Source organism: Ensifer adhaerens (genome assembly GCF_013283195.1).
Taxonomy (GTDB): Bacteria; Pseudomonadota; Alphaproteobacteria; order Rhizobiales; family Rhizobiaceae; genus Ensifer; species Ensifer adhaerens_G.
Genome location: NZ_JABEKT010000001.1, coordinates 3,422,180 through 3,470,510 on the forward strand (window position 1 = coordinate 3,422,180; position 48,331 = coordinate 3,470,510).

At 62.9% G+C, this 48,331-nt stretch carries 46 protein-coding genes (1 of these 46 only partly in view); 22 read left to right on the forward strand and 24 right to left on the reverse strand.

The window, feature by feature from the left end; all coding sequences use genetic code 11:
• Together aac(6') and bglA are read right to left on the reverse strand one after the other, a co-directional pair.
• On the reverse strand, positions 1–196 hold the beginning of the coding sequence (aac(6'), locus tag LPJGGPFB_RS16355) for an aminoglycoside 6'-N-acetyltransferase (protein WP_173420862.1). Its footprint begins 269 nt before the window's first position; only the first 196 of its 465 coding nucleotides appear in the window; the start codon lies at positions 194–196; its stop codon lies off the left edge, out of view.
• Entirely contained in the window at positions 196–1,833 is a 1,638-nt protein-coding gene (gene bglA, locus LPJGGPFB_RS16360; protein WP_173420863.1) for a beta-galactosidase BglA, read from the reverse strand. Before bglA ends, aac(6') begins: the two co-directional genes overlap by 1 nt.
• 178 nt (positions 1,834–2,011) lie before the next feature.
• Between bglA and LPJGGPFB_RS16365 the strand changes: the two genes are divergently transcribed.
• The 3 genes from LPJGGPFB_RS16365 (at position 2,012) to LPJGGPFB_RS33595 (ending at position 4,508) form a co-directional block, all read left to right on the forward strand.
• The gene (locus tag LPJGGPFB_RS16365) at positions 2,012–2,926 is read left to right on the forward strand and encodes a sugar kinase (RefSeq protein WP_173420864.1); all 915 of its coding nucleotides are present in this window, start codon (positions 2,012–2,014) and stop codon (positions 2,924–2,926) included.
• Between the two features lie 127 nt (positions 2,927–3,053).
• A complete protein-coding gene (locus LPJGGPFB_RS16370; protein ID WP_173420865.1) occupies positions 3,054–3,599 on the forward strand; it encodes a YbhB/YbcL family Raf kinase inhibitor-like protein in 546 nt (181 codons plus the stop codon).
• Between the two features lie 105 nt (positions 3,600–3,704).
• Entirely contained in the window at positions 3,705–4,508 is an 804-nt protein-coding gene (locus tag LPJGGPFB_RS33595; RefSeq protein WP_173420866.1) for a helix-turn-helix domain-containing protein, read from the forward strand.
• A 10-nt stretch (positions 4,509–4,518) separates the two neighbouring features.
• Here LPJGGPFB_RS33595 and der read toward each other — a convergent pair whose 3' ends face one another.
• From der to LPJGGPFB_RS16390, 3 genes are all read right to left on the reverse strand, one after another.
• Positions 4,519–5,949, reverse strand: coding sequence for a ribosome biogenesis GTPase Der (der, locus tag LPJGGPFB_RS16380; RefSeq protein WP_173420867.1), 1,431 nt, complete (start codon positions 5,947–5,949; stop codon positions 4,519–4,521).
• 117 nt (positions 5,950–6,066) lie between these two features.
• Positions 6,067–6,735: a tetratricopeptide repeat protein gene (locus LPJGGPFB_RS16385; RefSeq protein WP_173420868.1), complete on the reverse strand. Its 669-nt coding sequence runs from the start codon at positions 6,733–6,735 to the stop codon at positions 6,067–6,069.
• Between the two features lie 93 nt (positions 6,736–6,828).
• Complete coding sequence (locus LPJGGPFB_RS16390) at positions 6,829–7,416, reverse strand: NnrU family protein (RefSeq protein ID WP_173420869.1); 588 nt, start codon at positions 7,414–7,416, stop codon at positions 6,829–6,831.
• 144 nt (positions 7,417–7,560) lie between these two features.
• Here LPJGGPFB_RS16390 and LPJGGPFB_RS16395 point away from each other — a divergent pair, with 144 nt between their 5' ends.
• A complete protein-coding gene (locus LPJGGPFB_RS16395) occupies positions 7,561–8,580 on the forward strand; it encodes a polysaccharide deacetylase family protein (protein ID WP_173420870.1) in 1,020 nt (339 codons plus the stop codon).
• A gap of 21 nt (positions 8,581–8,601) precedes the next feature.
• On the opposite strand, the gene sbmA is transcribed toward LPJGGPFB_RS16395, so the two are convergent.
• The 5 genes from sbmA to glpK all read right to left on the reverse strand — a co-directional run bounded on the left by sbmA (position 8,602) and on the right by glpK (position 14,819).
• Entirely contained in the window at positions 8,602–9,861 is a 1,260-nt protein-coding gene (sbmA, locus tag LPJGGPFB_RS16400; protein ID WP_173420871.1) for a peptide antibiotic transporter SbmA, read from the reverse strand.
• Positions 9,862–10,040: 179 nt separating this feature from the next.
• Positions 10,041–11,240 carry an MFS transporter gene (locus LPJGGPFB_RS16405; RefSeq protein ID WP_173420872.1) on the reverse strand — a complete coding sequence of 400 codons (1,200 nt, stop codon included), beginning with the start codon at positions 11,238–11,240 and terminating at the stop codon, positions 10,041–10,043.
• 79 nt (positions 11,241–11,319) lie between these two features.
• A complete protein-coding gene (gene map / locus LPJGGPFB_RS16410) occupies positions 11,320–12,072 on the reverse strand; it encodes a type I methionyl aminopeptidase (protein WP_173420873.1) in 753 nt (250 codons plus the stop codon).
• A gap of 85 nt (positions 12,073–12,157) precedes the next feature.
• Positions 12,158–13,216 (reverse strand): LLM class flavin-dependent oxidoreductase, encoded by a 1,059-nt coding sequence (locus tag LPJGGPFB_RS16415; RefSeq protein WP_173420874.1) that lies wholly within the window; start codon positions 13,214–13,216, stop codon positions 12,158–12,160.
• A gap of 109 nt (positions 13,217–13,325) precedes the next feature.
• Complete coding sequence (gene glpK, locus LPJGGPFB_RS16420) at positions 13,326–14,819, reverse strand: glycerol kinase GlpK (protein ID WP_173420875.1); 1,494 nt, start codon at positions 14,817–14,819, stop codon at positions 13,326–13,328.
• Between the two features lie 265 nt (positions 14,820–15,084).
• On the opposite strand from glpK, the gene LPJGGPFB_RS16425 reads away from it, so the two are divergent.
• From LPJGGPFB_RS16425 to xdhB, 3 genes are all read left to right on the forward strand, one after another.
• On the forward strand, positions 15,085–15,861 hold the full coding sequence (locus LPJGGPFB_RS16425; protein ID WP_173420876.1) for a 3-hydroxybutyrate dehydrogenase: 777 nt from the start codon (positions 15,085–15,087) through the stop codon (positions 15,859–15,861).
• Between the two features lie 119 nt (positions 15,862–15,980).
• Complete coding sequence (gene xdhA, locus LPJGGPFB_RS16430) at positions 15,981–17,471, forward strand: xanthine dehydrogenase small subunit (RefSeq protein ID WP_173420877.1); 1,491 nt, start codon at positions 15,981–15,983, stop codon at positions 17,469–17,471.
• Between the two features lie 2 nt (positions 17,472–17,473).
• A complete protein-coding gene (gene xdhB, locus LPJGGPFB_RS16435) occupies positions 17,474–19,813 on the forward strand; it encodes a xanthine dehydrogenase molybdopterin binding subunit (protein ID WP_173420878.1) in 2,340 nt (779 codons plus the stop codon).
• A gap of 54 nt (positions 19,814–19,867) precedes the next feature.
• Here xdhB and LPJGGPFB_RS16440 read toward each other — a convergent pair whose 3' ends face one another.
• On the reverse strand, positions 19,868–20,116 hold the full coding sequence (locus tag LPJGGPFB_RS16440; RefSeq protein ID WP_173420879.1) for a hypothetical protein: 249 nt from the start codon (positions 20,114–20,116) through the stop codon (positions 19,868–19,870).
• A gap of 102 nt (positions 20,117–20,218) precedes the next feature.
• Between LPJGGPFB_RS16440 and LPJGGPFB_RS16445 the strand changes: the two genes are divergently transcribed.
• The 4 genes from LPJGGPFB_RS16445 (at position 20,219) to LPJGGPFB_RS16460 (ending at position 25,278) form a co-directional block, all read left to right on the forward strand.
• Positions 20,219–21,160 carry a LysR substrate-binding domain-containing protein gene (locus LPJGGPFB_RS16445; RefSeq protein ID WP_173420880.1) on the forward strand — a complete coding sequence of 314 codons (942 nt, stop codon included), beginning with the start codon at positions 20,219–20,221 and terminating at the stop codon, positions 21,158–21,160.
• Between the two features lie 260 nt (positions 21,161–21,420).
• Complete coding sequence (puuD, locus tag LPJGGPFB_RS16450; RefSeq protein ID WP_173420881.1) at positions 21,421–22,659, forward strand: urate hydroxylase PuuD; 1,239 nt, start codon at positions 21,421–21,423, stop codon at positions 22,657–22,659.
• The gene (guaD, locus tag LPJGGPFB_RS16455) at positions 22,656–23,972 is read left to right on the forward strand and encodes a guanine deaminase (protein ID WP_173420882.1); all 1,317 of its coding nucleotides are present in this window, start codon (positions 22,656–22,658) and stop codon (positions 23,970–23,972) included. The genes puuD and guaD overlap by 4 nt, the downstream gene beginning before the upstream one ends.
• Positions 23,973–24,141: 169 nt before the next feature.
• The gene (locus tag LPJGGPFB_RS16460; RefSeq protein WP_173420883.1) at positions 24,142–25,278 is read left to right on the forward strand and encodes an alpha-hydroxy acid oxidase; all 1,137 of its coding nucleotides are present in this window, start codon (positions 24,142–24,144) and stop codon (positions 25,276–25,278) included.
• Between the two features lie 342 nt (positions 25,279–25,620).
• On the opposite strand, the gene uraH is transcribed toward LPJGGPFB_RS16460, so the two are convergent.
• The 5 genes from uraH to LPJGGPFB_RS16485 form a co-directional block, all read right to left on the reverse strand.
• Positions 25,621–25,983, reverse strand: coding sequence for a hydroxyisourate hydrolase (gene uraH / locus LPJGGPFB_RS16465; protein WP_173420884.1), 363 nt, complete (start codon positions 25,981–25,983; stop codon positions 25,621–25,623).
• 13 nt (positions 25,984–25,996) lie between these two features.
• The gene (locus tag LPJGGPFB_RS16470; protein ID WP_173420885.1) at positions 25,997–26,494 is read right to left on the reverse strand and encodes an ureidoglycolate lyase; all 498 of its coding nucleotides are present in this window, start codon (positions 26,492–26,494) and stop codon (positions 25,997–25,999) included.
• Positions 26,495–26,590: 96 nt separating this feature from the next.
• Positions 26,591–27,094: a 2-oxo-4-hydroxy-4-carboxy-5-ureidoimidazoline decarboxylase gene (gene uraD, locus LPJGGPFB_RS16475; RefSeq protein ID WP_025428020.1), complete on the reverse strand. Its 504-nt coding sequence runs from the start codon at positions 27,092–27,094 to the stop codon at positions 26,591–26,593.
• Positions 27,094–28,023 carry an allantoinase PuuE gene (gene puuE, locus LPJGGPFB_RS16480; RefSeq protein ID WP_173420886.1) on the reverse strand — a complete coding sequence of 310 codons (930 nt, stop codon included), beginning with the start codon at positions 28,021–28,023 and terminating at the stop codon, positions 27,094–27,096. The genes uraD and puuE overlap by 1 nt, the downstream gene beginning before the upstream one ends.
• 78 nt (positions 28,024–28,101) lie before the next feature.
• Positions 28,102–28,902 carry a DUF1045 domain-containing protein gene (locus tag LPJGGPFB_RS16485; protein ID WP_173420887.1) on the reverse strand — a complete coding sequence of 267 codons (801 nt, stop codon included), beginning with the start codon at positions 28,900–28,902 and terminating at the stop codon, positions 28,102–28,104.
• 279 nt (positions 28,903–29,181) lie between these two features.
• Between LPJGGPFB_RS16485 and LPJGGPFB_RS16490 the strand changes: the two genes are divergently transcribed.
• Positions 29,182–29,571: a PRC-barrel domain-containing protein gene (locus LPJGGPFB_RS16490; protein WP_173420888.1), complete on the forward strand. Its 390-nt coding sequence runs from the start codon at positions 29,182–29,184 to the stop codon at positions 29,569–29,571.
• A gap of 68 nt (positions 29,572–29,639) precedes the next feature.
• Here LPJGGPFB_RS16490 and LPJGGPFB_RS16495 read toward each other — a convergent pair whose 3' ends face one another.
• The gene (locus LPJGGPFB_RS16495) at positions 29,640–30,782 is read right to left on the reverse strand and encodes an NAD(P)/FAD-dependent oxidoreductase (RefSeq protein WP_173420889.1); all 1,143 of its coding nucleotides are present in this window, start codon (positions 30,780–30,782) and stop codon (positions 29,640–29,642) included.
• A 38-nt stretch (positions 30,783–30,820) separates the two neighbouring features.
• Between LPJGGPFB_RS16495 and mnmC2 the strand changes: the two genes are divergently transcribed.
• Positions 30,821–31,537, forward strand: a complete 717-nt coding sequence (mnmC2, locus tag LPJGGPFB_RS16500) for a tRNA (5-methylaminomethyl-2-thiouridine)(34)-methyltransferase MnmC2 (protein WP_173420890.1) — start codon at positions 30,821–30,823, stop codon at positions 31,535–31,537.
• Between the two features lie 114 nt (positions 31,538–31,651).
• Positions 31,652–33,235 (forward strand): trimethylamine methyltransferase family protein, encoded by a 1,584-nt coding sequence (locus LPJGGPFB_RS16505; protein WP_173420891.1) that lies wholly within the window; start codon positions 31,652–31,654, stop codon positions 33,233–33,235.
• A 33-nt stretch (positions 33,236–33,268) separates the two neighbouring features.
• On the opposite strand, the gene LPJGGPFB_RS16510 is transcribed toward LPJGGPFB_RS16505, so the two are convergent.
• Positions 33,269–33,718: a host attachment protein gene (locus LPJGGPFB_RS16510; RefSeq protein ID WP_115419552.1), complete on the reverse strand. Its 450-nt coding sequence runs from the start codon at positions 33,716–33,718 to the stop codon at positions 33,269–33,271.
• A gap of 128 nt (positions 33,719–33,846) precedes the next feature.
• Positions 33,847–34,521, reverse strand: a complete 675-nt coding sequence (locus LPJGGPFB_RS16515; RefSeq protein WP_173420892.1) for a helix-turn-helix transcriptional regulator — start codon at positions 34,519–34,521, stop codon at positions 33,847–33,849.
• Between the two features lie 113 nt (positions 34,522–34,634).
• Between LPJGGPFB_RS16515 and LPJGGPFB_RS16520 the strand changes: the two genes are divergently transcribed.
• The 3 genes from LPJGGPFB_RS16520 (at position 34,635) to LPJGGPFB_RS16530 (ending at position 37,907) form a co-directional block, all read left to right on the forward strand.
• Positions 34,635–34,934 carry a hypothetical protein gene (locus LPJGGPFB_RS16520; protein WP_173420893.1) on the forward strand — a complete coding sequence of 100 codons (300 nt, stop codon included), beginning with the start codon at positions 34,635–34,637 and terminating at the stop codon, positions 34,932–34,934.
• A 19-nt stretch (positions 34,935–34,953) separates the two neighbouring features.
• On the forward strand, positions 34,954–36,057 hold the full coding sequence (locus LPJGGPFB_RS16525; RefSeq protein WP_173420894.1) for a DNA alkylation repair protein: 1,104 nt from the start codon (positions 34,954–34,956) through the stop codon (positions 36,055–36,057).
• A 296-nt stretch (positions 36,058–36,353) separates the two neighbouring features.
• Positions 36,354–37,907 (forward strand): DEAD/DEAH box helicase, encoded by a 1,554-nt coding sequence (locus LPJGGPFB_RS16530; protein ID WP_173420895.1) that lies wholly within the window; start codon positions 36,354–36,356, stop codon positions 37,905–37,907.
• A gap of 101 nt (positions 37,908–38,008) precedes the next feature.
• Here the strand turns inward: LPJGGPFB_RS16530 and LPJGGPFB_RS16535 are convergent, their stop codons facing one another.
• The 3 genes from LPJGGPFB_RS16535 to LPJGGPFB_RS16545 all read right to left on the reverse strand — a co-directional run bounded on the left by LPJGGPFB_RS16535 (position 38,009) and on the right by LPJGGPFB_RS16545 (position 40,401).
• On the reverse strand, positions 38,009–38,890 hold the full coding sequence (locus LPJGGPFB_RS16535; protein ID WP_173420896.1) for a DMT family transporter: 882 nt from the start codon (positions 38,888–38,890) through the stop codon (positions 38,009–38,011).
• Positions 38,891–38,975: 85 nt separating this feature from the next.
• Positions 38,976–39,428: a GyrI-like domain-containing protein gene (locus LPJGGPFB_RS16540; protein WP_345791030.1), complete on the reverse strand. Its 453-nt coding sequence runs from the start codon at positions 39,426–39,428 to the stop codon at positions 38,976–38,978.
• Positions 39,429–39,531: 103 nt separating this feature from the next.
• Complete coding sequence (locus LPJGGPFB_RS16545) at positions 39,532–40,401, reverse strand: LysR family transcriptional regulator (RefSeq protein WP_173420897.1); 870 nt, start codon at positions 40,399–40,401, stop codon at positions 39,532–39,534.
• A gap of 80 nt (positions 40,402–40,481) precedes the next feature.
• Here LPJGGPFB_RS16545 and LPJGGPFB_RS16550 point away from each other — a divergent pair, with 80 nt between their 5' ends.
• The 4 genes from LPJGGPFB_RS16550 to LPJGGPFB_RS16565 all read left to right on the forward strand — a co-directional run bounded on the left by LPJGGPFB_RS16550 (position 40,482) and on the right by LPJGGPFB_RS16565 (position 44,987).
• A complete protein-coding gene (locus LPJGGPFB_RS16550; protein ID WP_173420898.1) occupies positions 40,482–41,570 on the forward strand; it encodes a YeiH family protein in 1,089 nt (362 codons plus the stop codon).
• A gap of 235 nt (positions 41,571–41,805) precedes the next feature.
• Positions 41,806–43,200 (forward strand): circularly permuted type 2 ATP-grasp protein, encoded by a 1,395-nt coding sequence (locus LPJGGPFB_RS16555; protein WP_081788908.1) that lies wholly within the window; start codon positions 41,806–41,808, stop codon positions 43,198–43,200.
• 4 nt (positions 43,201–43,204) lie between these two features.
• The gene (locus tag LPJGGPFB_RS16560) at positions 43,205–44,143 is read left to right on the forward strand and encodes an alpha-E domain-containing protein (protein ID WP_173420899.1); all 939 of its coding nucleotides are present in this window, start codon (positions 43,205–43,207) and stop codon (positions 44,141–44,143) included.
• A 16-nt stretch (positions 44,144–44,159) separates the two neighbouring features.
• On the forward strand, positions 44,160–44,987 hold the full coding sequence (locus tag LPJGGPFB_RS16565) for a transglutaminase family protein (protein WP_173420900.1): 828 nt from the start codon (positions 44,160–44,162) through the stop codon (positions 44,985–44,987).
• A 165-nt stretch (positions 44,988–45,152) separates the two neighbouring features.
• On the opposite strand, the gene LPJGGPFB_RS16570 is transcribed toward LPJGGPFB_RS16565, so the two are convergent.
• Positions 45,153–45,527, reverse strand: coding sequence for a nuclear transport factor 2 family protein (locus LPJGGPFB_RS16570; RefSeq protein ID WP_173420901.1), 375 nt, complete (start codon positions 45,525–45,527; stop codon positions 45,153–45,155).
• Positions 45,528–45,724: 197 nt separating this feature from the next.
• Between LPJGGPFB_RS16570 and LPJGGPFB_RS16575 the strand changes: the two genes are divergently transcribed.
• Positions 45,725–46,183, forward strand: a complete 459-nt coding sequence (locus LPJGGPFB_RS16575) for a winged helix-turn-helix transcriptional regulator (protein WP_234902828.1) — start codon at positions 45,725–45,727, stop codon at positions 46,181–46,183.
• A gap of 246 nt (positions 46,184–46,429) precedes the next feature.
• Here LPJGGPFB_RS16575 and araD read toward each other — a convergent pair whose 3' ends face one another.
• Positions 46,430–48,169 (reverse strand): L-arabinonate dehydratase, encoded by a 1,740-nt coding sequence (gene araD / locus LPJGGPFB_RS16580; protein WP_173420902.1) that lies wholly within the window; start codon positions 48,167–48,169, stop codon positions 46,430–46,432.
• Positions 48,170–48,331 lie beyond the last annotated feature (162 nt).

A 48,331-nucleotide genomic window follows, 5' to 3' on the forward strand; every position in this document is an offset into this window, starting at 1 on the left:
TGCGCAACGACACCTCAGCAAAGCCTGCGGCAACCCCTGCATCGTCCTCGCACAGAAACGCCGCCTGCCGTTCGGCCGCCGCAAGACAGCCGTCGATCTCCTCACGGTGCACCACGGCCGGCGTATCGGACCAGAGCGCCAGCCGCATCTCCAGCCAGCGTCCCACCATCTCGACGTCCATCAGCAACACACGCATCACAGTTTCCCGCAATAGGCGCTCAGGCCACCGAGCTTCAGCACGCCACCGACAACCTCAGCCAATTGGCCCGGCAGTGGAACGGTCTCGACGGACGTGTCGGAAACGAGGAACTCCTGCGGCTCCCGCGTCAGGTTGAAGACGAAGAGCAGTCGCTCACCGTCCTTTTCGCGGGTGAACGCCAGAAGATCGCGGTTGCTCTCAAGAAACGACATGTCGCCATCGTGCAACGCTGCATGCGACCGGCGGAAGCCAAGCATGGAACGATAATGATTGAGCACACTGTCGGCGCCAGACTGCTGCGTATCGACCGCCAGCCGCGCCTGATCCGCCGGCACCGGCAACCACGGCTTTCCGGCGGAGAAACCAGCATTCGTGGCAGACGCTTCCCACACCATCGGCGTGCGGCAACCATCCCTGCCCTTGAAGGACGGCCAGAAGCGGATGCCGTAGGGATCGCGCAGATCCTCGAAGGCGACGTCGGCCTCGGGCAGGCCGAGCTCTTCGCCCTGATAGAGGCACACCGAACCACGCAGGGTCGCGAGTAGCGTGATCGCCAGCCTGGCGACTACCTCCCGTTCCGCCTCGCTTTCGGCAAAGCGGCTGACATGGCGCATGACGTCGTGGTTGGAAAAGGCCCAGCAGACCCATCCGTCAGTGACCGCCTTCTGGAAATTGTCGACGCAACGGCGGATATGGCTTGCGGTGAAATCCGGGCCGAGCAGATCAAAGGTGTAGCACATGTGCAGCTTGTCGCCGCCGCTGGTATAGGCGGCCACCGTCTTCAGCGAGCGGGCGCCGTCTCCGACCTCCCCCACCGTCGTGCGCCCGCCATAGCCATCGAGCAGAGCCCTGAAGCGCTGCAGGAAGGCGACGTTTTCCAGCTGGCTCTTGTCATAGAGATGATCCTGCATGCCGTAGGGATTGACGTCGGGCGCGTCGTTGCTGGTGGCATCCGGATCCGGCACCAGCGGCGGATTGTCTCTGAGATGGCGGTCGTGGAAATAGAAGTTCACCGTATCGAGCCGAAAGCCGTCGACACCACGGTCGAGCCAGAACCGCGCGGCATCGAGCACAGCATCCTGAACCTGCGGATTGTGGAAGTTGAGATCCGGCTGCGAGGCCAGGAAGTTGTGCATGTAATACTGCTTGCGCACCCCGTCCCACTCCCAGGCAGGCCCGCCGAAGATCGAAAGCCAGTTGTTGGGCGCAGTACCATCCGGCTTCGGATCCGCCCAGACATACCAGTCTGCCCTCGGGTTTTCGCGGCTGGAGCGGCTCTCGACGAACCAGGAGTGGCGGTCGGACGAATGCGAAATCACCTGGTCGATGATCACCTTGAGGTGGAGACGGTGCGCTTCCGCCAGCATGTCGTCGAAATCGGTAAGCGTGCCGAACATCGGGTCGACATCGCAATAGTCCGAGACGTCATAGCCCATGTCCGCCTGCGGCGAGGTGAAGAATGGCGACAGCCAGATGGCGTCAACGCCGAGCGAGGCAATGTGGCCGAGCCGGCGGGTGACACCCTTCAGGTCGCCGATGCCATCGCCATCGGTATCCTGGAACGAGCGCGGATAGACCTGATAGATCACCGCGCCGCGCCACCAATCGTCACCCGAACCCTGCTGAGACGCCATGCCCTGCCCCCGTGAAACCGATCTGTGCGCAAAGATGTAGCCTTGCGCGGCGCATGAGTAAACGCCGGACTGAGCCATGCCATCGCTCAAATCGCCAATGCCGGAAAACATTCTCTTGCCGAGACCGGCCTTGAACCTTATCCCGTCAGCACGGGAAAAACGAAAGGGAGAGAAGACGTTGGCCGGAACGATGCTTTCGATCGGGGAGTGCATGGTCGAACTGATGCAGGCCGAGGGCGGTCTGTTGCGCAAGGGCTATGCTGGCGACACCTTCAATGCAGCCTACTATGCGCGCCTGTTCCTGCCGAGCGACTGGACGGTCGCCTATTGCTCCGCCGTCGGCACCGACACCGTGTCCGACGAAATGCTCGCCTTCATGGCCGAGAAAGGCATCGATACCGGCCCAGTTCGCAAGATCGAAGGCCGCACGCCCGGCCTCTACATGATCCATCTGAAGGACGGCGAGCGTAGCTTCTCCTATTGGCGCTCGGCTTCTGCTGCACGGCTGCTTGCCGACGACCCGGACCATCTGCGCCGCGCCGTCGAGGGCGCCGACCTCATTCTCTTCTCCGGCATTACCCTTGCGATCCTTTCGCCCGACGCTGTGGAAACCCTGCTTGCCGAGCTGCGCCGCGCCAAGGCCGCGGGCAAGCGCGTCGTCTTCGACCCCAATATCCGCCCCCGCCTCTGGGACGATGCCGAGCGCATGCGCCGGACACTGACCGAAGGCGCCCGCGCCGCCAGCCTGCTGATGCCGAGCTTCGACGACGAGGTGACGCATTTCGGCGACAGCTCGATCACGGCGACGATCGCGCGCTACAAGGCGCTGGGTGTGGCGGATGTCGTCGTCAAGGACGGGGAAAAGGGCGTGACGCTCGCGTTCGAGGGGTCGGAAGAAAGCCACGTCCCGGCCACACCAGTCGCGCGCGTGGTCGACACCACCAGCGCCGGCGACAGCTTCAACGGCGCCTTCCTTTCCCGTCTTGTCACGGGCGGCTCGCCGAGCGAGGCTGCAGCCTTTGCGGCGCGCATCGCTGCCGGCGTCATCGGCCATCACGGCGCGCTCGTCGACAAGGCCAAGCTCGTCGGCTGACAGCCCGCATCGGCGTTGCCATCACCGCACATATTGATCGCTTCGGCGCCAAGTTTGATCCGTTTGGCGCCGAACGGATCCCTGTTTGCGCTAACTTTCCCGCATCCACATGAAGGAGATGCAGGGAATGAACCGTTTTCGTAATTTGGTGCTTGCGACCTCGATGCTCGCCGCCCACGCCACCCAGGCGGCCGATTTCACCGTGACCAGCCCAGACTTTGCCGAGGGCAAGGTGCAGCAGGCGCAATTTGCCGCTGGCATGGGTTGCACCGGCAAGGATCTGTCGCCGGCAATCTCCTGGGCCAATGCGCCTGAGGGGACCAAGAGCTTCGTCGTCACCCTCTATGACAAGGATGCGCCGACCGGCTCGGGCTGGTGGCATTGGGTGGCAATCGACATCCCGGCCGACGTCACCGCACTCGATGGCGGCGCCGGCAGCGAGACCACAAAAATGCCGGCCGGAGCGGTGACGATCGCCAACGACGCCGGCGTCGCCGGCTTTGGCGGCGCCTGCCCGCCCGTAGGCGAGGTCCATGACTACACCATCACCGTCAAGGCGCTGAGTGTCGCGAAACTGCCGGTGCCACCGGGAGCATCGGCCGCTCTGGTCGGCTTCGTCAGCAATATGAACACGCTCGCCTCAGCGACGATATCCGCCAAGGGAAGCCGTTAAACTAGCCCATCCGCAAGCCGAGATCGAACGCCGCTCGGCTTGCCCGCAGCGGCGTTTCCGCGCTACCACCGCTCTCCGGGCCGCTCGCCGAGGGAATGAAGCCGCGTGAACCACAAGATCTCCGTTCGCCCTGGCGCTGGCGCCGCGGCCCAAATCGTTCAGTATAACCGGCTGCGCTATTCAAACATCCTGATCGAGCAGCCGGTCATCATCGTCGTCAAGCGCGGCACGAAGGTCCTGCGCCAGGGCGATTTCGAATGTGTGATTGCGCCCGGCGAAGCTGTGGCCCTTCAGCAGGGCCAGGTGTTCGATGTGGTCAACGCTGCCGAGAAGGACGCCGCCTATCTCGCACAATGGGTCGCCTTCGATCCGGAGATCGTCGCCGCCTTCCGTCCAACGAAGGATATCGGCACGCCGATCGATAAGGCGCATCTCCTCACCGGCCTGCAACCTGCTTTTGTCGACGCCTTCGACGCGGCGGCCAAATCGGTTGCCGAGGCCGATGACGTTCCCCTGCCCGTCGCCCGACACCGGATCGGCGAGCTGCTCATCTGGCTGAATGTCATGGGTTGCTTCTTCCGTCCCGTCGCCACGACAAGCTTTGCCCAAAAGGCTCGTCAGAACCTCATGGGCGATCCGGGCACGCCATGGACGGGCAGCGGCCTTGGCAAGCGGCTCGGCGTCAGCGAGGCGACCTTGCGCCGCAAGCTTTCCGCCGAGGGTTGGTCGTTTCAACAGCTGTTGACCGACGTGCGCATGTCCGCAGCCATACAGATGCTGCAGTCATCCGATGTGCCCGTGCTGCACATCGCCCAGCAGGTCGGGTACGAATCGCAATCGCGCTTCGCCGCCCGCTTCCGCCAACGCTTTGGCTTTCCGCCGAGCGCAATCCGCGGCCACAGGCGCTGACGCCTGCGGCTTAGCGCTTCTTGCGCTTGTTTTCGAAGGGGTTCTCCGACGCGCGATAGTGGATGCGGATCGGCACGCCCGGCAGGTCGAAATCGTTGCGCAAGCCATTGATCAGGTAGCGCGTATAGGATTCCGGCAGCGCGTCGGGGCGCGTGCACGAAATCATGAAGCCCGGCGGGCGGGCCTTCACCTGCGTCATGTATTTCAGTTTCAGCCGGCGGCCAGACACGGCCGGTGGCGGATGCTGCACCTGCTGGGAATCGAGCCAGCGGTTGAGACGCGCCGTCGAGATGCGGCGGTTCCAGGTCTTGTCAGTGTCGATGATCGCCTGCATTAGCCTGTCGAGACCGTAGCCGGTATGACCGGAGATCGGGATGGCGCGAATGCCGCGCGCCTGCGGCAAAAGCCGCTCGGTCTTTTCTCGAAGATCGGCGAGCACCGCCTGCCAGTCTTCCACCAGATCCCACTTGTTGAAGGCGATCACGGCGGCACGACCTTCGCGGATGATGAGGTCGACGATCTGCAGGTCCTGCTTTTCGAACGGAATGGTCGCGTCGAAGACGATGACCACCGTTTCGGCAAAGCGGATGGCGCGCAGCGCATCGGCGACCGAGAGCTTCTCGAGCTTCTCCTGCACCTTGGCCTTGCGGCGCATGCCGGCGGTGTCGAACATCTTGATGGTGCGGCCGCGCCAATCCCACTCGACCGAAATCGAATCGCGGGTGATGCCCGCTTCCGGGCCGGTCAAAAGCCGGTCCTCGCCGAGGAAGCGGTTGATCAGCGTCGACTTTCCGGCGTTCGGGCGGCCGACGATCGCCACGCGCAGCGGCTTGGTCTCGTCATAGGCAGGCTCGGCCTCGTCGTCCTCTTCCCCCGCCTCGCCGGTGGTCGGGCGCAGGTCGATGTCGGTCTCGGCCACATCGTCTTCCGGCGGATAGGCCCGGTCCTCGCCGATCGCAGCGACGATCGCGTCGCGCAGGTCGAGCATGCCCTGGCCGTGTTCGGCGGAAATCGGGCAAGGATCGCCAAGCCCGAGCGTGAAGGCGTCATAGAATCCACCGTCGGAACCGCGCGCTTCGGACTTGTTGGCGACGAGCACGACCGGCTTGCCGCGCCGGCGCAGCATCTCGGCCAGCGTCTCGTCGGCAGGCGTCAGGCCGGCCTTGGCATCAACCACGAACAGCGACAGGTCGGCCTCGTCGATCGCGGCTTCCGTCTGCGCCCACATGCGGCCCTGAAGGCTGTCGGGTGCGGACTGTTCCAGACCGGCGGTATCGATGATGCGGAACCGCAGGTCGATGAGCTTGGCATCTCCAGGGCGGCGGTCGCGGGTGACACCCGGCGTATCGTCGACGAGCGCCAGCTTCTTGCCGACCAAACGGTTGAACAAGGTGGACTTGCCGACATTGGGGCGCCCGACGATGGCGACGGTGAAACTCATGAACGTATCCGTTTCCGACTGAAAGCGCTGCATGTCCTCAAGACATACAGCGCTCCAACACTTTGAAAATCAACATATCCTTTCCAGAGACCGGACCCGATCTCCAGGGATATGCGCTTAGGCTTTGCCGCTCGCGGCAATGACGTCGAGCAGCATCTGCGCCCGGCCTGCGACATTGCGCGGGCTCTGGGCGTCATCGACGATCTGTTGGAACCAGCTCTTCGCCTTGGCGATATCTCCGGCCTTGTAGGCCGACAGGCCAAGCGCCTCGCGGGCCGAGTGGCGCATGGTGTTCTGCGGCACCGCCAGTTGCTCGACCTCGGCCGAAACCTGATCATAGGTGCCGGCATCGACCAGCAGGTACGCGGCACGCAGACGGGCTGCATCGCGAAGGGCTTCGGGCAGGCTGGTATCCTTGCCGATGTCCGAGAACGCCTTGACGGCGGCATCGGTTTCGCCCTTTTCCGCCTGCAGTGTTGCTGCACGAAGACGCGCAAGCACCGGATAGGCGCCGTAGCCATCCTTCTGCAGGGTGTCGAGAGCGGCGAGCGCCTCGTCTGCCTTGTTTTCCTTGGCAAGGTTCAGTGCCTGCAGGAACTCGTCGCCAGACTTCGACGAGGCGTTGTCGCTCCAGTAATCGTAGCCGACTTTGCCGACGGTTCCCAGAACGATAAGCACGGCGATTGCCACGATGACGCTGCCGAAACGGGCCCAGATGTTCTTCATCTGGTCCGAACGCAGTTCTTCATTCACCTCGCGGATAAAGCTGTCGTCTTGGTTCGCCATCGATTGCCCCGGCCTCTCGGCCTTCCCTGCACGCTAATAGGATTTTGCGCCTTCTACCCGATTTTGCGGCAGTTGTAAGGGGGCGCGCGTTATTTAGCCGACAACCATCGGCGAAACACCGATCACCAGTTCGTGCAATTTCCAGACGATCACGCCGTAAAGGGCAGCACCGAGCACGATGGCGATGAGGTCATAGCGATAGGAAACGAAGGCCGGATAGGAGATTTCACCGGCGCGCCAGCGCTTCTTCATCGAGATGCGCAGGATGACGGCCCAGACGAGGAACGTGCCGAACAGCAGCACCGACGACGTCTCGCCATTGGCAAGCAGGTGGGCGAGCGCCCAGATCTTGATGGCGAGAATGGCGGGATGCTTGGTGGCCGTCCTGATCTTGCCCGGCGGCAGATAGGCGGCGACGAGACAGATGCTGGCGATGAGCATCAAGGTCAGCGCGATATGGGCGAGGAAGGTCGGGGGCGTGTAGAGCATGCCGGTGGTGGCCCGTGCCTGGTCGAAGCCATAGGCGATCAGGCCAAGACCGACGAGCGCCGAGACGCCGTGGATCGCATGCCAGGCGCCGGTGCCGCTGCGCGCAATCACCGATGCGCGCAGGCCGGGCGCGAAACTGCGAACGAGATGGATGCCCAGGAAGATCACGATACCCAATATCAGCAGCGCCATGTCGTCACCCGTCCTTCATTGTTGCTCTGTCCACTCGGGACTTGGTATGAGGCATAGCCGGAGTGGACAGAAATTTCCAGACAGATCAAAGGATTGCCGCATTCCTGGATAAAGGGACGGCATACGCAAATCGTCGCAGATATCATGATCCGAACATTTATTGCCCTTTCCCTCGCCCTTACCCCTGCCCTCGCTTCGGCCACCGAACCTGCGGCCGAAAGTGCCGTGGCTACCGTTCCCGCAAAGGAAAAGCAGCTCGTCATCGTCTCCTTCGATGGGGCGCATGACAATGCGCTGTGGGAAAAGAGCCTTGATATGGCCAAGCGCACCAATGCGCATTTCACCTATTTCCTCTCCTGTACGTTCCTGATGACACGTGCCGACGGCAGAGAGATCTACAAGCCGCCCGGGATGAAACCGGGCCGCTCCAATGTCGGCTTTGCCCAGAGCCGTGATGAGATCGCTGCTCGCGCCGGTCATATCTGGCAGGCCCACCTCGACGGCCACGACATCGCCAGCCACGCCTGCGGCCATTTCGACGGCAAGGGCTGGACGAAGGCCGACTGGCAGAGCGAATTTACGACCTTCGACGTGGCTTTGCGCGATGCCTGGAAGAAGGCTGACAAGACGGACGCCGAACCGGAAGGCTGGGCGGAATTTGCCCGCACCGGCATCAAGGGTTTCCGGGCGCCCTACCTTTCGCTGAGCGACGGGTTGCTGCCGGCGCTCAAGGCCTCCGGCTTCACCTATGACGCAAGTCTGGTGACCAAGGGACCGGGCTGGCCGACGGAGAAGGACGGCCTGCCGCGCTTCGGCCTGCCGCTGATCCCCGAGGGACCATCCAAGCGCCCGGTCATCGGCATGGACTACAATCTGTTCGTGCGCCATTCCATGGGTGTGGAAAACAAGAAGGACAGCGCCACCTTCGAAGCCCGCACCTACGAGGCCTACAGGAAAGCCTTCGACAAGGAATATGCCGGCGACCGCATCCCGCTGCAGCTCGGCTTCCATTTCGTCGAAATGAACGGCGGCGCCTACTGGCGCGCACTCGACCGGCTCTTGACCGAGGTCTGCGGCAAGCCGGATGTTGCCTGCGTCAACTACGCTCAGGCGCTACCGATGATCGAGCAGGCAAAAAAGAAGGCGGATCGCTCCGCCTTCTGATCGCTACTCATTCGATTTGGCTCAGGCCAGCTCTTCTTCGCCACCCACCGCGATGAACTTCTGCTCGATTTGCGGCAGAGGCTCGTCGTCGATTGCCGCTTCGAAGGCGCGCAGACGCTTGTAGATCGACAAAAGCTCGACAATGGTCGGCCAGGACGAAACCAGGTACTGGAACGACGACGTCACCTGCCCGAAGGCGCCTGAAATCTGGTTCAACGCACCAAGCGTGATCTTGCCGGCGATGATCGACGGCGCCAGAATCAGCAGCGAGAAGATGCCGTTGATCTGCAGATAGAAAATGCGGGCGATGTTGAAGTAGAGATAGTGGAAGTAGAGCCGGAAATAGTTCCGGCGAACGTTTTCGAAGAGATCGGCGACGGTCGGCGGCTGGGCGCGATCGGCGTGGTCCTCGCCATAAACCAGTTCCTTGCGGTAGGCAGCTTCCACACGCTGGTTGCGGAACTCGAGGCCCGGCAGCTTGATACCGACGATCGCCAGGAACACCGTACCGAACAGCGACCAAAGCACGGCGGCTGTCACGAGCGGATACGGAATGGCGCCGACGATCGGCAGTTCGGTGACGTTGGCCGAAAGCCGGATCAACACCGGCGTAAACGCGATCAGCGTCATCACGCTGTCGATCAGGCTGACGCCGAGGCCTTCCACGGTCGTGGAAAAGCGCATCGTATCTTCCTGAACGCGCTGCGATGCCCCTTCGATATGCCGCAGCTTACCCCAGTGGGCCATGTAATATTCGTTCATCGCCGTGCGCCAGCGGAAGATATAGTGGCTGACGAAAAAGCGGGTCATGACCGCCACCGCGACTGCGACCATGGCGATGCCGAGGAAGACGGCAATTTCCCCATAGAACTCCGCCGCGGTCACCACCTTCGTCTTCGAGACGATTGCCTGAATCAGATCCCAGAACGGCCCGTACCAGTTGTTGATCGCGACGCTCACCTGCACCTGAAAATAGGTGACGAACAGAATGAGGGCCGATCCGAGGATCGACCAGTTCTGCCAGGGGTGTGGCGAGTAGACATACCAGAATGCGGCGAACAACCCGACGACCAGCGCAAAGTACAGGTAGAACCAGAGGAAGGCAGGCGACCAGAAGGCCGAAATGCCGGTGATCGGCGGCGCATCGGAGGGCAAAGGCGGCATTCCGAAGACCGCGCCCAACTGCTCGCCCCCGCCATACCAGAAGGCAATGGCGACCAGCGACCAGGCGACGAAGGAACTGAAAAAGAGCTTCGGCTTCGGAAAGAAGGATAGGAACAAAGGACGGCACTCTCGTTTCGGGGGAGGAGAACAACTCGCCTCCCGAAGCGCCGAAACTAGGGCAAAGCGCCATTTTCAACAATCCGGTAATATGAACCTTACTGTTATTTCATGATACCGGATGAGGATACCTTGCCGCATCCAACCATCGCCCCATGGGCCGTCATCGGAGTAGCTCTTCAGCGCGGCAAGGCGGCTGAGATCCGCCTCAACTCCACCATGATGATGCCGCCGCAGACAAACAGCACGGCAGCCGCGATCAATGTTGGCGCTGAAAAGCTGCCGGTACGCTCAGCGAGCCAGCCGGCAACGACAGGGCCGATGATCTGGCCGATGCCGAAGGCGGCCGTCATCAAGGCGAGCGCCTTGCGCGGGCTTGCCGGCGCGAGATGCCGGCCGATCTGCAGGCCGTAGGCGGTGATCATCATGAAGGTGGCGCCGAGCATCAGCCCGCCGGCAAGCGGCGCATAGGGCAGCGGCAGACTGACGGTCAGCACAAGTCCGACGGCCTCGACCAGAAGACCGATTGCATAGACGCCGGCAAGTCCGAAGCGCGGCACGGCAAAGCGCCAGAGATAGACCGATAGTGCAGCGCTCAGGCCCGTGATCAGCCAGGCGAGGAACTCGATGCTGTGACCGCCGCTGGCATCCCGGGCCATGGCGACGAGGAAGGTCGCGGTGATGACATAGCCGAAGCCGAACAGACCATAGGTCAGTGTCACCACCGTCAGGGGCCGCGTCCAGATAAGCGGCTTTTCGCGCACGGCGCCGTTGCCCGAGACAGGACCCGACGGCAGCATGAGGGCGACAACGATCGTACCGATCAGGCCGACAAGAGCGCCGGTGAACCAGTCGGCCTGCGACGCGCTCAGCCCGGCGATACCGGCAAGTGGTGCGGCCCAGACGCAGAGCGAGGAGAAGGCGATACCGAGCCCGACGCCACCGAAATGCACCGCCGGCACATGTTCGGACCGTGCCAGCAGCCCGTGGCCAAGCACGATGCCGGAGATGAAGATCATCGAAAACGCGCTCGCAAGACCGGCCAGAAAGCGGATGAGGCTCAGAACAACGACAGAGGAAGACAGCCCCATCGCCGCAAGCAGCAGCGTGGTCGCCAAAAGCGAAGCGAGCCCGATGCGGCGTTCATGCCCATGCGCCCAACCATAGGCGCCGAGCACGGCACCGGCGAGATAGCCGACGAAGTTCGCCGAGGCGATGACACCGGCATCGGCCGGCGTCAGGCCGAGGTCCGCCATCATCGCCGGCAGGATCGGCGTGTAGGAGAAGCGACCAAACCCCATCGCAACCGCCATGGCGATGGCGCCGGCGGCAGCGGTCGAGGCGAGACTGGGCGAATGGGATCGGTCGAGCGTGGTCATAACAGTTTATTGCACTGCAAAACGACGACCACAAATCACTAAAATTGAAGGACCTATTGAAGGAATCGAACGCTGCCCGTCAGCCGGGCAGCGTCACCACCAGCGGCCCGCCGCGGGTGACGATGACGGTGTGTTCGTATTGTACGGTCGGCGCCCGCGGCTCGCTGTAGAGCGTCCAGTCGTCCTTGTCGCCGCTCTCGGCCCAGTCCGCTCCCATCGAGAGGAAGGGCTCGACGGTAAAGACCATGCCGTCGGTCATGCGCCGGCGTTCGCTTGGATCCGGCCAGGTGGCGATCTCCTTCGGCTCCTCGTGCAGGGAGCGGCCGATGCCGTGGCTGGCGAGGTTGGTGACCAGCGAATAGCGGTTCTTGCGGGCGAAATCGCCGATGGCGTTGCCGATTGCGGCGAGCGGTTGGTCGGGACGCACCTGCTTGAGGCCAACCCACATCGCCCGCTTGCCGTCCCGGCACAGTCGGTCGATCGCAGCCGACACCGGCGGCACCGGGAAGGACGCACCGGTATCGGCGAAGATGCCGTCTTTCTCGGCGGAGACGTCGATGTTGACGAGATCGCCGGCGCGGATGATGCGGCTGCCGGGAATGCCGTGGGCGATTTCCTCGTTGACGCTGATGCAGGTGGCGCCCGGAAACTGGTAGCAGAGTTCAGGGGCTGAGCGTGCACCCGCCTCTTCCAGCACCTTGCGGCCGATGGCATCCAGCTCCGCCGTGGTGATGCCGGGCTCGAGCGCTTCGCCCATCGCCTGCAGCGCATTGGCGCAGATGCGGCCGATTTCCTTCAGCCGCAGCAGATCTTCTTCGTTGTTGAGGGTCATCCGTGTCTCGCTTTCGTGCCCACATGTAGCCCGTCGGCGCCGGATTTTCCAGCGCCGACAGCTATGCATGTTGGGCTCGCGATGTTCAGGCCGAAACGGCCTGTCCGGCCTTCTCGTCAGCGAGTGCCTTGCGCACCAGCGGCGCGACCTTGGTGCCGTAGAGTTCGATGCCGCGCATGATCTGGTCGTGCGGCATCGGGCCGATCGCCATCTGCAACAGGAAGCGGTCGTTGCGGAACAGCTTCCAGTTCTCGACGATCTTCTCGACCACGGTTTCCGGATCGCCGAGGAAGAGATTGCCGGCAGGGCTGCGCGCCTGGTCGAAATGCGCCCGGTTGGTCGGTCCCCAGCCGCGCTCGCGGCCGATGCGGTTCATCACTTCGGCCTGCGGACCATAGAATTGGTCAGCGGCAAGATCGGTGGTATCCGCGATGAAGCCATGCACGTTGATGCTGGTCTTCAGCTTGGCCGGATCCTGGTCGGCGCGGCGGGCCGCCTCGCGATAGAGGTCGAACAGCGGCGCAAACCGGCGCGGCTCGCCGCCGATGATGGCGAGCGCCACCGGCAGCCCGAGCGCGCCGGCACGGGCAACCGACTGCGGCGTACCGCCGACGGCGATCCACAACGGCAACATCTGCTGCAGCGGACGCGGATAGACGCCGCGGTCGCTGATCGCGGGGCGCATCTCGCCTGCCCAGGACACTTTCTCCGTTTCGCGCAACGCCATCAGCAGATCGAGCTTTTCAGCGAAGAGCTGTTCGTAATCATCGAGCGACTGACCGAAGAGCGGGAAGGACTCGATGAACGAACCGCGCCCGGCCATGATTTCCGCCCGGCCATTGGAGATGAGGTCGAGCGTCGAAAACTGCTGAAACACGCGCACCGGATCGTCGGAACTGAGAACCGTGACCGCACTCGTCAGCCGGATGCTTTTGGTTCTCGCGGCGGCGGCGGCCAGGATGACGGCCGGCGCTGAAGCCGCATAATCGGGGCGGTGATGTTCGCCGAGGCCGAAGACATCGAGGCCGACCTGATCGGCCAGCTCGATCTCTTCAAGCAGATTGGCAAGCCGGCGCTGGCCTTCCCGGCCCTTGTCGGCTGCGTTCGGATCGACATCCGCGAAAGTGTAAAGCCCGAGTTCCATGGTGCCCATCCTGTCCTTGTTTACCGACAGATAGTTGGCGCGGGGACAAGCAGCAAATGCGCATTCGGGAAACACTGTGTTTCCCGAATGGATCCAAACGGCGCTTTGATCAGGCCTGGGTCAACGTGCGCTTGACCGCATTGCGCCAACCCTTGAGCTTCACCTTGCGCGTCGCCTCGTCCATGGCGGGCTCGAAGCGGCGATCGCGGGCCCAGGACTTGGCAAAGTCTTCCTGCTTCGGCCAGACACCGGCGCGGCTGCCGGCAAGCCAGGCAACGCCGAGTGCCGTCGTCTCGAGAATGATCGGCCGGTCGACGGGTGCGTCGAGGAGGTCGGAAAGCCGCTGCATCGTCCAGTCCGAGACGACCATGCCGCCATCGACCCGCAGCACCGTTTCCTTGCCGTGGCTGCGCCAGTCCTTGTGCATGGCTTCGAGCAGATCGCGTGTCTGGTAGCAGACCGCCTCGAGCGCAGCACGGGCGAACTCGGCCGGGCCGGTGTTGCGGGTCATGCCGAAGATCGCGCCGCGGGCGTCGGGGTCCCAATGCGGCGCACCGAGACCCGTGAAGGCCGGCACCAGATAGACCTCCTGCGACGGGTCGGCGCTTTCGGCAAGCGTGCCGGCGTCGGGCGCGGCCTTGATCACCTTCAGGCCATCACGCAACCACTGTACGGAAGCGCCGGCAACGAAGATCGAGCCTTCGAGAGCATAGGTGGTTTCGCCATCCAGCTGATAGGCAATGGTGGTGAGCAGCCGGTTCTTCGAGCGCACCATGTCCCGGCCGGTGTTGAGCAGCGCGAAGCAGCCGGTGCCATAGGTCGATTTCAGCATGCCCGGCTTGAAGCAGGCCTGGCCGATGGTCGCGGCCTGCTGGTCGCCGGCAACGCCGAGGATCGGGATCGCTGCGCCGAACAGTGCCTTGTCGGTGACGCCGAAGTCGGCGGCGCAATCCTTCACCTCCGGCAACATGGCGCGGGGAACGCGCAGGATGTCGAGCAGCTCGTCATCCCAGGCATTTTCGGCGATGTTGTAGATCAGCGTGCGCGAGGCGTTGGTCGCGTCGGTGACGAAGGACTTGCCGCCCGTCAACCGCCAGATCAGGAACGTATCGACCGTGCCGAAGCAGAGCTCGCCCCTGGCAGCACGCGCATGGGCGCCCTTCACATTCGACAGCAACCACTGAAGCTTCGTGCCGGAGAAGTAGGGATCGAGCAGCAGCCCGGTCTTCTTGGCGAAGGTCTTTTCCAGCCCCTGCTTCTTCAGCTTGTCGCAATAGGCAGCGGTTCGGCGATCCTGCCACACGATGGCATTATGGATCGGCTTTCCGGTCTGGCGATCCCAGACGACGACGGTTTCGCGCTGGTTGGTGATGCCGATGCCGGCGAGATCGCTGGCCGAGATCCCCGCCTTCTTGATCGCCTCTTTGACGGTGACGATAACCGTCTCCCAGATTTCCTCCGGATCGTGCTCGACCCATCCGGATTTCGGGAAATGCTGCTTGAATTCCTTCTGGTCGACGCCCGCCACCTGCTGCTTGCCGTCGAAGACGATCGCCCGGCTCGATGTCGTGCCCTGATCGATCGCGAGAATATATCCGCCCATATGCCCCTCCCCGGCCTCACATCACGTGTTTCGACGCGCTTCCTCGAGCGCGTGGCGTCCATTTCGAAAAACTTCAATACGATGGCAAAACGAATGTCAAACGAAAACAAAACGCAAGGAACCGTGACGAAGCCTGCAGCCGCAACTCTGCGTCGGCGACCTGAAAAACACAATTGTCACCTCAGCGGTTTTACGCGTAGGTTGACGCTGTTGCGTCGCAAAAACCGGGCAAGATCAGGCGACGCTGCAAAGGGAGAAATCAGGAATGACGAGAACTGCGGTCATCACCGGTTCGACGAGCGGAATCGGCCTTGCCATTGCCAAGGCTTTCGCCAAGGGCGGCGCCAATATCGTCTTGAACGGCTTCGGCGCGCCCGACGACATCAAGGCTGCGATGGAGGAAGTCGCCGCACTTGCCACCGGAACCGTGATCTATCATCCGGCCGACATGACGAAGCCGGACGAGATCGCCGACCTGATGGCAACGGCGGAAAAGCGCTTCGGCGGCGTCGACATTCTCGTCAACAATGCCGGCGTTCAATATGTCGAGAAGGTCGAGGATTTCCCGATCGAACAATGGGACCGGATCATCGCCATCAACCTCTCCTCCTCCTTCCACACCATTCGCGCCGCCCTCCCCGGCATGAAGGCCAGGGGCTGGGGCCGTATCATCAATATTGCGTCTGCCCACGGGCTCGTCGCCTCGCCGTTCAAGTCGGCCTATGTCGCCGCCAAGCATGGCGTGATGGGCCTGACGAAAACAGTCGCGCTGGAAGTCGCCGAGAATGGCATCACCGCCAACTCGATTTGCCCGGGCTATGTCCTGACCCCGCTGGTCGAAAAGCAGATCCCGGATCAGGCCCGCACCCGCGGCATTACCGAGCAGCAAGTGATCAACGACGTAATGCTCAAGGGGCAGCCGACCAAGAAATTCATCACCGTCGAGCAGGTGGCGTCACTCGCCGTCTACCTCGCCGGCGACGACGCCGCACAGATCACCGGCACCCATGTCTCCATGGACGGCGGCTGGACGGCGCAATAGTGCGCGGCGCGTCCATTGAGACAAGGCGCAAGACGCCCTAACTTTATGACAATGCGCAAGGGTCCACCGCCAGGAACGATTCCGGCTTTCGCGGCCTTGCATCAGCAGGAATGAACGGCATGCCCCAGGACAGGGAAAGCAAGAACAACGACAGCATTCGCTTCATTCTCAATGACAGCGAGGTCGCGCTTTCCGATGTCGCGCCGACGGCGACGCTGCTCGATTACCTGAGGCTCGAGCGCCGGCTGACCGGCACCAAGGAAGGCTGCGCCGAAGGCGACTGCGGCGCCTGCACCGTGCTCGTCGGCCGACTTGCCGGGGAAAAGCTGGTCTATGAAAGCGTCAACGCCTGCATCCGCTTCGTCGGATCGCTGCATGCAACGCATGTGGTAACGATCGAACATCTCGCCGCCCGTGACGGGACGCTGCATCCGGTGCAGCAGGCGATGGTCGATTTCCACGGCTCCCAATGCGGCTTCTGCACACCCGGTTTCGTCATGTCGCTCTATGGTCTGTGGCTGTCGAACGATGACCCCAGTCGGGCAGACATCGAAAAGGCGCTGCAAGGCAATCTCTGTCGGTGCACCGGCTATGAGCCGATCGTCAAGGCCGCCGAAGCCGCGGCCAGCGCGCGACCCTCCGCCATCTTCGATCCGATCACGGCGGCGCGCGAGGCGACCATTGCCCGCCTGAAGGCGCTGCAACCCGAAGAGACGATCACGATCCGCCACGGCGAGCACTGTCTGATCGTGCCGGCAGATGCCGCCGGCCTCGCGAACGCGCTTGCCGAACACGAGGGCGCGACGGTGGTTGCCGGCTCCACCGATGTCGGTCTCTGGGTCACCAAGCAGATGCGCCCGATCGATCCGGTCATCTTCATCAACGGCATCGCCGAACTGCAGCACATCACGCAAAGCGACACCGGCCTGACCATCGGTGCCGGCGTCAGCTATTCAGCGGCCTTTGCAGCCTTGAGCAGCGCCTTTCCCGCCTTCGGCCGGCTGATCGACCGCATCGGCGGCGAACAGGTGCGCAACATGGGCACGATCGGCGGCAACATCGCCAACGGCTCGCCGATCGGCGACAGCCCGCCGCCGCTGATCGTGCTCGGCGCAACCGTGACGCTGCGCTCGACGGAGGGTGCGCGCACGCTACCGCTCGAAGATTTCTTCATCGCCTATGGCAAGCAGGATCGAAAGGCAGGCGAATTCGTCGAGAGCATCTTCGTGCCGAAGCTGCCTGAGGGGGACCTCTTTGCCGCCTACAAGATTTCCAAGCGCCGCGACGAGGACATTTCCGCATTGCTCGGAGCCTTCCGCATTTCGATTGAAGACGGCAGGGTAAGGTCCGCCCACATCGCTTTCGGCGGCATGGCCGGTACGCCGAAGCGCGCCGCAAGCGTGGAAGCTGCCCTCATCGGCAAGCCCTGGACCGAAGAAACCGTGCGCACCGCTCAAGGTGCCTTCGAGACCGACTATCAGCCGTTGAGCGACTGGCGCGCCACGAGCACCTATCGCATGCTTGCCGCGAAGAACCTGCTGATGCGCTTCTTCCTCGAAAGCGAAGGCGAACCGGCAGAGCTCGTGCGCTACGCAGCGGGAGAGAAGTGATCATGGACAAGTCGACCTTCGAGGAACGCAAGGCGATCAACGGCCAGATGCATTCGCGCCAGCGCCATGACAGCGCCCACAAGCATGTGGCCGGCACCGCCGACTATATCGACGACATGCCGGAACCGGCGGGCACCCTGCACGGCGCGCTCGGAATGACCGACCGCGCCCATGCCGAAATCACCGAGATGGACCTGTCGGCCGTCATCGCGGCGCCCGGCGTCGTCTGCGTGCTGACTGCGCGCGACATGCCGCATTCCAACGACATCAGCCCCAGCCACCTGCATGACGAGCCGGTGCTCGCCGACGGCATCGTCCAGTTCCACGGCCAGCCGGCCTTTGCCGTCATCGCCGAGACGCGCGACATCGCCCGCCGCGCCGCCCGGCTGGCAAAGATCAGCTATCGCGACCTGCCGCATTTCACCGATATCACCGACGCCGTCGCCCATGGCGGCGAACTCGTGACCCAGCCATTGACCCTGCAGCGTGGCGACGCGGAAACCGAACTGGAAAAGGCGCCGCGCCGGCTGAAGGGCCGGATGCGCATCGGCGGCCAGGAGCATTTCTATCTCGAAGGTCATATCGCCCTTGCAATTCCCGGCGAGGACGACGAGGTCACCGTCTGGTCGTCGACCCAGCATCCGAGCGAAATCCAGCACATGGTCTCACACGTGCTCGGCGTTCCCTCCAACGCAGTGACGGTCAATGTGCGCCGCATGGGCGGCGGCTTCGGCGGCAAGGAAACGCAAGGCAACCAGTTTGCAGCGCTTGCGGCGGTGGCGGCAAAGAAGCTCAACCGCGCCGTCAAGTTTCGCCCCGATCGCGACGAGGACATGACGGCCACCGGCAAGCGCCACGACTTTCTCGTCGACTATGACGTCGGCTTCGACGACGAGGGCCGCATCCACGCGGTGCATGCCAATTATGCGGCGCGCTGCGGCTATTCCTCGGATCTTTCCGGGCCGGTCACCGACCGCGCGCTGTTCCATGCCGACAGTTCCTATTTCTACCCGCATGTGAAATTGACGTCGCAGCCGCTGAAGACCAACACAGTCTCCAACACCGCCTATCGCGGCTTCGGCGGACCTCAGGGCATGGTTGGAGGCGAGCGCATGATCGAGGAGATCGCCTACGCGCTCGGCAAAGATCCGCTCGAAATCCGCAAGCTAAATTTCTACGGCGAAAAGGGTTCGGGGCGGGATATCACGCCCTACCACCAGCAGGTCGAAGACAACATCATCGCCCGCGTCGTTGCCGAGCTCGAAGCCGACGCCGACTACCAGGCGCGCCGCAAGGCGATCGTCGACTTCAACCGCACGAGCCGGGTCATCCGCAAGGGCATCGCGCTGACGCCGGTGAAGTTCGGCATCTCCTTTACGCTCACCGCCTTCAACCAGGCGGGCGCGCTGGTGCATGTCTATCAGGACGGCTCGATCCACCTGAACCATGGCGGCACCGAGATGGGCCAGGGCCTCTATGTGAAGGTCGCCCAGGTGATCGCCGACAGCTTCCAGGTCGATCTCGACCGCGTGCGCATCACCGCCACCACCACCGGCAAGGTTCCGAACACCTCGGCGACCGCTGCCTCCTCCGGCACGGATCTCAACGGCATGGCTGCCTTCGATGCCGCGCGCCAGATCAAGGAGCGGCTCATCGCCTTCGCCTGCGAGCGCTGGCAGACGACGGCGGAAAACGTCAGCTTCGTTCCAGACCACGTCAAGATCGGCGAGGAACGGATAGCCTTTCCGGAATTCATCAAGCTTGCCTATATGGCACGTGTGCAGCTCTCGGCCGCCGGGTTCTACAAGACGCCGAAGATCCACTGGGATCGCGCGACCGGCCGCGGAACGCCGTTCTACTACTTCGCCTACGGTGCCTCGGTCTCGGAAGTCTCGATCGATACGCTGACCGGCGAATACATGGTCGACCGCGTCGACGTGCTGCACGATGTCGGCCGCTCGCTCAATCCGGCAATCGACCTCGGCCAGATCGAGGGCGGTTTCGTCCAGGGCATGGGGTGGCTGACGACGGAGGAGCTGTGGTGGGACGACAAGGGCCGGCTGCGCACCCATGCGCCCTCGACCTACAAGATCCCGCTCGCCTCAGACCGGCCGAAGATCTTCAACGTCAAGCTGGCCGAGTGGGCGGAGAATGCGGAAAAGACCATCGGCCGGTCGAAGGCGGTGGGCGAACCGCCGTTCATGCTGCCGATCTCGGTACTCGAGGCCCTGTCGATGGCGGTCGCAAGTGTTGCCGATTATCGCGAATGCCCGCGCCTCGATGCGCCGGCGACGCCGGAGCGCGTCTTGATGGCCATCGAACGTCTTCGCAAATCCCCTTGAAACAAGACAACGCCGCGCATCCTGTCCGATGCGCGGCGCTTTCGAAAAGTCTGGTCAGATCCGGGGCAGTTCGTCGCTGTTGAACAGCCGATGGGCATCCTTCTGTGCCTCGGCGTCGTGCCCATAGGGGCCGCGGCCATCCATGAAACCCATGTCTCTTTTGATGTGGTCGGACAGTGCATTGACATCGAGCACCGGCTTGGCGGCAACAGTGCCGCGAAACAGGGAGGACGTGAACCGCACGACCGCATCCAGCGAAAGAACCTGTTTTCTTTCAGTATGTTCGATAACGTCGCAAGTCATTTTTATCACCTGTTCGTCTTGGGAAGTTGACTTGCAGGATGACGTGGAAGAGGATTGAAATCCAATCGAACATCCGTCTGCATGCATCAAGAGGACTTATCCATGAAGATGTCCAAGCAGTTTCCGCTGAATGCGCTCCGGGTCTTCGAAGCCGTCGCCCGGCTCGGCAGCTTTACCAGGGCCGGCGAAGAGCTGGGCATGACCCAGACCGCCGTCAGCTACCAGGTCAAGCTGATCGAGGAGAATGTCGGCGAGCCCCTGTTCCTGCGCCGTCCGCGCCAGATCGCTCTCACCGACGTCGGCCAGCGGCTGGCGCCGCGGGTCACCGAAGCCTTCGAGATGCTGCAGGAAGCCGTCTCGTCGGCGCGCGGCGACATCGACAGCACGCTGCTGATCAGTTCGACCCCGACCTTCGCCTCGCAATGGCTCGCTCGCAACATCGGCTCGTTTCAGCTCGCTCACCCCACCATCGCCGTGCGCCTGGACACCAACGACAACCTCGTCGATTTTGCCAAGGAATTCACGGATGTCGCCATCCGCTCCGGCGCGGGCGTGTGGCCCGGTCTCGACACGCATCCGCTGATGCGCGTCGAGTTCAGCCCGATGCTGAGCCCGGCACTCGCCGAAACCATCGGCGGCATCCACGAACCACGCGATCTCCTGAAGCTCAGGATCATCGATGCCGGTGATCCCTGGTGGCGGCTCTGGTTTGCCGCAGCCGGCGTGAAAGAGCCGGATCTGGAAGGTCGGCCGACGAGCCGGCTCGGGGCACAATCCTTCGAGGCGCGCGCGGCCATCGCGGGCCAGGGCGTGGCGATCCTGACGCCGGAATTCTACGGCGACGACGTGGCGCTTGGCCGGCTCTACCAGCCTTTCGACCTGCGCTGCAGCGACGGCTGCGATTACTGGCTTGCCTACCCGCATGCCCGCCGCAACACCCCGAAGATCCGTATCTTCCGCGACTGGATCCTCAGCGAACTCTGCCCGTCGATGCAGTTCGGAGCCGATTGGGTGGAGCAGCGCAAAGCAGCTTCCGCGCGCTAAAGCATTTCCAGGAAAAGTGCGGAGCGGTTTTCCGTCAGGAAATGCGTAAAGGCGGAGACATAGAGCGGTTCTGTGTTTCCGTCTAAATCGGAAACGCTCTAGGGTAACCCCTTAGAATCCATCAGGTTTATCGTCAGGCAGATTTCACCGCGAAATCGTCCCGATCCCTGCAAAACACGACCACAGGTGCATGCTCCCCCTTCCCCAACTCCCGGTTTTTGCGCAAGGTGCGCCGACGGAGAGAATAAAGGGGACCCCGAATGTACGAGTTCGCCATCGCCTGGGAATGGCTGGCCTTTGCCGTGCGCTGGCTGCATGTCATCACAGCCATCGCCTGGATCGGCTCATCGTTCTATTTCATCGCGCTCGACCTTGGCCTGGTGAAGCGCGACCACTTGCCCGTTGGCGCCTACGGCGAGGAATGGCAGGTGCATGGCGGTGGTTTCTATCACATCCAGAAATACCTGGTGGCGCCGGCTTCCATGCCCGAGCACCTGACCTGGTTCAAATGGGAATCCTACGTGACGTGGCTTTCGGGCTTTGCCATGCTTTGTCTCGTCTACTACGGCGGCGCCGATCTTTTCCTGATCGACCGCCATGTGCTCGACATCTCCGCGACCACGGCCATCCTGATCTCGCTCGCCTCGCTCGGCATCGGCTGGATCTTCTATGATCTGCTCTGCAAGTCGCCTTTGGGCAAGAACACCTGGGGCCTGATGGCGCTTCTCTACGTGGCGCTGGTGATCATGGCCTGGGGCTATACGCAGGTCTTCACCGGCCGCGCCGCCTTCCTGCACCTGGGCGCCTTTACGGCGACCATCATGTCGGCCAACGTCTTCTTCCTCATCATCCCCAACCAGAAGATCGTGGTTGCCGACCTGATCGCCGGCCGCACGCCGGACCCGAAGCTCGGCGCGCAGGCCAAGCAGCGCTCGCTGCACAACAACTATCTGACCCTGCCGGTCATCTTCTTCATGCTGTCGAACCACTACCCGCTGGCCTTTGCCACCGCCTTCAACTGGATTATCGCGGCCCTCGTATTCCTGATGGGCGTCACCATCCGGCATTGGTTCAACACCACCCACGCGCGCAAGGGCAGGCCCACCTGGACGTGGCTTGCCACCGTGCTCCTCTTCATCCTGATCATGTGGCTGTCGACCGTCCCGAAGGTGCTGACCGGCGAAGAGAAAGCCGAGATCGCACCAGTCTTTGTCCGTTTTGCCGAGAATGCGCACTTCCCCGCCGTCAAGGACGCGATCTCGACCCGCTGTTCCATGTGCCACGCAGCCGAACCGGTCTATGAGGGCATCGTCCGGGCGCCGAAGGGCGTGGTGCTGGAAAGCGATCAGGAGATTGCCGCCCACGCCCGCGAAATCTATATCCAGGCGGGGCGCAGCCATGCCATGCCGCCCGGCAACATAACCGACATGACGACGGACGAGCGCCAGTTGCTGACAGCCTGGTTCGAAAGCGCCGTCGAGGAAGGCAAGACACAATGACATCGACGCTCATCCGCGGCCGCCTCCTGAGCTTTCACCGCGCGCCACTGGCCATCGACGACAGCGCCGCCTATGCCTATGAAGCCGATGGCGCGCTGCTGGTCGAGGGTGGCCTGATCAAGGCGTCGGGCTCTTATGAGAGCGTGAAGTCCGAGGCAGCGGATGACAGTGTCGAGATCGACCACCGCCCGCATCTGATCGTGCCCGGCTTCATCGACACACACCTGCATTTCCCGCAGATGCAGGTGATGGCGTCCTACGCAGCCAATCTCCTGGAATGGCTGAACACTTACACCTTCCCGGAGGAATGCCGCTTCGTCGAGACCGCCCATGCCGAGCGTATCGCCAGCCGCTTCTTCGACGAGATGGTCCGCCACGGCACGACCACAGCGGCCGCCTACTGCTCGGTCCACAAGGCATCAGCCGATGCCTTCTTCACCGAGGCGCTGCGCCGCGACATGCGCATGATCGCCGGCAAGGTGATGATGGACCGCAATGCCCCGCAAGGCCTGCTCGACACGCCTGAGATGAGCTACGACGAGACCCGCGCGGTGATCCGTGATTGGCACGGCAAGGGCCGCAACCATGTGGCCATCACCCCGCGCTTTGCCATCACCTCGACGCCGGAGCAGATGGACGTGGCCAAGTCGCTGGTGCACGAATTCCCCGAACTGCACGTCCAGACGCATCTTTCGGAAAACCGCGACGAGATCGCCTTCACCTGCGAACTCTACCCGCAAGCAGTCGACTACACCGACGTCTATGCCCGCTACGGCCTGCTTGGGCCCAAAAGCCTGTTCGGCCACTGCATCCACCTCTCCGAGCGCGAGGCGGATGTGATGAGTGAGACCGGCTCGGTCGCGGTCTTTTGCCCGACATCCAATCTCTTCCTCGGCTCGGGGCTTTTTCCGTTGCGGGCGCTCAACCGGCGCGACAAGCCGGTGCGCACTTCGGTCGCCTCCGATATCGGCGGCGGCACCAGCTATTCCATGCTGAAGACGCTCGACGAGGCCTACAAGATCCTGCAGTTGCAGGGCGAGCGCCTGAACCCATTCGACAGCTTCTTCATGATGACCCGCGGCAATGCCGAGGCGCTGTCGCTAGTCGACAGGATCGGCACGCTCGAGGCCGGCACCGATGCGGACTTCATCGTGCTCGACATGGCGGCAACGCCTGCGATGGCGCTGCGCGCCGAAGTGGTCAACTCGCTTTCCGACGAGCTGTTCCTGTTGCAAACGATGGGCGACGACCGCTCTGTGGTCGAGACCTATGTGGCGGGAAGACTGGCAAAGTCGGCACTCGCTGCCGCCTGATTTTGCCACAGAACGAAAAGAGGTCAAAAAAATTGACCTCTTTTTCCAAGCGCTATTAACAAGCCTTCGGCAAACATGATAAGGGCTGTGAAGTCAGTCCTCGAGCAGGCGTGCACGGTTTTCGCCGACATCCGCTCTGACCCCTGCGTTTCAGATGAAGGCCGTTTCCATGACGCAAATCCTCGAAATCAGCGACCTCAAGGCCCTTGCCAAGCGCCGCGTGCCAAAACTCTTCTTTGATTACGCCGACAGCGGCGCCTGGACCGAGGGCACCTATCGCGCCAACGAGGAAGATTTCGCCAAGGTGAAGCTGCGCCAGCGGGTGCTGGTCGACATGACCAATCGCTCATTGGAAACGACCATGATCGGCCAGAAGGTGTCGATGCCGGTGGCATTGGCGCCGACCGGCCTCACCGGTATGCAACACGCCGATGGCGAGATGCTGGCGGCCCAGGCGGCCGAGGCCTTCGGTGTGCCCTTCACGCTGTCGACCATGAGCATCTGCTCGATCGAGGACGTGGCGTCGGTCACGACCAAGCCCTTCTGGTTCCAGCTTTACGTCATGCGCGAGCGCGAATTCGTGCTGAACCTGATCGACCGCGCCAAGGCCGCAAAGTGCTCGGCGCTGGTTCTGACACTCGACCTGCAGATCCTCGGCCAGCGCCACAAGGACCTGCGCAACAGCCTGTCGGCCCCGCCGAAGCTGACGCCAAAACATCTCTGGCAGATGGCGACGCGTCCCGGCTGGTGCATGAAGATGCTCGGCACCAACCGCCGCACCTTCCGCAACATCGTCGGCCACGCCAAGAGCGTCACCGACCTCTCCTCGCTCGGCGCCTGGACGACGGAACAGTTCGACCCGCAACTCTCCTGGAAGGACGTCGAGTGGATCAAGGAGCGCTGGGGCGGCCCGCTGATCCTGAAAGGCATTCTCGATCCGGAAGACGCCAAGATGGCAGCTGCGACCGGCGCCGACGCGATCATCGTCTCCAACCACGGCGGCCGCCAGCTCGACGGCGCCCATTCCTCGATCAGCATGCTGCCGCGCATCGTCGATGCGGTCGGCCACCAGATCGAGGTGCACATCGACGGCGGCATCCGCTCCGGCCAGGACGTGCTGAAGGCGGTGGCGATGGGCGCCAAGGGCACCTATATCGGCCGCCCCTTCCTCTATGGCCTCGGCGCCATGGGCAAGGAAGGCGTTACCAAGACGCTGGAAATCATCCGCAAGGAGATGGACATCACCATGGCCCTCTGCGGCAAGCGCGATATCAACGACGTCAACCGCGACATTCTCGCGGATTGAGGCACGGCCTTTCGACTACTCTCCATGGAGACAGCCTCAGGATCGGCCTCAAAGAGCGCAGCGCGTCAAACATGGCGCGCTCGAGACACTGCAACGCGCTAAGCTTGCTCAAAAATTCCGGCGGTTCAACGCCGGTCAAGGGCAGCCCCAGCTCTCACCGTCATGCTCGGGCTTGACCCGAGCACCCACCAAACTCAAGCTCTTCCGCGTCCGGCGCATGGCTGGGTCCTCGGGTCAAGCCCGAGGATGACGGTCGGAGAAGGTGAGCGCGAAATCAGAGCTGCCTCCGCTCAGCAGATTGCCTGCGGAACCTCGTTCTCCAAGCATGCAGAAAACCAGCGCTCAACTGCCGCGATAGGTAGAATAGCCGTAGGGCGAGAGAAGCAGCGGCACGTGATAATGGCTGCCCGGATCGGCGATGCCGAAGCGCAAGGGAATCAGGTCGAGGAAGGCGGGTTCCGGCAGCTCCACCCCTGCTCCCCGCAGATAGGCGCCGGCGTGGAAGACGAGCTCGTAGCTGCCGGCCATGAAGCCGACGCCTTCGGCCATCGGGCCATCCACCCGCCCGTCGCTGTTGGTGTGGACGGTGCGGATCAGTTGCCGCTCCTCGCCTTCGAGCCAGAAGAGATCGATGCGCAAGCCTTCGGCGGGCTTGCCGAGCGCGGTGTCGAGGACATGGGTGGTCAGACGGCCGGTGCTGCTCATCGCGTCTCTTCCTTCAGATTGCGCTCTCGATGACGAAGGGCTCTTCATAAGAATACTCTTCGAGATTGTTACCCGGCCCCTCGCGGTCGACGACGATGAAGTCGTTGACGGCGCCCACCGTCATCAGTGGGTGATGCCAGACATTGCGGCCGTAATTGACGCCCTGCCGACCCCGCGCCCGGAACACCCGCGGCGCGCCCGGCTTGCCGCCCTCATCTTCAGCCACGACCACCAGCCAGGGCCGGTCGTCGAGCGGCGAAAAACTCTGGCTGCCGAACGGATGCCGCTCCATCATCGCGACCGAATAGGGAAAGGCCCGCGGCTGGCCGCGAAAAATGTTGATGATGACATTGGCGCCTTCGCCGGTGACGTCGGCGCGCGCCAGGCCGTGGAAGCGTTCGGTATTGCCACCGTTGATATAGCGCATCGAAGCAGGATCCGCTTCGATGACTGTGCCAAAGGGAGCGAAGGCGTCCTGCGTCAGGGGTTCGATCGAAAGAATGCGTGACATCAGACAATACCCCCCCGGCTGTTGCAGCCGGCGGTCTTGGCATGATCCGGTTCGACTACCCTCCGACGCGGTGAGAGCAGAGTGCGAACGGGCAAGTCAGGCATTTTCGTCTCCTGGAAGCATGGATTGCAGCCGCAGACGAGCGATTTTCTCCACCTGCGCACAGGCGGTCTCAAATTCCTCTTCGGTCGAATTGTCAATGCGCCTTTCGAACGAGGCGAGAATATCGTTCTTCGTCAGACCCTTGACGGCGATGATGAAGGGAAAGCCGAACTTCTGCGTATAGGCCTCGTTGAGCGCCGTGAAGCGGGCATGCTCGTCGGCCGAAAGACGATCAAGCCCGGCGGACGCCTGCTCGGCGGTCGAGTCCGCCGTCAGCTTGCCGGCGATCGCCAGCTTGCCGGCAAGATCCGGGTGCGCCCGTAGCACCGCGAGCCTCTCGCGCGGCAATCCGGCGCGAAAGGCCTGGCAAAGGGCCGAGTGTACATTGCCCGCTGAAAGTCCCGTCGCGGCCGCCCGGTCATAGGCTCGTTCGGCAACCCAGGGAGAATGCTCGAACACGCCGCCGAAGCGGCTGACGAAGGCGTCGCGATCGGACATCAGAGAGCCCCTTCCGGCTTGTGGTGTTCATACCAGTGGCGGGCGATATCGATGCGCCGCGGCACCCAGACCTTGTCGTGCGACATGACGTAGTCGATGAAACGCGCCAGCGCCGCCGCGCGGCCCGGACGGCCGACGAGGCGGCAGTGAAGACCGATATTCATCATCTTGGCGTCGCCTTCCTTGCCTTCCTCGTAGAGCACGTCGAACGTGTCCTTGAGATAGGTGAAGAACTGGTCGCCGGAGTTGAAACCCTGGTTCGTCGCAAAACGCATGTCGTTGGCGTCGAGCGTGTAAGGAATGATCAGATGGGGCTTGTCGGCGTTAAGCCCCGGAACCCAGTAGGGTAATTCGTCCGCATAGCTGTCGCTGGAATAGAGGAAACCTCCCTCTTCGAGAACCAGCTTCAGCGTGTTGTTGGACGGCTTGCCCTGGTAAAGGCCGAGCGGACGCTCGCCGGTCAGCTCGGTGTGCAGGCGCACCACCTCGCGGATATGCTCGCGTTCCACCTCTTCGGGGAAATCCTTGTATTCGAGCCAGCGCAGCCCGTGGCTGGCGATCTCCCAGCCGGCTTCCTTCATGGCGGCGACCGCTTCCGGATTGCGCGCCATCGCCTGCGTTACGCCATAAACCGTCAACGGCACGTCGCGGCTCGTAAACATGCGCCACAGCCGCCAGAAGCCGGAGCGCGAGCCGTATTCGTAGATCGATTCCATGTTGAGGTTGCGCTGCCCCGGCCAGGGCTGCGCACCGACGATCTCCGAAAGCAGGTTTTCCGACGCCGGGTCGCCATCGAGAATGCAGCTTTCGCCGCCCTCTTCGTAGTTAAGCACGAACTGCACGGCGATACGCGCATCGCCCGGCCAGTTTGCCTTGGGCGGGTTGCGGCCATAGCCGACGAGATCGCGTGGATAGGTAGTCTCAGACATCAAATCACCCTTCGAATTTTCCGGAACGGTATCATCGCCGCCCGGATTGTCGAGACAAAATGACGTCAGTGCAGACGGTTAGCGACCGGCCATCAACGCGGCCACCATCCGCGACAACGGCGGAACCGGGCTCGGCGCAAGCGTCGCCTCAGTGGCAGCACGCTTGATCCGGTCCGCCCGCTTGGTCGCGGAAATCTTGCCGAGCGGGTGCTGCGAGTGAACGCGCATCGGCGCACCCGATTCCTGCTCGACGAACAGCGCCAGGCTGCCGATCGTCAAGGGCTGCATCAGGCACGGCTCGAACAGGTCGCGAAGCGGCGCCTCGATGCGGCGCATCGCGTCCTGACCGAGCGGCCCAGTCAGCATCATGTGAAAGCGATATTCGTCCATCACATGTGGATCGCCCCAGCGATGCAGGTTCGAGAATTGCGGCGCCGTCAGTCGGTCCGGATCGGAACGTTCGATCTCGTCTTCGCTCAGCGGCGCGCGGAACGCGTCGAACTCCTGGATGATGCTGGCGGCAAGCAGGTGCATCGCCGTGCTCGGGATCTGCGGCATCAGCCCCCAGCACTGGCCGAGCCGAGCCACTTCCAGCCGCTCGATCTCGAACGGCATCTGGGCGCCGGCAAAGTGCATCAGCGCCTTGAGCAGCTGCGCCTCGTCCATATCAGGGTGGAGCCTGAAGGGCGACATCACCACCGCATGAAACCCGAAGCGACGTGGAACGGCCGTGTGGAAAGCAATCTCGGATGCGCTCAATCCGCAGATCGATGGCAGTTCGGTAGGCTCGCCCGAGTAGACGTTGCGACCGAGCCAGCTCGCGGCAACCGTTGAGAGCGGATCGGCCATCGGCGGCGTGAAACAAATGGCGTAACGCATGCGCATGCTCCGGAAATCCGTTCTGGCACTTGCCCGCGACAACCGATCTCGATCGTCGCCAGGGCTGGCGCAGGTTCAAAACCTTGAGAGCGTCAACAATGCTTCCCCGAGGAAACGCGACGCTCTACTGCCTGCGTCTTAGGTGATTTGCGTGACAGATTGACGAAGTAGGCGGGGCATGCCTGGGGATCACGCCCAAGGTTCTCTACCGAACTCTTTCGGAACCATCGCGGCCAACACCCGTTCCCCTGATGTAGCCAACAACGATGGAGAAGAAGTGTGACCTATCACAATGCGAACCTTCAGGACGCCAGCATCAAGGAAACCCATGACCTGATCGCGAGCGACAAGGTTGAAGGCACGAAGGTTTATGGCGCCGACAGCAAGCACATCGGCTCGATCGAGCGCGTGATTATCGAAAAGCGCAGTGGTCGCGTGGCCTATGCCGTGCTCGGCTTCGGCGGTTTTCTCGGCATCGGCGAGGATCACTATCCGCTGCCCTGGGCGAAGCTGACCTATGACGAGAGCCTCGGTGGCTACCGCACTGACGTGACCCGCGAACAGGTCGAGCGCGCGCCGAAGTATCATGGCAGCGATGAATACGACTGGAACGCCGAGAACGGCCGCCGCGTCTACGACTACTACGGCGTGCCGCCTTACTGGATGTAACGACCGGGTTTTCCCGAAACAGGATTTACGGGCTCCGCCAGCGGCGGGGCCCTTTGAATGACGACGCCTTAAAGATGTTTCTCGCGAAGTGCCGCTATGTGTGTCCGGCACAGGAAGGTGTCCGGAATTTCGATTGACGGGCGACCCGTGATCTCATCGACGACGAAGCGCGCGAGGCGATGGGCGATGCCGAAGCTCACCTTGAAGCCGCCTGTCAGCACCGACAGGTTTTCGTGATCCGGATGCCGCCCGACCATCGGCTCCCGTTCGGTCGATTTCGGCCGGATGCCGGCCCAGCGCTCAACCACTTCCGCCCCGAGTAGAGCCGGAACCAGCACCTCGGCCCGCCCAAGCAGCTCATTCAAGAGTTCATCCGTCGACAGCGGATCGGCATATTTGTTTTCGCTGGTGCTGCCGACAGCCACATGCCCGTCGTCATGGGCGACGATGTAGACGCCGTCGGTGAAGATGACGGGCAATTGCGGATCGACATCGGCCAGCAGCAGCGCCGCCTGGCCCTTGACCCCCGTGCCGCTCGGTCCGCGGATCGGTCCGCACAGCGTGTCGATCAGCGGAAAGCTGCCGATACCGGCGGCAAGAATGCAGTGGCCGAATGCGATTTCCGTACCGTCATCGAGTTCCGCCCGGCCTTGGCCGGGGTGGATGCCCCGAACGCCGCTTCCCTCAACAATCCGCACCTTCGGCGCTCGCGCCAGAGCCGCGCGCAAAACTGCCAGCATCTGGCGAGGCGCAAGCCGGCCGCCAAGCGTATCGAACACCAATCCGTGGGCCATCTCTTCCGCACCGAGCCAGCCGGAGGGCGCCTCGTCTCGCACATGCCAGAAGAACCGGCGGTCACCTGCCCGCCAGTTTGCCAATGCATCCTGTTCGTGGCGAAGGGCGATATCGCGCAGATGCGGCTTGGCGAGTGGCATGATCCGGCCGCTGCGGCGATAGCCCGCCGAAAGCCCGGTTTCAGCCTCGAGCGCTTCGATCTCGCTCTCAAGCGACACCAGCGCTTCGAATTGGAATTGTTTCTTGGCGTTCCACTTGTCGGGCATATGCGGCATCAGCGCGCCGAGGATGCCGCCGCTGGCACCGGCGCCGATGTGGCGCTCTTCGACAAGGCAGACGCTCATGCCCGCGCGCGCCGCCGTAAGGGCGGCCCAAAGCCCCATGATGCCGCCGCCGATGATCAAAACTTCGCTCATCGATTGACCTTCTCCGGTGGCGGGATTATCGCCATCGCATGACAGGATCCGCCGCAGAACCGAACCAGCCCCCGGCCCATCAAAGCCTCGATTGGCACGAGGGCGATATGCCCTATTCGCGCGAATTTGGCGATCACTTTTATTGCCGCACCGATGGCCGGCTCGAATGCGGGCACGTGTTCCTTGCCGGCAACGGCCTGCCCGAACGCTGGGCCACCGGCGACGCGTTTACCATTGGCGAACTGGGCTTCGGCACCGGCCTCAATTTCTGTGAAACCCGGCGGCAATGGAAAGCGGCAGCGACAGGCGGGGCATTGCACTTCGTCAGCTTCGAGCGGTTCCCGATGCAGGCGGAGGAAATCTCCCGAGCGCTTGCCCATTGGCCAGAGATCGATGCCGAGCGGCTGGCTCTCGTCGAACGATGGCCGGCTGCGAACGACGGCCGGATCGAGATTGATTTCGGCGGTGGCGTTCGCCTGACCGTCGTCTGCGGTCCCGCGCTGGAGAGCCTCGCCGAGGCGGCCGAGTGCTTCGATGCCTGGTTTCTCGATGGTTTCGCGCCGTCGCGCAATCCCGACATGTGGTCTGAAGAGCTGATGCGACTGGTGTTCGACAGGACCGCACCCGGCGGCAGCTTTGCCACCTATGCCGCTGCCGGCTTTGTTCGCCGCAATCTGCAGGCAGCCGGTTTTGCCGTCGAGAAGCGCAAGGGCTTCGCCGGTAAACGCGAGATGCTGCGCGGCGACAAGGTCTGAGCAAGACGTTTTCACGGCCTTTACTCCACCAGAGAACTGAACTGTCGCAAATGGCGGGGGCATGCCTGCGAATAATCTGCGACAAAAATCCATCGGCAACGCGGTGGGTTTTTCATGAACGACGATCAGTTTCCGGATGCTGCGACAGGCGAAAATTCCTCCCCGCTCGAGCGACGACGCAGGCCAGGCGGCCGCGGTGGCGAGCGCACACGAAAGTCCACGGGCGGCAAATATCTCAATCTCGTCAACACCCAGAGCAAATCCTCGGTGCTGTCGGACGATGCGCTCGAGGCGATCCATGATGCGTCGCTGACGATCCTGGAAGAGATCGGCATGGACGTCATTCTGCCTGAGGCGCGCGAGCGCATGAAGGCAGCCGGCGCTGATGTAACCCCCGGGACCGACCGCGTGCGCTTCGACCGCGGGTTGATCATGGACATGATCGCCTCGGCCCCCTCCTCCTTCACCATGCATGCGCGCAATCCGGCCCGCAATGTCGAAATCGGCGGCAACAATCTGGTGTTCGCCCAGATTGCCAGCGCACCGTTCGTCGCCGACCGTGAAGGCGGCCGGCGCACGGGCAACCAGGAGGATTTCCGCAAGCTGGTGAAGCTCGCCCAGTCCTACGACATCATTCACACCACCGGCGGCTACCCGGTCGAGCCGGTCGATCTGCACGCCTCCGTCCGGCACCTCGACTGCCTCTCGGACATGGTGAAGCTCACCGACAAGGTTTTTCACGTTTATTCGCTCGGCCGCCAGCGCAACACCGACGGCATCGAGATCGCCCGCATCGGCCGTGGCGTATCGATGGAGCAGATGGAGCACGAACCATCGCTGTTCACCATCATCAATACCTCGTCGCCGCTGCGCCTCGACGGGCCGATGCTGCAGGGCATCATCGAAATGTCGTCGCGCAATCAGGTGGTGGTAATCACGCCGTTTACGCTCGCAGGCGCCATGGCGCCGGTGACGATTGCCGGCGCTTTGGTGCAGCAGAATGCCGAGGCGCTCTGCGGCATTGCCTTTACCCAGATGGTGCGACGCGGAGCGCCTGTCATGTACGGCGGCTTTACCTCGAACGTCGACATGAAGACCGGTGCCCCCGCCTTCGGCACACCTGAATACATGAAGGCGGTGATTGCCGGCGGCCAGCTCGCGCGGCGCTACAACATTCCCTACCGCACTTCCAACACCAATGCGGCCAACACGCTCGACGCACAGGCCGCCTACGAATCGGCACTCTCACTGTGGGCGCTGACGCAAGGAGGCGGCAACTTCATCATGCATGCGGCCGGCTGGACCGAGGGCGGGCTGACGGCCTCCTTCGAAAAATTCATCCTCGATGTCGACATGCTGCAGATGGTGGCGGAATTCCTGACGCCGCTCGATGTCAGCGAGGATGCGCTCGGTCTCGACGCGGTGCGCGATGTCGGACCGGGCGGCCATTACTTCGGCACGCTGCACACGTTGCAGCGCTACGAGACCGCCTTCTATTCGCCGATCCTGTCGGACTGGCGCAACTTCGAGACCTGGACGGAGGCCGGCCGCCCGACCACCTATGATCACGCCAACCGCGTCTTCAAGCAGAAGCTCAACGAGTACGAACGGCCGCCGCTGGATCCGGCGATCGAAGACGAACTCGACGCCTTCGTTGCCAAGCGCAAGGAGGAAGGCGGCGTCCCGACGGATTTCTGACGGGACGCGGTGTTTCGGTTTGCGGGAAAAGCCTCAGGGATAGACTGCCGAGCGGGCGGTAGCGATCAGCTGCTCGATCGGCACCGTCACGCAGTTGCGGTCGATTTCGGCGACCGTCTTCTGCTTCACATTGGCCGACAGCAGTTTACGCAGATCACCGAGCGTTTTTGGCGCCGCGCAGATCACCAGGCTGTCGAAGGCGTTGTCGTTTAGATAACCTTCGATCTTGCTCGCCACATCGGCGGCAAAGCGGTGTTTTTCCTCGCGCACCGGATCGCTGCTGTATTCCATCGCTGAGCGGCCATGCCCCACCGAGGAATGACTGCGCCCCGGCTTGTCGGCCATGATGTCCTGGGCGCGCTTGGGATCGGTGTGAATGACCTCCTCCTCCGGGTGCTGACGTTCGTCCTTCCGCAGGTTGACGCCCTTGACGAAGCGCGCCGTGTTGCCATCCGCGGCCAGTATCCAAGTCCGGTTTTGCACGATTGTCTCCCATGAAATGATGTTGCTCGTGGGCAGGCCAGAATGGGCCAGTAATAGAAACGGATGAGGCCCGATCCGGTTCCATGCATTTCCGAAGATGTGCGCACTTTTTTGGTGTACTCGCCGCCTCACATGCGCGCGAGATAGGCGTCGAAGCTGCGCTCGGGGGATGGTTGAAAATGGTCGCGCTCGACTTTCATCTCCCGGATGCGGTCCACCCGGAAATCCCGGAAATCCTGGCGCAGTTCACACCAGCCGGTCAAAAGCCAGTGATGGCCGAAGACGCTCAAGCCCAGCGGCCAGACGGTGCGCTTCGAACTCTGCTCGGCGAGGCTCTCATAGGCCATCGTCACCTTGCGCTCCTGCGTGATCGCCCGGCGCAGGTCTCCGAGCACAGGCGGCGTCTGCGGCTGCAGCGCCGAGCGGAAGGCGCGGATCGGCGCGCTGCGCAGACGCGTGACGTGTTCGGGCGGCAGCCCATGCTCGATCTTTTCCATCGCCTCGCGGGCGGCCTGCGCCAGCCTGCTGTCGCCGAGCATCTGCACCGCCCGCGCGCCGAAAGCCAGCGCTTCCAGCTGCTCGAAGGTGAAGGCGAGCGGCGGCGCGTCAAATGTCTCGCGCAGGAGATAGCCGACACCGCGCTCGCCATCGATCGGCGCGCCTGAAGCCATCAGATGCTCCATGTCCCGATAGATGGTGCGGCGCGCCACCTCCATCCTGTCGGCGATCTCCTGCGCCGTCATGGCCCGGCCGGTCGCCCGCATGAGCTGGATGATTCGAAACAGCCGGTCAGCCGGTCTCATGCGTGTGCTCCAGTGCTCCAGCCAAGCGAATGCTAAGTGCAGGCGAGGTTATGGCCATAAGGCTGTCAGTTGGCCTGTGGTTAAGTCAAGCGGCAAACAACAGGGAGCATGACATGACCAGCGAAAGCATCCTCGAACTCGCTGTCTGCATCGTCGCGGACAAACCGGCCGCCGCAGCCGCCCGTCAACGGGCGATGCAAGCCGTCTCCCGCTATCCGGGCTTCATTTCCTGGCGTGCCGTCGGCTCGTGCGAAAAGGCCGACATGCTCGCCGATCTGGTCGAGTGGGAAACGCTCGAGGCGGCAAGATCGGCCGGCGAGCGGGTGCGGCGCGACCCGGATTTCGCCCCTTACATGGCGTCCATCAGCGCGGTAATGCTGATGCAGCATTTTGCCGTCGAGCAGCAGATCTGAGCGGAAAGATTACCGGGGAATGGCCGAACCACTGAAAAACCTGCTGCATCCCGGCGTCGTCACGACCATCGCCGACCGCCTGAGTGCCGCATGCCCGACCTTCGAGCGCACGCGGTTCGTCGCGCTTGCTAGCGACGGGCTCGAAGCGCTCGAGCTGATGCAACGGTCGATCCAGATCCGTGACGCATTGATCCAAACCCTGCCGGCGTCGTTTCCGCAGGCCGCGGCCATTCTTGGCGATTGCCTGCCAAGTGATGACAGGACCGGCCTCAACGGCTGGGCCCTGCTGCCCGTCAGTCAATATGTCGCCGCATGCGGGCTCGACGATTTCGAACTGTCGCTGTCGCTGCTGCGGGCGCTGACATCGCACTTCACCTCAGAGTTCGGCATCCGCGTCTTTATCGACCGCGATCAGCAACGGGCGCTTGCCATCGTCGGCTCATGGGTCGGCGACGCCGATCACCATGTCCGGCGTCTGGCGAGCGAGGGCACCCGCCCGCGCCTGCCCTGGGCGATGCGGCTGCCGAAACTCATCCGCGATCCCCAGCCGATCCTGCCGATCCTTAAGGCGCTGATCGACGATCCGGAAGATTATGTGCGTCGATCGGTCGCCAACAGCCTGAACGACATCGCCAAGGATCACCCCGATCTGGTGGCCGGTTTCGTCGCCGCACACATCGCGGGCGCGTCGCCGGAGCGACGGCAATTGCTTCGCCACGCCTCGCGAACGCTTTTAAAACAGGGCCACGGGGCTGCGCTTTCGAACTTCGGCTTTGCCGCACCGGCGGGCATCGAGGCCGCCTTCTCGCTCGACCGTTCGGAAATCGCGCTGGGCGAAAGCCTCATCTTCAAGCTGGCGGTCAGCCACAGCGCGCCGACCGCCCAGAAAATCATGATCGACTACGCCGTGCACCACCGCAAGGCCAACGGCACAACGTCGCCCAAGGTGTTCAAGTGGACATCCGCAACGCTTGAGCCGGGGACGACGATCGAGATCGAAAAGCGTCACGCCATCCGGCCGATCACAACCCGCCGTTATTATCCCGGCGCCCATCGCGTCGTCATCCTCGTCAACGGCCAGGAGGCAGCCGATGCCGATTTTCAGCTGTCGGTTGACGAATAACCCCATCTCATTTCGCACCTGCGAAAAGATGGACCTTGACTTTTGGGCGCAAAACGACGACATGGACGCAGCGTCACCTTCAGGCCGCCGCGTGAGCGCGCCCTCGGCAACACAGAAAGCCGTGAAGAAGGAAAAGCGCACCCATACGCCGTAAGCGGCGACAGCACAGGCGCTTGACGACTTTTTCTTAACCCACAAGTTCCCAATTCACGCGGGGTTCTTGACGCCGAACGACACCGGAACAGCAGACTGCGGTTCCGGCGAATGCGTTTGGCGCCCCCAAAAGGTATATGCATTTGTCCACCTTTAAAGATCTTGGTCTTTCCGAACACATTCTGGAGACCCTGACTGCCAACGGCTTCGAAAAGCCGACGCCGATCCAGGCGCAGGCCATTCCGCTGGTGTTGAAGGGCCACGACCTGATCGGTCTCGCCCAGACCGGAACCGGCAAGACGGCCGCCTTCGGCCTGCCGATGATCGAAAAGCTTGTTGCCGACGGCAAGCGCCCCGACCCGCGCAACATCCGCGCCCTCGTGCTGGCGCCGACCCGCGAACTGGTCAACCAGATCGCTGCCAACCTCAAGCTGTTCGTCAAGAAGTCCCCGCTGAAGATCGGCGTTGTCGTCGGCGGCGTCTCGATCAACAAGCAGACCGAACAGCTCGCCCGCGGCGTCGACATCCTGGTCGCAACGCCGGGCCGCCTGCTCGACCTGATCAACCGCAAGGCCGTGACCCTGACGCAGGGTCGCTACCTCGTGCTCGACGAAGCCGACCAGATGCTCGACCTCGGCTTCATCCATGACCTGCGCAAGATTTCCAAGCTCGTACCGAAGAACCGCCAGACGCTGCTGTTCTCCGCCACCATGCCGAAGCTGATCGCCGAACTCGCTGGCGAGTACCTGACCGACCCGGTCAAGGTTCAGGTCACGCCTCCGGGCAAGGCCGCCGACAAGGTCGAACAGTATGTTCACTTCGTTCCCGGCAAGGACCTGAAGACGGTTATCCTCAAGAAGACCCTGACCGAGAACCCGGATGGTCTATCGCTGATCTTCAGCCGCACCAAGCATGGCGCCGAGAAGCTGATGAAGCATCTCGACCACGTCGGCTTCAAGGCCGCCTCGATCCATGGCAACAAGAGCCAGGGCCAGCGCGAGCGCGCATTGAAGGCGTTCCGTGACGGCGAGATCCGCGTGCTCGTCGCCACCGACGTCGCTGCCCGCGGCATCGACATCCCCGGCGTCACCCACGTCTACAACTACGACCTGCCGGAAGTTCCGGACGCCTATGTTCACCGCATCGGCCGTACCGCCCGCGCCGGCCGCGACGGCATCGCGATTGCGTTTTGCGCACCGGACGAAATCCGCCTGCTTCGCGACATCGAGAAGCTGATGGGCATCAACATTGCTGTCGCCAGCGGCGAAGCACCTGCCGACCAGGCCCGCCCGTCCAAGGGACGCGGTGGTCGCGGCAACGGCAATGGCAACGGCCAGCACCGCGGCAATGGCGGCGGCGGTCAGCGCCAGGAAGCCCGCCCGCGCCGCGAGCGCCCGGCTCGCCAGTCGGCACTCGCTCCGAGCAGCTTTGCCGGTGACGACCTCCTGCGCGACGACCGTCCGCAGAAGACGGAACACCGTGGCCAGCGCCCGGCCGGCCAGGGTCATGCCGACGGCCGTTCGGAAGGCAACCGCAACCACGAGCCCAAGAAGCACCACGGTCGTCCCGGCCAGAAGCCGGGCGAATGGCGCAACAAGGCCCCGCGTCCTGAAGGCCAGGGCGGCGACCGCCGCGAAGGCGGCCAGGGTGGCATGCGCCGTGGCGCCGGTGGCGGCAATCGCGGCCAGCAGGGCTGATCTGAGCGTGCATTTCAGGCGAGCCGTGTGAAGCGGCCTCGTCCGGAACTGTCGGAAAATCAAAGAATTGAGAACGGCGGGTCGCTTCGGCCCGCCGTTTTTTATGCCTGCTGCTTGCGATTGGTGAGGTAGACGCCGGCAACGGCAATGACCGTGCCGATGATCATCGGCAGCGTCAGCGCCTCGCCGAAGAACAGCCATGCCTGCACGGCCGCAAGCGGCGGCACCAGATAGATGAGCGAGGCTGCGCGCGACACCTGGCCGCGGCGGATGAGATAGAGCAGCAGCGCGATCGCACCCATGGAAAGTCCGAGCACCGACCAGGCGAGGGCTGCAAAGATCTGCAGGTTCCAGGTGACATGCAGATCCTCGAGCATCAGCGCGAGCGGAATGGTGACGATGAGAGCGCCGAGATATTGAAGCGCCGCAATGGTGCGGATGTCGCCGCTTTGCAGGTGCCGCTTCTGGTAGAGCGTGCCATAGGTCACAGCGGCCATGCCGAGAACGTTGATGATCACCGGCAGCAGGTGGATCGGCGTTGCACCGGTATCGATGACGAGCACCTTCGGCAACACGGCAAGGGCGATTCCGAAGAAACCAAGCACCAGCCCGAGTTTCTGCTGAATGCTGAGCTGCTCGTCGATGACCACGGAGGCGGCAACAGCCGTCATCAGCGGCTGCAGCCCGGCGATGATGCCGGAGATTGCCGCCGGCACGCCCTGTCCGATCGCCCACCAGACGGCGCCGAGATAAAGCCCGTGCAGAAACATGCCCGAGACCACCGCGTGGGCAGCCGCCGACCATGACGTCGGCCATTTCGCCCGGGTCACGAGACAGAAGCCGATGAACAGCAGGATCGCCAGCGTATAGCGCAGAACCAGAAACGTCAGCGGATCGGCATAGACAGCCGCATATTTGGCGACGACCCATCCGGTCGACCAGAGCAGTACGAAGATGGCCGGGGCCAGGCGGGCGAGTGTCATTGACCTATCCGAATGGGCAAAGGGAGGTCAGCCGCGATAGACGCGGCGACGTTGATGGTCAAAGCAATTTTTCTGATGGTGACGATCAGCGAATTGGAACCATCAACCGCAGCGACGACAGCGAGAGCGAAACGAAGCCCGGTTCGTATTCCTCGCGAAAGTGCAGCCTGCTGGTATCGACAACCAGGCCTTCGGACGCGATCCAGTCGAACATGTGCTGATAATGCGCAAAGACGTCGCCAGCTTCCGGGTGATGCATGGCGCTGACGAAGCGCATGGCCGGCAGGTCGACATGGCCGGGGTGGCGGGTCGTTTCCGCCGTCTTTGAGACGAAGCCGACGAGGTAGCGGAAACCGTCCGGCCGATCGTTCCAGGAGAGACCGACGAGCATCGGATGATCCTTCGGATGCAGCCGCAGATGATGCTCCTGCATCTCCGCGATCAACCGGCGCACGGCACCATCAGCCGCCTCGACGAAGGTTCCCTCCCAGAAGGAGCCGGCAACGCGCTGCGCCGGCCTTTCGACGATTTCGAACACGATGCACCTCTTGCCAAGAAAGGGAATGGCCGCCGCCTCAAGCAGCCGCGACTATTGATAATCCAGCCGCGTCAGATGGCAATCGTTTCTGCCAGCACGGCTGTCAGAGCAGATCGACGAAGGCGCGCGCCGCGCGGCTGAACTGGCGGTCGCGATGGGTCAACAGCTCGAAACTGCGCTCGGCAAGCTCGAACGGCAACTCGACCAGCCGGCCGCTGTCGACAAACGGCTGGGCGGCAAGCCTGGACACGGCGGTGATGAACGGGCCGCTCTCGACGGCCGTCAACACTGCCTCGTTCGACGGCAGTTCTAGCTCGATCTTCAGCTGATCGGTATCCGCACCCTGCGCCTGCATCGATTGCAGGAACATTGCCCGCGTCCCCGATCCCTCTTCGCGCAGCACCCAGCGCGCGGCAAGCAGCGCTTCAAGATCGACGGGCCCACCGGCAAGCGAATGGCGCGGCGGTGCGTAGATGGCGATGCGGTCGACAGCGACACTGCGATGGTCCAACCTCTCCTCCTCGACCCTGCCCTCGACGAAACCGAGCTGCGCCGTTCCTTCCTCGACCGCTTCGGCAACAACGGCCGTGTTGCGCACGGTCAACTTCACGTCGATATGCGGATAGTCATGGGTGAACCGCGCCAGGCGGGCCGGCAGCCAGTAGCTTGCCACCGTCTGGCTTGCGGCGATCGCCAGCGTGCCGCGGCGCAGGTTCGAGAGGTCGTTGAGGCAGGCGGTGGCGACCGTTGCGCGTGAGAGAACGGCCTTTGCCTCCGGCAGAAACGCTTTTCCGGCCTCCGTCAGCGCCAGCCCGCGACCGATACGATCGAACAACCTGACGTCGTGCTGCGTTTCGAGTGCTGCGATGGCAGCGCTTGCCGCGGACTGCGTGACATTCATGGCCTCGGCCGCTCGCGTCATATGCAGGCGCTCCGCGACAGCCACAAAAATGCGAAGTTGGTCGAGGGTCATAGAAAATCAATCGCAAAAAGCGATCGGTTTGACAAGAACAATCCGTTAGACTGATTTATCAATCGGATTAGGGTGTGGTCATGTCCAGATCGCATCCCATATCCACCACCTTCGTAACCACGCTCCCTTCCCGCATAGCGCGTATCGCGCCGGGCCTGATCCTTTGTTGTCTCGTTGCGCTCGCCGCCTTCGTCCTCGAACGGTTCGAGGCAAAGTGGACCGGTCGCCCCTGGCTGGAAGCGCTTGTCATCGCCATCCTCCTCGGGGCGCTCGCGCGCATTTTCTGGACGCCAGGAGATCGCTGGATGACGGGCATCCGCTTCTCCTCCAAGCTGCTTCTGGAAGCGGCAATCGTCCTGATCGGCGCAAGCCTGAGCTTCGAGGCGATCCTGGCAAGCGGCCCGGTGCTGCTCGCCACCATCGTCGGCATCGTTTTTCTCTCGATCGTCTCCGGCTATCTGATCGCGCGGCTGCTCGGCCTGCCCAAGCGCATGGCGACGCTGATTGCCTGCGGCAATGCCATCTGCGGCAATTCGGCGATCGCCGCCGTCGCGCCGGCCATCGGCGCCGAGGGCGATGAGGTCGCTGCAGCCATCTCCTTTACCGCAATCCTCGGCATCGCCGTCGTTCTCACCCTGCCGTTGATTGGCGGCTGGTTCGGCATGTCGCCCTATGGCTTCGGCGTTCTGGCTGGCATGACCGTCTATGCCGTGCCCCAGGTGCTGGCGGCGGCCTCCCCGTTCAGCGCACTGTCCGTACAGGTCGGCACGCTGGTCAAGCTCGTGCGTGTGCTGATGCTTGGCCCCGTTGTCCTTTGCTTCTCGCTCATCAACCGCGGGGGCGAAGCGCATCCCCTGGCGCCAAGCCGGCCCGAAGGCAAGCAGCCGGCCCGTCTCGCCACATTCGCGCATTTCGTTCCCTGGTTCATTCTCGGTTTCCTCGCAGTCGCAGTCGCCCGCAACAGCGGAGTGATCCCCGATGTCGCCGCAACCGGTGCAGCACATCTCGCCACATGGCTGACCGTCATCGCCATGGCGGCGCTTGGCCTGGAGGTCGACATTCGCAAGCTCGCCGATGCCGGCCCGCGCGCAAGCGCGGCCGCCATGCTGTCACTCTTGGTTCTGGCCAGCCTGGCAGCCGCGGCCATCGTTGTTTTCGGCCTGGGTTAGCCTCACAGGCGCACCCAAATTTCAAGCATTTGCCTATTTTCTAAGACACCAGATTCAAGGCGGCCCGTCCGACGGACGAAGTCCGCCCCATTGTTGGGCGTCACTTTGGCCGCAACAGCCGGAATAACGCGTCAGAACTTTCTTGTCCCCCGACTGTGCACGCTTCTTGCATTGCATCCAGCGTTGTACTCAAATGGTCAAAAATAAGGGGACCACGCCTTTGGCATTTGACGAAATGATGAATGCGGACAGCAGTCCGCGCCAGCCATATTCGACCTATCATGAATGGTATGCCAGCCAGGACAGAAATCGGCTCATAGCGAAATCCAAGGACGCCGAGAATATCTTCCGGAAAACCGGCATCACCTTCGCGGTCTACGGACACGCAGACTCATCCGAAAAGCTCATCCCCTTCGACCTCATCCCCCGCATCATTTCCGGCCGCGAATGGCGCAAGCTCGCCCAGGGCATCGAACAGCGGGTCATCGCGCTCAACGCCTTCCTCGACGACATCTACCACAAGCAGGAAATCATCCGGGCAGGCCGCGTGCCGCGCGAACTGATCGAGAAGAACGTCGCGTTCCTGCCGCAGATGATCGGTTTTAGGCCGCCAGGCGGCGTCTACACTCATATCGTCGGCACCGACATCGTGCGCACCGGCGAAGATCAGTTCTACGTGCTGGAGGACAACGCCCGCACGCCATCAGGTGTCAGCTACATGCTGGAAAACCGCGAAACGATGATGCAGATGTTCCCTGAACTCTTCCATCAGAACCGCGTCCGCCCGGTGGAGAACTACCCCAACCTTCTGCGCCAGAGCCTGGCGTCGCTCGCGCCCCCCGGCTGCAGCGGCAAGCCGCGCGTCGCGGTGCTGACCCCCGGCATCTACAACTCCGCCTATTACGAACATGCCTTTCTTGCCGACATGATGGGCGTCGAACTGGTCGAGGGATCGGACCTGCGCGTCATCGACGGCAAGGTGAAGATGCGCACCACCCGCGGCTACGAGGCTATCGACGTGCTCTATCGCCGCGTCGACGACGACTTCCTCGACCCCCTCACCTTCCGCCCAGAGTCTGCGCTCGGCGTGCCCGGCATCATGGACGTCTACCGCGCCGGCAACATCACCATCGCCAACGCGCCCGGCACCGGCATTTCCGATGACAAGGCGATCTATTCCTACATGCCCGAGATCGTCGAGTTCTACACGGGCCGCAAACCGCTCTTGGAAAACGTGCCGACCTGGCGCTGTTCCGAGCCGCAGAGCCTCAAATACGTGCTCGAACACCTGGAAGAACTGGTGGTCAAGGAAGTGCACGGCTCCGGCGGCTACGGCATGCTGGTCGGCCCGACCGCCAGCAAGAAGGAGCGCGCGCTCTTTGCCGAAAAGCTGAAAGCCCGCCCCACCAACTACATCGCCCAGCCGACACTGTCGCTGTCGACCGTGCCCATCCTCGTCAACAAGGGCATTGCGCCCCGACATGTGGATCTTCGTCCCTACGTCCTTGTCTCCGACAAGGTGCAGATCATTCCCGGCGGCCTGACGCGCGTCGCCCTCAAGGCCGGTTCACTCGTCGTGAACTCCAGCCAGGGCGGCGGGACCAAGGACACCTGGGTGCTGGAGGACTGAGACCATGTTGGGAAGAACTGCAAACGGTCTCTACTGGATGTTCCGCTACATCGAACGCGCCGAAAACAGCGCTCGGTTGATCGATGCCGGCCTGCGCATGGCGCTGACCCGCAGCGGCGCGACAGAGGGCGACTGGGACGGCGTCTTGCAAAGTGCCGGCGTGCGCGAGCTCTACGACGAGGTGCACGAGACGCTGACGAGCATCGACGCGATCGACTTCCTGTTGCGCGACCGCGCCAATCCGTCGAGCGTGATGTCCTGCATCGAGGCGGGTCGCCACAACGCCCGCATGGTGCGTACGGCGCTGACGCGCGAGACCTGGGAAGCCACCAACGAATGCTACCTCGAGATGAAGGCGATCCTCTCCAGGAAGGCGCGTCCGACGGACATGCCGGAGATCATCGATCAGATCAAGCGTCGTGCCGGCCTCATCCGTGGCGCGTTCCACGGCACGATGCTCAGGAACGAGATCTTCAACTTCTCTCGCATCGGCACCTTCATCGAGCGGGCCGACAACACCGCGCGCATCCTCGATGTCAAATACTACGTGCTACTGCCGGCGGTCGCCGCCGTCGGCTCGTCGATGGACAATGTGCAGTGGGAATCGATCCTGCGATCGGTCTCAGCCCACCGCGCCTATGGCTGGGTCTATGACGCCGAACTGAAACCGGCCAACATAGCCGACTTCCTGATCTCGAACGGCCGCATGCCGCGGTCGCTGGCCTATTGCTACGAGAAGATTGCCAGCAACCTCGGCTATCTCGAGCGGGAATATGGCGAGCGCCACCAGGCGCACGAGACGGCGGACCGTACGCTGGCAGCACTGCGCAGCCGTTCGATCACCGACATCATGGACCAGGGACTGCACGAATACCTCGAGGATTTCATCAGCCAGAACAACCGTCTCGGCCAGGAAATCTCCGACGGCTATCGTTTCAACTGAGTTTCGGGAGGACAGCATGCACCTGAAAATCAGCCATACGACCGAATACCACTACGACGAGCCGGTGCAGTATGCGCTGCAGCGGCTGCGCCTGACGCCGGTCACAGGGGTGGGCCAGACCGTGCTCGGCTGGCAGACGCTCGTCGACGGCGCCGCGATGGAGGTGAGTTACGACGATCACTTCGGCAACCGCGTCCATCTCGTCAGCGTCGACGGCGACCGGGAGGCGATCCACATCACCGCAAGCGGCGAGGTCCACACAGAGGATCGCGCCGGCGTCTTCGGGCCGCACCAATCCTATGTACCTCTATGGCTCTATGCCCGCGAAACGCCGCTGACCAAGGCGGGCAATCTGATCCGCGATCTCGCGAAATCGGCCGAGGGCGACACCGACCTTGCCCGCATGCATGCGCTGATGGCGATGATCCACGAGGCGGTGGAATACAAGGCCGGGGAGACCCACGCGGAAACGGCGGCCGAGGACGCGCTTGAGGCCGGTCGCGGCGTCTGCCAGGATCATGCCCATATCATGATCTCGGCCGCGCGCGCGCTCGACATGCCGGCGCGCTACATCTCAGGCTACCTGATGATGGAGGGGCAAACGGCGCAGACCGCCAGCCACGCCTGGGCCGAGGTGCACCTGCCCGGCCTCGGTTGGGTCGGGTTCGATGCGGCCAACAAGATCTGCCCTGATGACCGCTACGTGCGCATCGCCTCGGGCCTGTGCTACCGCGATGCGGCCCCGATATCCGGCCTGATCCATGGTGAGGCCAACGAAACGCTGAAGGTTTCGGTGACCGTCGAGCAACAGACGCAAAGCCAGAGCCAGACGCAAAGCCAGTAGGATATCCTCGCCGGCCAAAGCCCTGATCGCGGGTCGAGGCCGCGGCTGCAGCCATTCTGTCCCAAAGCATGTCGCGCAAAAGTGTGCCGCGGTTTTGCGATAACGACATGCGCAAAAACAAGAACTTAAAGCGCGCCAAGCGAATCTGAAAGATCGCGACGCGCTTTAGGACACGGGCGACCTTGCGAGCGGCCCGAAAAAGCCGACGACGCGTGTTATTCGCTTCTGGTCAGCGTCGAGGAAGACGATGTCGAGCCCCTCAGGGTAGGAGGACCCATCGGGCATCACGAATTTCCACGCGAAGCGTGCGATCCCATGATGAACATCCACGTCGCTTGTCCGCGTGATGCATGCGCCCGAATGCTTGGCCTGAATTCCTGAGATGTGCGCGAGCAATGCTTCTGCGCCGGCAGCGTGAACCGTTGGATCCGTGTACGTTGCGCCATCGCTCCAGATCGGGAGCAGCAACGCCCGCCGCTGCTCGGCGTCCTCCTTCGACCAGGCAGCACAATACGAATCAATGAGATGCGTTAAAGACATTCTATTCCGCTCCTGTAACCCATTGGTCTGACTTGACCCATGCACGGACAACGGGCCCGAGCACATCTAGCTTGTTTTGTCGCAATCAGCTGGAAGCCATAGGATCAGCTGCCGCGGCGGCCGTGCCGGCTGCAGCCCGCCCGAATCCACGCGAGGACGAGCGGCGATCCCGTACGTGCGTTTCGCCAAGACACGGATTGAAGGCTTCATTCCCGCACTCCATATTGATCGGCGCGATGCTCGGCGCGCCGGTCGTTGCAGGAACCTACGATGTGGACGGGGCGACGCAATACGTACGGAGCCGCAAGTGGTTACCTGCCGGTAAGGAGAATGAGGTGAACAAGCCTGCGGACAATGGCTTTTCGACAGCCATGAAGATGGTCGCGGGTAAGTGGAAGATAAACATCCTTTGCGAACTCGGCGTCGCGCCTCGCAGATTTGGCCGGCTGCGACAGTCGATTCCGGCGATCAGTGAAAAGATGCTGACGCAGCAGTTGCGGGAACTGGAGACCGACGGGCTTGTGAACCGGAAGGTCTATCCGGGCTCTCCGACAAAGGTCGTCTACTCGTTGACGGAAAGCGGAGCGGCACTCAACGCCGGCGCAGAGGGGTTGTGCCTCTGGGCTGAACAGTTCCCATCCCGTGCCGATGCTTAACGGCGCTCGACAAACATGCTTGTCTACCGCCGCGCGTCTTATTGGACGCGCAAAGGTCGCTGTAGCACTTTGAATTGCTGCATGTTTTTATCCCTAAATCGAATACGATTTACGGAAACATGCAGTAGCCTTCGGTGACCAGTGTCACTGAGCCCACGGCGGTACTGTCGCACCGCTATCATGGTGCGACAGTCGTAACAGCATGGGCCGAGCACGAGCGATGATGTCGCTCGTGCTCGGCCCGATTTAGTGGCTGTCGCGTTCGACGACGGAACCGCGCGCCCCAACCAGGAAATCGAGGTCGGCGCCGGTGTCGGCCTGCATGACCGTGTTGATGTAAAGGCCGGCATAACCGCCCTTTTGCGGCTTGACCGGGGAAATCCAGGCCGCCCGACGCCGGGCCAGTTCCTCATCGGAAACATCGAGCTGGATGGTGCGGGCGGGAACGTCGACGGCAATCATGTCGCCGTTCTCCACCAGCGCCAGCGGACCGCCGTCGGCGGCTTCCGGCGCGGTGTGAAGGATGACGGTGCCATAGGCGGTGCCCGACATGCGCGCATCGGAAATGCGGATCATGTCGGTGATGCCCTTCTTCAGCACCTTCGGCGGCAGGCCCATGTTGCCGACCTCGGCCATGCCCGGATAGCCCTTGGGGCCGCAATATTTCAGCACCATCACGCAGGTCTCGTCGATGTCGAGATCGTCGCGGTTGATGCGGGCGTGATAGTCCTCGATGCTTTCGAAGACCACGGCGCGGCCCTTATGCTGCATCAGGTGTGGCGATGCCGCCGACGGCTTCAGCACGCAGCCCTTGGGCGCCAGATTGCCGCGCAGCACCGCGATACCACCTGACTGCGTCAGCGCCTTTTCGCGCGGAACGATGACGTCGTCATTGTAGTTGGTGACGTCCTTGACGCCGTTCCAGATCGTGTCGCCGGTGACGGTCAGGGCGTCCTTGTGCAGGAGGCCCATTTCACCGACGGCCTTGATCACCACCGGCAGACCGCCGGCGTAGTAAAATTCCTCCATCAGGTGCTTGCCCGATGGCTGCAGGTTGACGATTGTCGGCACGTCGCGGCCAAGCTTGTCCCAGTCGTCGAGCGTCAGTTCGACACCGATGCGGCCGGCAAGCGCCAGCAGATGCAGCACCGCATTGGTCGAGCCACCGACAGCGCCGTTGACGCGGATGGCATTCTCGAACGCCTCTCGCGTCAGGATATCGGACGGCTTCAGATCCTCCTTGACCATGTCGACGATGCGACGGCCGGAAAGCTGCGAGATCACCCGTCTGCGGGCATCGACGGCCGGAATGGCGGCATTGCCGGGAAGGGTCATGCCAAGCGCTTCGGCCATGGAGGCCATGGTCGAGGCCGTGCCCATGGTCATGCAGCTGCCGGCGGAACGCGCCATGCCCTGCTCCGCATCCATGAACTCATCCAGCGACATCTCGCCGGACTTCACCATTTCCGAAAACTGCCAGATGGCGGTGCCGGAGCCGACGTCCTTTCCGCGCCACTTGCCGTTCAACATCGGGCCGCCGGAAACGAGAATGACGGGGATGTCGACACTGGCCGCACCCATCAAGAGGCTCGGCGTGGTCTTGTCGCAGCCGCCGAGAAGCACGACGCCATCGACCGGATTGCCGCGGATCGCCTCTTCGACATCCATGGCCGCCAGGTTGCGGAACATCATCGCGGTCGGCCTGAGCGTGCTTTCGCCCACGGAGAAGACCGGGAATTCGACCGGGAAGCCGCCAGCCTCGTAGACGCCGCGTTTCACCCGCTCGGCGAGATCACGCAAGTGCGCGTTGCACGGCGTCAGTTCCGACCAGGTGTTGCAGATGCCGATGATCGGCCGACCGTCGAAGGTGTCGGCGGGCAGACCCTGGTTCTTCATCCAGGAGCGGTGCATGATGGCATTCTTGCCCGTGCCGCCGAACCATTCCTGCGAACGCAACTTGCGCGGCCACTCAGCTTTCTTCTTCATGTTGTCCTTCCTTGAGCGGCCCGCGCCGAAACGCGGGCCCTGGACGGCGCCCTTATGCCAGGGTGTAGGCCGTCTTGACGGTTGTGTAGAATTCGGCGGCATAGCGCCCCTGCTCGCGCGAGCCATGGGAGGAGCCCTTGCGGCCGCCGAAGGGCACGTGGA

Coding starts and splice junctions, on each gene's coding strand:
- bglA (WP_173420863.1), bottom strand. CDS start 1,833: ATGGCGTCTCAGCAGGGTTCGGGTGACGATTGGTGGCGCGGCGCGGTG.
- LPJGGPFB_RS16370 (WP_173420865.1), top strand. CDS start 3,054: ATGAACCGTTTTCGTAATTTGGTGCTTGCGACCTCGATGCTCGCCGCC.
- der (WP_173420867.1), bottom strand. CDS start 5,949: ATGAGTTTCACCGTCGCCATCGTCGGGCGCCCCAATGTCGGCAAGTCC.
- LPJGGPFB_RS16385 (WP_173420868.1), bottom strand. CDS start 6,735: ATGGCGAACCAAGACGACAGCTTTATCCGCGAGGTGAATGAAGAACTG.
- LPJGGPFB_RS16390 (WP_173420869.1), bottom strand. CDS start 7,416: ATGGCGCTGCTGATATTGGGTATCGTGATCTTCCTGGGCATCCATCTC.
- LPJGGPFB_RS16395 (WP_173420870.1), top strand. CDS start 7,561: ATGATCCGAACATTTATTGCCCTTTCCCTCGCCCTTACCCCTGCCCTC.
- LPJGGPFB_RS16405 (WP_173420872.1), bottom strand. CDS start 11,240: ATGACCACGCTCGACCGATCCCATTCGCCCAGTCTCGCCTCGACCGCT.
- map (WP_173420873.1), bottom strand. CDS start 12,072: ATGACCCTCAACAACGAAGAAGATCTGCTGCGGCTGAAGGAAATCGGC.
- LPJGGPFB_RS16415 (WP_173420874.1), bottom strand. CDS start 13,216: ATGGAACTCGGGCTTTACACTTTCGCGGATGTCGATCCGAACGCAGCC.
- glpK (WP_173420875.1), bottom strand. CDS start 14,819: ATGGGCGGATATATTCTCGCGATCGATCAGGGCACGACATCGAGCCGG.
- LPJGGPFB_RS16425 (WP_173420876.1), top strand. CDS start 15,085: ATGACGAGAACTGCGGTCATCACCGGTTCGACGAGCGGAATCGGCCTT.
- xdhA (WP_173420877.1), top strand. CDS start 15,981: ATGCCCCAGGACAGGGAAAGCAAGAACAACGACAGCATTCGCTTCATT.
- xdhB (WP_173420878.1), top strand. CDS start 17,474: ATGGACAAGTCGACCTTCGAGGAACGCAAGGCGATCAACGGCCAGATG.
- LPJGGPFB_RS16440 (WP_173420879.1), bottom strand. CDS start 20,116: ATGACTTGCGACGTTATCGAACATACTGAAAGAAAACAGGTTCTTTCG.
- LPJGGPFB_RS16445 (WP_173420880.1), top strand. CDS start 20,219: ATGAAGATGTCCAAGCAGTTTCCGCTGAATGCGCTCCGGGTCTTCGAA.
- puuD (WP_173420881.1), top strand. CDS start 21,421: ATGTACGAGTTCGCCATCGCCTGGGAATGGCTGGCCTTTGCCGTGCGC.
- guaD (WP_173420882.1), top strand. CDS start 22,656: ATGACATCGACGCTCATCCGCGGCCGCCTCCTGAGCTTTCACCGCGCG.
- LPJGGPFB_RS16460 (WP_173420883.1), top strand. CDS start 24,142: ATGACGCAAATCCTCGAAATCAGCGACCTCAAGGCCCTTGCCAAGCGC.
- uraH (WP_173420884.1), bottom strand. CDS start 25,983: ATGAGCAGCACCGGCCGTCTGACCACCCATGTCCTCGACACCGCGCTC.
- LPJGGPFB_RS16470 (WP_173420885.1), bottom strand. CDS start 26,494: ATGTCACGCATTCTTTCGATCGAACCCCTGACGCAGGACGCCTTCGCT.
- uraD (WP_025428020.1), bottom strand. CDS start 27,094: ATGTCCGATCGCGACGCCTTCGTCAGCCGCTTCGGCGGCGTGTTCGAG.
- puuE (WP_173420886.1), bottom strand. CDS start 28,023: ATGTCTGAGACTACCTATCCACGCGATCTCGTCGGCTATGGCCGCAAC.
- LPJGGPFB_RS16485 (WP_173420887.1), bottom strand. CDS start 28,902: ATGCGTTACGCCATTTGTTTCACGCCGCCGATGGCCGATCCGCTCTCA.
- LPJGGPFB_RS16495 (WP_173420889.1), bottom strand. CDS start 30,782: ATGAGCGAAGTTTTGATCATCGGCGGCGGCATCATGGGGCTTTGGGCC.
- mnmC2 (WP_173420890.1), top strand. CDS start 30,821: ATGACAGGATCCGCCGCAGAACCGAACCAGCCCCCGGCCCATCAAAGC.
- LPJGGPFB_RS16505 (WP_173420891.1), top strand. CDS start 31,652: ATGAACGACGATCAGTTTCCGGATGCTGCGACAGGCGAAAATTCCTCC.
- LPJGGPFB_RS16515 (WP_173420892.1), bottom strand. CDS start 34,521: ATGAGACCGGCTGACCGGCTGTTTCGAATCATCCAGCTCATGCGGGCG.
- LPJGGPFB_RS16520 (WP_173420893.1), top strand. CDS start 34,635: ATGACCAGCGAAAGCATCCTCGAACTCGCTGTCTGCATCGTCGCGGAC.
- LPJGGPFB_RS16525 (WP_173420894.1), top strand. CDS start 34,954: ATGGCCGAACCACTGAAAAACCTGCTGCATCCCGGCGTCGTCACGACC.
- LPJGGPFB_RS16535 (WP_173420896.1), bottom strand. CDS start 38,890: ATGACACTCGCCCGCCTGGCCCCGGCCATCTTCGTACTGCTCTGGTCG.
- LPJGGPFB_RS16545 (WP_173420897.1), bottom strand. CDS start 40,401: ATGACCCTCGACCAACTTCGCATTTTTGTGGCTGTCGCGGAGCGCCTG.
- LPJGGPFB_RS16550 (WP_173420898.1), top strand. CDS start 40,482: ATGTCCAGATCGCATCCCATATCCACCACCTTCGTAACCACGCTCCCT.
- LPJGGPFB_RS16555 (WP_081788908.1), top strand. CDS start 41,806: ATGATGAATGCGGACAGCAGTCCGCGCCAGCCATATTCGACCTATCAT.
- LPJGGPFB_RS16560 (WP_173420899.1), top strand. CDS start 43,205: ATGTTGGGAAGAACTGCAAACGGTCTCTACTGGATGTTCCGCTACATC.
- LPJGGPFB_RS16565 (WP_173420900.1), top strand. CDS start 44,160: ATGCACCTGAAAATCAGCCATACGACCGAATACCACTACGACGAGCCG.
- LPJGGPFB_RS16570 (WP_173420901.1), bottom strand. CDS start 45,527: ATGTCTTTAACGCATCTCATTGATTCGTATTGTGCTGCCTGGTCGAAG.
- araD (WP_173420902.1), bottom strand. CDS start 48,169: ATGAAGAAGAAAGCTGAGTGGCCGCGCAAGTTGCGTTCGCAGGAATGG.